Annotated in this window: 49 protein-coding genes (1 of these 49 running past the window's edge); 17 read left to right on the top strand and 32 right to left on the bottom strand. The window is 74.1% G+C overall.

The features are described from left to right. Positions 1-65 carry the 5' end (the start) of a glycosyltransferase family 2 protein gene (locus tag ACH4C6_RS25995; protein WP_398110996.1) on the bottom strand. It extends 934 nt beyond the left edge of the window, so the window shows 65 of its 999 coding nt (coding positions 1-65); its start codon is at positions 63-65; the stop codon falls past the left edge of the window. 126 nt (positions 66-191) lie between these two features. Here ACH4C6_RS25995 and ACH4C6_RS25990 point away from each other — a divergent pair, with 126 nt between their 5' ends. Both ACH4C6_RS25990 and ACH4C6_RS25985 read left to right on the top strand, forming a co-directional pair. Continuing rightward, the gene (locus tag ACH4C6_RS25990) at positions 192-644 is read left to right on the top strand and encodes a GtrA family protein (RefSeq protein WP_398110995.1); all 453 of its coding nucleotides are present in this window, start codon (positions 192-194) and stop codon (positions 642-644) included. 18 nt (positions 645-662) lie between these two features. Beyond that, positions 663-2,072 (top strand): hypothetical protein, encoded by a 1,410-nt coding sequence (locus tag ACH4C6_RS25985; protein WP_398110994.1) that lies wholly within the window; start codon positions 663-665, stop codon positions 2,070-2,072. 18 nt (positions 2,073-2,090) lie between these two features. Here ACH4C6_RS25985 and ACH4C6_RS25980 read toward each other — a convergent pair whose 3' ends face one another. After that, the gene (locus ACH4C6_RS25980; protein WP_398110993.1) at positions 2,091-4,676 is read right to left on the bottom strand and encodes a bifunctional FO biosynthesis protein CofGH; all 2,586 of its coding nucleotides are present in this window, start codon (positions 4,674-4,676) and stop codon (positions 2,091-2,093) included. A gap of 237 nt (positions 4,677-4,913) precedes the next feature. Then, on the bottom strand, positions 4,914-5,762 hold the full coding sequence (locus ACH4C6_RS25975) for an LLM class F420-dependent oxidoreductase (protein WP_398110992.1): 849 nt from the start codon (positions 5,760-5,762) through the stop codon (positions 4,914-4,916). A gap of 200 nt (positions 5,763-5,962) precedes the next feature. Here ACH4C6_RS25975 and ACH4C6_RS25970 point away from each other — a divergent pair, with 200 nt between their 5' ends. After that, positions 5,963-7,477: a CehA/McbA family metallohydrolase gene (locus tag ACH4C6_RS25970; RefSeq protein WP_398111145.1), complete on the top strand. Its 1,515-nt coding sequence runs from the start codon at positions 5,963-5,965 to the stop codon at positions 7,475-7,477. A 132-nt stretch (positions 7,478-7,609) separates the two neighbouring features. Here ACH4C6_RS25970 and ACH4C6_RS25965 read toward each other — a convergent pair whose 3' ends face one another. The 5 genes from ACH4C6_RS25965 to ACH4C6_RS25945 all read right to left on the bottom strand — a co-directional run bounded on the left by ACH4C6_RS25965 (position 7,610) and on the right by ACH4C6_RS25945 (position 15,195). Then, on the bottom strand, positions 7,610-7,783 hold the full coding sequence (locus tag ACH4C6_RS25965; RefSeq protein ID WP_398110991.1) for a hypothetical protein: 174 nt from the start codon (positions 7,781-7,783) through the stop codon (positions 7,610-7,612). Between the two features lie 214 nt (positions 7,784-7,997). Next, positions 7,998-10,976, bottom strand: coding sequence for a BTAD domain-containing putative transcriptional regulator (locus ACH4C6_RS25960; RefSeq protein ID WP_398110990.1), 2,979 nt, complete (start codon positions 10,974-10,976; stop codon positions 7,998-8,000). Positions 10,977-11,136: 160 nt separating this feature from the next. Continuing rightward, complete coding sequence (locus tag ACH4C6_RS25955) at positions 11,137-11,697, bottom strand: hypothetical protein (protein ID WP_398110989.1); 561 nt, start codon at positions 11,695-11,697, stop codon at positions 11,137-11,139. Positions 11,698-11,904: 207 nt separating this feature from the next. Next, on the bottom strand, positions 11,905-14,280 hold the full coding sequence (locus ACH4C6_RS25950; protein WP_398110988.1) for a PQQ-binding-like beta-propeller repeat protein: 2,376 nt from the start codon (positions 14,278-14,280) through the stop codon (positions 11,905-11,907). A gap of 192 nt (positions 14,281-14,472) precedes the next feature. Continuing rightward, complete coding sequence (locus tag ACH4C6_RS25945) at positions 14,473-15,195, bottom strand: VOC family protein (protein WP_398110987.1); 723 nt, start codon at positions 15,193-15,195, stop codon at positions 14,473-14,475. A 134-nt stretch (positions 15,196-15,329) separates the two neighbouring features. Here ACH4C6_RS25945 and ACH4C6_RS25940 point away from each other — a divergent pair, with 134 nt between their 5' ends. From ACH4C6_RS25940 to ACH4C6_RS25930, 3 genes are all read left to right on the top strand, one after another. Beyond that, entirely contained in the window at positions 15,330-15,959 is a 630-nt protein-coding gene (locus tag ACH4C6_RS25940; protein ID WP_398111144.1) for a TetR family transcriptional regulator, read from the top strand. A gap of 148 nt (positions 15,960-16,107) precedes the next feature. Continuing rightward, a complete protein-coding gene (locus tag ACH4C6_RS25935; RefSeq protein WP_398110986.1) occupies positions 16,108-16,533 on the top strand; it encodes a pyridoxamine 5'-phosphate oxidase family protein in 426 nt (141 codons plus the stop codon). A gap of 84 nt (positions 16,534-16,617) precedes the next feature. Next, the gene (locus ACH4C6_RS25930) at positions 16,618-17,298 is read left to right on the top strand and encodes a pyridoxal 5'-phosphate synthase (protein ID WP_398110985.1); all 681 of its coding nucleotides are present in this window, start codon (positions 16,618-16,620) and stop codon (positions 17,296-17,298) included. A 31-nt stretch (positions 17,299-17,329) separates the two neighbouring features. On the opposite strand, the gene ACH4C6_RS25925 is transcribed toward ACH4C6_RS25930, so the two are convergent. The 3 genes from ACH4C6_RS25925 to ACH4C6_RS25915 form a co-directional block, all read right to left on the bottom strand. After that, positions 17,330-17,452, bottom strand: a complete 123-nt coding sequence (locus ACH4C6_RS25925) for a GNAT family N-acetyltransferase (protein WP_398110984.1) — start codon at positions 17,450-17,452, stop codon at positions 17,330-17,332. Between the two features lie 44 nt (positions 17,453-17,496). Further along, the gene (locus ACH4C6_RS25920) at positions 17,497-17,715 is read right to left on the bottom strand and encodes a DUF4287 domain-containing protein (RefSeq protein WP_398110983.1); all 219 of its coding nucleotides are present in this window, start codon (positions 17,713-17,715) and stop codon (positions 17,497-17,499) included. A gap of 81 nt (positions 17,716-17,796) precedes the next feature. Then, positions 17,797-18,414 carry a GNAT family N-acetyltransferase gene (locus ACH4C6_RS25915; RefSeq protein ID WP_398110982.1) on the bottom strand — a complete coding sequence of 206 codons (618 nt, stop codon included), beginning with the start codon at positions 18,412-18,414 and terminating at the stop codon, positions 17,797-17,799. Between the two features lie 244 nt (positions 18,415-18,658). On the opposite strand from ACH4C6_RS25915, the gene ACH4C6_RS25910 reads away from it, so the two are divergent. Further along, positions 18,659-19,867 carry a flavin-containing monooxygenase gene (locus ACH4C6_RS25910; RefSeq protein ID WP_398110981.1) on the top strand — a complete coding sequence of 403 codons (1,209 nt, stop codon included), beginning with the start codon at positions 18,659-18,661 and terminating at the stop codon, positions 19,865-19,867. A gap of 73 nt (positions 19,868-19,940) precedes the next feature. Here the strand turns inward: ACH4C6_RS25910 and ACH4C6_RS25905 are convergent, their stop codons facing one another. Beyond that, positions 19,941-21,245, bottom strand: coding sequence for an MFS transporter (locus ACH4C6_RS25905; protein ID WP_398110980.1), 1,305 nt, complete (start codon positions 21,243-21,245; stop codon positions 19,941-19,943). A 71-nt stretch (positions 21,246-21,316) separates the two neighbouring features. On the opposite strand from ACH4C6_RS25905, the gene ACH4C6_RS25900 reads away from it, so the two are divergent. Next, on the top strand, positions 21,317-22,357 hold the full coding sequence (locus ACH4C6_RS25900) for a GlxA family transcriptional regulator (protein ID WP_398110979.1): 1,041 nt from the start codon (positions 21,317-21,319) through the stop codon (positions 22,355-22,357). 551 nt (positions 22,358-22,908) lie between these two features. On the opposite strand, the gene ACH4C6_RS25895 is transcribed toward ACH4C6_RS25900, so the two are convergent. The 3 genes from ACH4C6_RS25895 to ACH4C6_RS25885 form a co-directional block, all read right to left on the bottom strand. After that, entirely contained in the window at positions 22,909-23,397 is a 489-nt protein-coding gene (locus ACH4C6_RS25895) for an ATP-binding protein (protein WP_398111143.1), read from the bottom strand. A gap of 929 nt (positions 23,398-24,326) precedes the next feature. Next, on the bottom strand, positions 24,327-24,839 hold the full coding sequence (locus ACH4C6_RS25890; RefSeq protein WP_398110978.1) for an EF-hand domain-containing protein: 513 nt from the start codon (positions 24,837-24,839) through the stop codon (positions 24,327-24,329). Positions 24,840-25,006: 167 nt separating this feature from the next. Next, positions 25,007-25,387 (bottom strand): STAS domain-containing protein, encoded by a 381-nt coding sequence (locus tag ACH4C6_RS25885; RefSeq protein WP_398110977.1) that lies wholly within the window; start codon positions 25,385-25,387, stop codon positions 25,007-25,009. A 361-nt stretch (positions 25,388-25,748) separates the two neighbouring features. Here ACH4C6_RS25885 and ACH4C6_RS25880 point away from each other — a divergent pair, with 361 nt between their 5' ends. Both ACH4C6_RS25880 and ACH4C6_RS25875 read left to right on the top strand, forming a co-directional pair. Beyond that, the gene (locus ACH4C6_RS25880; protein ID WP_398110976.1) at positions 25,749-26,330 is read left to right on the top strand and encodes a sigma-70 family RNA polymerase sigma factor; all 582 of its coding nucleotides are present in this window, start codon (positions 25,749-25,751) and stop codon (positions 26,328-26,330) included. After that, positions 26,327-27,646, top strand: a complete 1,320-nt coding sequence (locus ACH4C6_RS25875; protein ID WP_398110975.1) for a zf-HC2 domain-containing protein — start codon at positions 26,327-26,329, stop codon at positions 27,644-27,646. Before ACH4C6_RS25880 ends, ACH4C6_RS25875 begins: the two co-directional genes overlap by 4 nt. A 45-nt stretch (positions 27,647-27,691) precedes the next feature. Here the strand turns inward: ACH4C6_RS25875 and purU are convergent, their stop codons facing one another. Together purU and ACH4C6_RS25865 are read right to left on the bottom strand one after the other, a co-directional pair. Then, positions 27,692-28,573, bottom strand: a complete 882-nt coding sequence (gene purU / locus ACH4C6_RS25870; RefSeq protein WP_398110974.1) for a formyltetrahydrofolate deformylase — start codon at positions 28,571-28,573, stop codon at positions 27,692-27,694. A gap of 118 nt (positions 28,574-28,691) precedes the next feature. After that, positions 28,692-29,192, bottom strand: coding sequence for a hypothetical protein (locus tag ACH4C6_RS25865; protein ID WP_398110973.1), 501 nt, complete (start codon positions 29,190-29,192; stop codon positions 28,692-28,694). A 117-nt stretch (positions 29,193-29,309) separates the two neighbouring features. Here ACH4C6_RS25865 and ACH4C6_RS25860 point away from each other — a divergent pair, with 117 nt between their 5' ends. Next, entirely contained in the window at positions 29,310-30,620 is a 1,311-nt protein-coding gene (locus ACH4C6_RS25860) for an ABC transporter substrate-binding protein (protein WP_398110972.1), read from the top strand. Between the two features lie 10 nt (positions 30,621-30,630). On the opposite strand, the gene ACH4C6_RS25855 is transcribed toward ACH4C6_RS25860, so the two are convergent. Then, positions 30,631-32,295 carry a hypothetical protein gene (locus ACH4C6_RS25855; protein WP_398110971.1) on the bottom strand — a complete coding sequence of 555 codons (1,665 nt, stop codon included), beginning with the start codon at positions 32,293-32,295 and terminating at the stop codon, positions 30,631-30,633. Between the two features lie 200 nt (positions 32,296-32,495). After that, entirely contained in the window at positions 32,496-33,881 is a 1,386-nt protein-coding gene (locus ACH4C6_RS25850) for a transcriptional regulator (protein ID WP_398110970.1), read from the bottom strand. 307 nt (positions 33,882-34,188) lie between these two features. Between ACH4C6_RS25850 and ACH4C6_RS25845 the strand changes: the two genes are divergently transcribed. The 3 genes from ACH4C6_RS25845 to ACH4C6_RS25835 all read left to right on the top strand — a co-directional run bounded on the left by ACH4C6_RS25845 (position 34,189) and on the right by ACH4C6_RS25835 (position 37,348). After that, positions 34,189-34,851 (top strand): bifunctional DNA primase/polymerase, encoded by a 663-nt coding sequence (locus ACH4C6_RS25845; protein WP_398111142.1) that lies wholly within the window; start codon positions 34,189-34,191, stop codon positions 34,849-34,851. A gap of 116 nt (positions 34,852-34,967) precedes the next feature. Further along, entirely contained in the window at positions 34,968-35,759 is a 792-nt protein-coding gene (locus tag ACH4C6_RS25840; RefSeq protein WP_398110969.1) for an ABC transporter ATP-binding protein, read from the top strand. Further along, positions 35,756-37,348: a transporter gene (locus ACH4C6_RS25835; RefSeq protein WP_398110968.1), complete on the top strand. Its 1,593-nt coding sequence runs from the start codon at positions 35,756-35,758 to the stop codon at positions 37,346-37,348. Before ACH4C6_RS25840 ends, ACH4C6_RS25835 begins: the two co-directional genes overlap by 4 nt. Before the next feature lie 163 nt (positions 37,349-37,511). Here the strand turns inward: ACH4C6_RS25835 and ACH4C6_RS25830 are convergent, their stop codons facing one another. Further along, positions 37,512-38,411 (bottom strand): alpha/beta fold hydrolase, encoded by a 900-nt coding sequence (locus tag ACH4C6_RS25830; RefSeq protein WP_398110967.1) that lies wholly within the window; start codon positions 38,409-38,411, stop codon positions 37,512-37,514. Positions 38,412-39,164: 753 nt separating this feature from the next. Beyond that, entirely contained in the window at positions 39,165-39,857 is a 693-nt protein-coding gene (locus ACH4C6_RS25825; RefSeq protein WP_010035781.1) for a metal-dependent transcriptional regulator, read from the bottom strand. 361 nt (positions 39,858-40,218) lie between these two features. Here ACH4C6_RS25825 and ACH4C6_RS25820 point away from each other — a divergent pair, with 361 nt between their 5' ends. After that, on the top strand, positions 40,219-40,974 hold the full coding sequence (locus ACH4C6_RS25820; protein ID WP_398110966.1) for an SIS domain-containing protein: 756 nt from the start codon (positions 40,219-40,221) through the stop codon (positions 40,972-40,974). A gap of 33 nt (positions 40,975-41,007) precedes the next feature. Here ACH4C6_RS25820 and ACH4C6_RS25815 read toward each other — a convergent pair whose 3' ends face one another. Next, positions 41,008-42,405: a PAS domain-containing protein gene (locus ACH4C6_RS25815; protein WP_398110965.1), complete on the bottom strand. Its 1,398-nt coding sequence runs from the start codon at positions 42,403-42,405 to the stop codon at positions 41,008-41,010. Between the two features lie 176 nt (positions 42,406-42,581). Further along, positions 42,582-42,995: a RidA family protein gene (locus ACH4C6_RS25810; protein WP_398110964.1), complete on the bottom strand. Its 414-nt coding sequence runs from the start codon at positions 42,993-42,995 to the stop codon at positions 42,582-42,584. 293 nt (positions 42,996-43,288) lie between these two features. Here ACH4C6_RS25810 and ACH4C6_RS25805 point away from each other — a divergent pair, with 293 nt between their 5' ends. Next, positions 43,289-43,804: an HIT family protein gene (locus tag ACH4C6_RS25805; protein WP_398110963.1), complete on the top strand. Its 516-nt coding sequence runs from the start codon at positions 43,289-43,291 to the stop codon at positions 43,802-43,804. Positions 43,805-43,820: 16 nt separating this feature from the next. Here the strand turns inward: ACH4C6_RS25805 and ACH4C6_RS25800 are convergent, their stop codons facing one another. Then, a complete protein-coding gene (locus tag ACH4C6_RS25800) occupies positions 43,821-44,921 on the bottom strand; it encodes a citrate synthase 2 (protein ID WP_383501952.1) in 1,101 nt (366 codons plus the stop codon). A 320-nt stretch (positions 44,922-45,241) separates the two neighbouring features. Here ACH4C6_RS25800 and pdxH point away from each other — a divergent pair, with 320 nt between their 5' ends. Then, the gene (gene pdxH / locus ACH4C6_RS25795) at positions 45,242-45,871 is read left to right on the top strand and encodes a pyridoxamine 5'-phosphate oxidase (protein WP_398111141.1); all 630 of its coding nucleotides are present in this window, start codon (positions 45,242-45,244) and stop codon (positions 45,869-45,871) included. Positions 45,872-45,900: 29 nt separating this feature from the next. On the opposite strand, the gene ACH4C6_RS25790 is transcribed toward pdxH, so the two are convergent. The 8 genes from ACH4C6_RS25790 to ACH4C6_RS25755 form a co-directional block, all read right to left on the bottom strand. After that, a complete protein-coding gene (locus ACH4C6_RS25790; RefSeq protein WP_398110962.1) occupies positions 45,901-46,512 on the bottom strand; it encodes a TetR/AcrR family transcriptional regulator in 612 nt (203 codons plus the stop codon). Then, positions 46,500-47,234: an enoyl-CoA hydratase family protein gene (locus ACH4C6_RS25785; RefSeq protein WP_398110961.1), complete on the bottom strand. Its 735-nt coding sequence runs from the start codon at positions 47,232-47,234 to the stop codon at positions 46,500-46,502. The genes ACH4C6_RS25790 and ACH4C6_RS25785 overlap by 13 nt, the downstream gene beginning before the upstream one ends. Then, positions 47,231-48,796, bottom strand: a complete 1,566-nt coding sequence (locus ACH4C6_RS25780) for a 4-coumarate--CoA ligase family protein (RefSeq protein ID WP_398110960.1) — start codon at positions 48,794-48,796, stop codon at positions 47,231-47,233. The genes ACH4C6_RS25785 and ACH4C6_RS25780 overlap by 4 nt, the downstream gene beginning before the upstream one ends. Before the next feature lie 30 nt (positions 48,797-48,826). Beyond that, a complete protein-coding gene (locus ACH4C6_RS25775) occupies positions 48,827-49,954 on the bottom strand; it encodes an acyl-CoA dehydrogenase family protein (protein ID WP_398110959.1) in 1,128 nt (375 codons plus the stop codon). Between the two features lie 82 nt (positions 49,955-50,036). After that, positions 50,037-51,878, bottom strand: coding sequence for a biotin carboxylase N-terminal domain-containing protein (locus ACH4C6_RS25770; RefSeq protein WP_398110958.1), 1,842 nt, complete (start codon positions 51,876-51,878; stop codon positions 50,037-50,039). A 10-nt stretch (positions 51,879-51,888) separates the two neighbouring features. Beyond that, positions 51,889-53,487 carry an acyl-CoA carboxylase subunit beta gene (locus ACH4C6_RS25765; protein ID WP_398110957.1) on the bottom strand — a complete coding sequence of 533 codons (1,599 nt, stop codon included), beginning with the start codon at positions 53,485-53,487 and terminating at the stop codon, positions 51,889-51,891. Then, positions 53,484-55,154: an acyclic terpene utilization AtuA family protein gene (locus tag ACH4C6_RS25760; protein ID WP_398110956.1), complete on the bottom strand. Its 1,671-nt coding sequence runs from the start codon at positions 55,152-55,154 to the stop codon at positions 53,484-53,486. The genes ACH4C6_RS25765 and ACH4C6_RS25760 overlap by 4 nt, the downstream gene beginning before the upstream one ends. Then, complete coding sequence (locus ACH4C6_RS25755; RefSeq protein ID WP_398110955.1) at positions 55,151-55,945, bottom strand: TIGR03084 family metal-binding protein; 795 nt, start codon at positions 55,943-55,945, stop codon at positions 55,151-55,153. Before ACH4C6_RS25755 ends, ACH4C6_RS25760 begins: the two co-directional genes overlap by 4 nt. Positions 55,946-56,756: the final 811 nt, after the last annotated feature.

Genomic DNA, 56,756 nt, shown 5'->3' with positions numbered 1-56,756 from the left:
TTGGCGACGGCCGCCTCCTCGTTGTGACACGGCACGACACACGCGATCGTCGGTTCCACTGCCACTCCCACTCCTCGCCACTCTTCGACCGAAGCGCTGTCGGATAGTAGGAAATGATGCGATATGCGCGAGCCCTCGGGGCGAGGGCACGCCGGATGGCTACCCTCCCTTTCGTGCCGGTTCCTCCCTCTGTGACCAGCTCCGTGCGCCACGCCGTGCAGGGCATCTGGCGCGAAGCCGCCAAGTTCGGCGTCGTGGGCGCGCTGGCGTTCGTCGTCGACAACGGCGGGTACACCCTGCTCGTCTTCGGGCTGCCGGGCGGCGCGCGCGGCGGCCCGATGGGCGACTCCCCGGTCCAGGCGTCGGCCGTCGCGACGTGCGCCGCCGCGCTGTTCAGCTGGGCCGGGAACCGCTATTGGACCTACCGCGACCGGCACCGCGACAAGGTGACCCGCGAACTCGTCCTCTTCCTCGTCGCCAACGGCGTGGGGCTCGCCATCACCGCCGGGACCGTCTTCGCCTCCCGGCACCTGCTCGGCCTCGACTCCGCGCTCAGCGACAACACGGCCCGCATCCTCGGCTGGGTGCTCGCGACCCTGTTCCGCTTCTACGCCTACCGGCGCTACGTCTTCGTGGCACCCTGAGCCGTTAGCATCCGGCACATGCGACAAATGGGATGGACGGCCGGAACACGGACCTGGGGCTGGGTCCTGGCGGCCGTCGCCGCCGTGTGCTGCCTGGCCACGATCCTGGTCTTCGCCCCCGGCTTCCTGAGTCCCGACAGCCTCGACCAGCTCCGGCAGGCCGAGGGGAGGAAGCCGCTGACGGACTGGCACCCGCCCGTGCTGAGCCTGGTGTGGCGGGCGCTCATCGCGGTGACCGGCACCCTCACCGCGATGCTCGTCGTGCAGTCGCTCGTGCTGTGGGGGGCGCTGTGGGTGCTGGCCCGGTGCGTGGGGGACCTGACCGGCAGGCGCGGCGCGTCGCTCGCCGTGCTCGGCATCGGCCTGACCCCGTACGTGCTGACGTTCGCCGGGGTGGTGTGGAAGGACGTCCACGCGGCCCAGGCCCTGCTCGCCGCGTGCGCGGTCGCGTTCACGGGACTGCGGATCCGGGACCGGGACGTCCGTCCCGCCGTGCGCCGGGGCCTGCTCTGGCTGGGCGTGCTCTTCCTCGCCTACGCCATGCTCGTGCGCAAGAACGCCTTCCTCGCCGCGCTGCCCGTCTTCGTCCTGCTGGTGCTCGCGCTGTGGCGCGGCCCGGGACGCGGGACGTGGGTGCGGTGCACCGCCGCGCTCGCCGCCGCGCTGGTCGTGCCCGCCGCCGCCATCGCGCTGTTCGCCCGGCCGGTGCAGACCGAGCAGGGCGCCCAGATCATGCTCGACGACCTCGTGCACGTGCTGCGGGTGGACGAACTGCGGGCGGCGGACGTCTCCCCCGCCCTGCGGGACCGGCTGGTGGCCTCCGCGCGCGAGTGCGAGCGCGTCGGGGCGCTGTCGGACGCCTACTGGGCCTGCTACGACCGGCCGCCGGACGGGCTGCGCGGCGACTCGGACGAGATCGGCTCCCTGTGGCTGCGGGAGATGGCCGGGCACCTGCCGCAGTACCTCCAGTACCGGCTGCGGCTGTTCGCGACGCTGCTGTTCGAGACCGGCTACCCCTACAAGGCGGGCATCACCCGCAACGACCTCGGCATCGAGGTGGCGCACCCCCGCCTGGAGGACATGCTCGGCTCCTACGTCCGGGGCATGGTCGCCGACCTGCCCTGGCTGTTCCGCGGCTGGTTCTGGCTGGCCGTCGCGCTGGTGCTGGCCGTCCGGCCCGGCCGGGGCGCCTTCGCGATGCCGGTCCGGGCGCTGGGCGTGAGCGCGGCCGCCTACATCCTCGGCTACCTGCCGATCATGCCCGCGACGGACTTCCGCTACGTCTACTGGCCCGCCGTCGCCGGCACCCTCGGCCTGCTGCTGCTCTGGGCGGGCCGGGGCACGCCGTCACCGCGGCCCGCGGACCCCGGCGCCGCCGCCGGACGCCCCCTGACGGAGCAGCAGCCGGCGGACGCCAAGGGCCCCTAGGGGGCGTCGGGCACCTCCTCAGTCCAGCACCGGGAGCAGCTCCGGCAGGTGGCCGTCCGAGGCGGCCGCCGCCCGCTGCCGCTCCTCGGGGACCTCCCCGTACAGGGTGGTGCGGGGCCGCGCGGGGCGCCCGGCCGCCTCCGCCACCGCGATCAGGTCCTTGACCGACTTGTACGAGCCGTACGAGGAGCCCGCCATGCGGGAGATGGTCTCCTCCATGAGCGTGCCGCCGAGGTCGTTCGCGCCCGAGCGCAGCATCTCGGCCGCGCCCTCGGTGCCGAGCTTCACCCAGCTGGTCTGGATGTGGGGGATGTACGGGTGCAGCAGCAGCCGGGCCATGGCGGTGACCGCGCGGTTGTCCCGCATGGTCGGGCCCGGCCGGGCGATCCCCGCCAGGTAGACCGGCGCGTTGGTGTGCACGAACGGCAGGGTGACGAACTCGGTGAAGCCGCCCGTGCGCTGCTGGATGCCCGCGAGGGTGCGCAGGTGCCCGAGCCAGTGGCGGGGCTGGTCGACGTGCCCGTACATCATCGTGGAGGACGAACGGATGCCCAGCTCGTGGGCGGTCGTGACCACGTCGATCCAGTCGGCGGCGGGCAGTTTGCCCTTGGTGAGGATCCAGCGGACCTCGTCGTCGAGGATCTCGGCGGCCGTGCCCGGGATGGTGTCCAGGCCCGCCTCCTTGGCGGCGGTCAGCCACTCGCGGACCGACATGCCGGTGCGGGTCGCGCCGTTGACGACCTCCATCGGGGAGAAGGCGTGCACGTGCATGCCCGGGACGCGTTCCTTCACGGCCCGCGCGATGTCGAAGTAGGCCGTGCCGGGCAGGTCCGGGTGGATGCCGCCCTGCATGCAGACCTCCACCGCGCCCACGTCCCACGCCTGCCGGGCCCGGTCGGCGACCTGGTCCAGGGAGAGGGTGTAGGCGTCGGCGTCGGTGCGGCGCTGGGCGAAGGCGCAGAAACGGCAGCCGGTGTAGCAGACGTTGGTGAAGTTGATGTTGCGCGTGACGATGTAGGTGACGTCGTCCCCCACGGCGGTCTTCCGCACGTCGTCGGCGACCCGGGCGAGGGCGTCCAGGGCCGGGCCGTCCGCGTGCAGCAAGGCCAGCGCCTCGTCGTCGGTCAGCTTCGTCGGGTCGTCGGCGGCCGTGCGCAGCGCCTGCCGTACGTCGGTGTCGATGCGCTCGGGTGCCATGCCCGGGGCGGCGGCCTCGCGCAGGGCGCCCCAGTCGCCGTACACCTCGTCGAAGTCGTCCCGGCGGTCGGAGCTGCGGCCCTCGGTGTCGATCGAGGAGTGCAGGTCCGTGCGGCCCGAGGCGGTGAAGACCTCCTCCGGCTCCTGCCAGGGCAGGCCCTGCGGCAGGGCGTCGGGGCGGGCGAGGCCCGTTGCCGGGTCGGCGAGCGCGGCCACGTGCGGGCGCACCCGCGGGTCCAGCCAGGGCTCGCCGCGCTGCACGAACTCCGGGTAGACGCAGAGCCGTTCGCGCAGCTCGAAGCCGGCCGCACGGGACTTCTCGGCGAGTTGCTCGATCTGCGGCCAGGGGCGTTCGGGATTGACGTGGTCGATGGTGAGCGGGGAGACGCCGCCCCAGTCGTCGATGCCGGCGGCGATCAGCCGCTCGTACTCGCCGTCGACGAGGTTGGGCGGGGCCTGGAGGTTGCCGCCCGGGCCCATCAGGAGGCGGGCGACGGCGACCGTGGCGACCAGTTCGTCCAGTTCCGCGTCGGGCATGCCGCGCATCGCGGTGTCCGGCTTGGCGCGGAAGTTCTGGATGATCAGCTCCTGGACGCCGTGGTAGGCGCGGGAGACCTTGCGCAGCGCGAACAGCGACTCGGCGCGCTCCTCGTAGGTCTCGCCGATGCCTATGAGCAGCCCGGAGGTGAAGGGGACGGAGGAACGCCCGGCGTCCTCCAGGACGCGCAGACGGACGGCGGGCTCCTTGTCGGGCGAGCCGTGGTGGGGGCCGCCCGGCTCCGACCAGAGGCGGGTCGCGGTGGTCTCCAGCATCATGCCCATGCTGGGCGCGACGGGCTTGAGCCGCTGGAAGTCGGACCAGCTCAGGACGCCCGGGTTCAGGTGGGGCAGCAGCCCGGTCTCCTCCAGGATGCGGATGGAGACGGCCCGGACGTAGGCGAGGGTGTCGTCGTAGCCGTGCGCGTCGAGCCACTCGCGCGCCTCCGGCCAGCGGTCCTCGGGCTTGTCGCCGAGGGTGATGAGGGCTTCCTTGCAGCCGAGGGCCGCGCCCTTGCGGGCGATGTCCAGCACCTCGTCCGGGGACATGAACATCCCGTGCCCGGCGCGGCGCAGCTTGCCGGGCACGGTGACGAACGTGCAGTAGTGGCACTTGTCCCGGCACAGCCGCGTCAGGGGGATGAAGACGCTCTTGGAGTACGTGATGACGCCGGGCCGGCCGGCCGCCTCCAGACCCGCGTCCCGCACCCGGGCCGCGGAGGCCGACAGGTCCCGCAGGTGCTCACCGCGCGCCTGGAGCAGGACCGCCGCCTCGGCGACGTCGAGCGAGACGCCGTCCCGAGCCCGTTTCAGGGCGCGACGCAGGGAGTTCTCGGTGGGTCCGGTTCCGGAGGTCGCGGCAGTCGTCATCCTTCGAGCATACGAGTGCGCTGATCAGCCGTGACAGCGGCGCCGGGGGCGCGGGGCGCGTTTCAGCTCGGGCGTGCGGGTTCGTCGGCGTGTGCGGGCCGTGCGTGGTTTCTCGCGCAGTTCCCCGCGCCCCCGAGGGGGCCGCAGGCCCTCCTTCAGGGGCGCGGGGAACTGCGCGACCGGCCACGACGAACCTGCGGTCGGCCACACACCCGGCGGCGGCAGACGGGATCCCGACTACCCCACGAACGCCCCGTACTGGTCCAGTGCCTTCAGCACCTCCGCCTCCCCCGCCGGAGGCAGCTGGACCACGACTTCGCCGATGCCGAGGTCGGCGTAGTGGGCGAGCTTGCCCGGGGTCGGGTGGACGGCGTAGGGGACGACCTGGAGGGCCTCGGGGTCGCGGCCCGCCTCGGCCCAGGTCGCCCGCAGCCGGGGCAGGGACTCGGACAGGCCGCGTCCACCGATGGGCAGCCAGCCGTCGGCGTACTCGCTGATGTGGGAGAACAGCTTGGGCCCGGCGGCCCCGCCGACGAGCGTGCGCGGGCCCACGACCGGACCGCGCGGCTTCTGCACGGGCTTCGGATACGCGTGACTGGCCCGGACGCCGCCGAACTCCCCGTCGTACGCGACCGGTTCCTCCGACCACAGGGCCCGCATCAGCGCCATCCGGTCGCGGACCAGTTCACGCCGGCTGCTCCAGTGCACGCCGTGGTCGGCGGCCTCCTCGACGTTCCAGCCGAAGCCGAGCCCGAGGGTGAACCGGCCCCCGGACAGGTGGTCCAGGGTCGCGATCTGCTTGGCCAGGTCGATCGGGTCGTGCTGGGCGACGAGCGTGATGCCCGTGCCGAGACCCAGCCGCTCGGTGACGGCGGCGGCCTGCCCGAGCGCCACGAACGCGTCGAGGGTGCGCCCGTACTCCCGCGGCAGCTCACCGCCGGCCGGGTACGGGGTGGTCCGCTCGACGGGGATGTGGGTGTGCTCGGGCAGGTACAGACCGGCGAATCCGCGCTCCTCGAGCTCCCGGGCCAGCCGGGTCGGAGTGATCGTCTCGTCGGTGAGGAAGATCGTCACGGCGATGCGCATGACCCATCTGTACCCGAGGGACGGCACGGTGTCCATACCGACCGGTCGGCATTCGCCACGGGCGGCCGTACGGGTGACATCCGCCCGTCCCCCTGCCTTGCACCGGGGTTCACGGCTCGGTACAAGGCTGGGCACGACGTTCCACGCCCCACCCCCGCACCATCCGTGCCGTGTCACCGACCACACCGGGGAGCAGCAGCATGTGCGAGGACCAGCAGGGCGGACTCGGCCGGCGGGCCCTGTTCGTGACGGGAGCGGCCGCCGCGCTTACGTTGGGAGGCGTGAGCTTCGCTTCAGCGGCCGGCGGGCGGCCGGAGAGCAGGACGGTGCGCGGCACGCTGCCTCCCGGCGCCCCGGACTTCGTGTACGTGCCGGTCGAGGTCCCGGCCGGGGTCCGGGAGCTGAAGGTCGCCTACACCTACGACCGGCCCTCCGTCCCGGCCGGCACCCCGGGCAACGCCCTCGACATCGGCGTCTTCGACGAGCGCGGCACCGAGCTGGGCGGCCGGGGCTTTCGCGGCTGGTCGGGCGGGGCACGCACCGAGTTCTTCATCCGGGCGGACGAGGCCACGCCCGGCTACCTCCCGGGCCCGGTGCGCGAGGGCACCTGGCACATCGCGCTCGGCCCCTACACCGTCGCCCCACAGGGACTGTCGTACGCGATCACGGTGACGCTGACGTACGGCGAGCCGGGCGCGGCCGTCCGGCCGGTGTACCCGTCCGAGCGGGCCGTGGGGCGCGGGCGGGCCTGGTACCGCGGTGACTGCCACCTGCACTCCTGGCACTCCGACGGGCGCCGCACCCCGGCCGAGATCGGGGAGCTGGCCCGCGCGGCCGGCCTGGACTTCATCAACTCCTCGGAGCACAACACCCACAGCGCGCACGCCCACTGGGCCGACGTGGCCGGGGACGACCTGCTGGTCATGCTGGGCGAGGAGATCACCACCCGCAACGGACACGTCGTCGCGCTCGGCACCGACCCCGGCACCTTCGTCGACTGGCGCTACCGGGCCCGCGACAACCGCTTCGGCCGGTTCGCCCGCCAGGTCAGGCGGGCCGGCGGCCTGGTCGTCCCGGCCCACCCGCACGCCACCTGCATCGGCTGCAACTGGAAGTTCGGCTTCGGCGAGGCCGACGCCGTCGAGGTGTGGAACGGCCCCTGCACGCCCGACGACGAGGTCGCCCTGGCCGACTGGGACAGCATGCTGGTGGCGTCCGTGCGGGACGGACGCGACTGGATCCCGGCCATGGGCAGCAGCGACGCCCACCGCGCCCCCGACGCCGTGGGCAGCCCGCAGACGGTCGTGCTGGCCGACGACCTGACCCGGGAGGCCGTCCAGGAGGGCATCCGCGCGGGCCGGTCCTACGTCGCCGAGTCGGCCCGGGTCTCCCTGGCGTTCCGCGCGTCCGGCGGGCGCGGCGAGCACGCGGGCATCGGCGAGCGGCTCGGCGTCGGCCGGGACACCCCGGTCACCGTCCGCCTGGAGGTCACCGGCGCCCCGCGCTGCACGGTCCGCTTCGTCACCGACCAGGGCGTGCTGCACACCAGTGACCCGCTGCCGGTGTCCGGCGCGGGCACGGTCGAGTGGCGCACCACGCCGTCCCACGCGGCGTACGTGCGGGCGGAGTTGCGGCACGAGGCGGCCGCTGGCCCGGTGCCAGGGCCGCTCGCGGCGTTCACCAACCCGATCTTCCTGGGCCGCCGCACCGGGTGAGCGCGCGGCGACCGCGCCGGGGCCACCGGCCGGTGCGGTCCGGCGGACACACCGACCGGCCGCGACGGCGTCCCCTCCGCGCCGCCGCGGCCGGTCTCCCCCGGGTGCCCCCGAACTCCCCCGTCGAATGGCCTACTTGGTCGGCTTGAACGGCTCCGACGTGGCGTGCAGGTCCTTCGTCTCCAGCGGCTCGCCGGTCGCGTGCAGGTCCTGCGGCTTCAGCGGCTCGTTCGTGGCGTGCAGGTCCTTCGTCTCCAGCGGCTCGTCGGTCGCGTGCAGGTCCTGCGGCTTCAGCTCGTCACCCATGGTCCTCGACTTCCCTTCACGGATCAGGCGGTGGGGTCGGCGGGCCCGGCCGGTCACTCCCCCGAGGACGACCGGACGGGCCCGCCCGGGCGGCTCGCCCGGTTGCCGGTGCGAGGCCCGTGCGGCGACCCGTCTGCCCCCCGACGCGACGGATCGACCGAGAAGAATCATCGCGCAGGGCGATAAACGAACGATGAACGCCCCGGAGCGGACCTCAGGCCGCCCGTACCGGCGTCAGCAGGGCCCGCACCTCGGCGGCCTCCGGCGAGCCCAGTTCCTCGTAGATGCCGGCCGCCTCCTGCCAGCAGACCTGGGCCCGTCCCGTCTGGTCGAGGCCGCTGAGCGCGCGTCCGAGGACGGTGAGGACGTTGCCCCGGCGCCACTCGCCGCCGATCCCGCGCAGCACGGTGAGGGCCATCTCGGCGTTGGCCGCCGCCTGGGCGGGGCGCCGGGCGGCGAGGTCCACCTCGGCCAGCCGGAACAGGCTCATGCCCTCCCACAGCCGCTGCCTGCTGTCGCGGAACACCTCCAGCGCCTCCTGGAGCCGTCCGGCCGCCTCGCGCAGCTCCCCGCTCTGCGTGAGGGCGAGCCCGAGGGCGTAGCGGGCGTTGGCACCGCGCATCGAGTTGCCCATGGCGTCGTAGATGGCGATGCCCTCCTGGGCCAGCGCCACCGCGCTCTGGGTCCGCCCGGTCGCCAGGCGGATGCGGGAGAGGTTGCACAGGGCGGCGGCCTCGCCGGGCCGGTCGCCCAGGGCCCGGAAGTGCTCGATGGCCCGCGAGAGGTGCTCCTCGCCGTCCTCGTGGCGGTTCTGGTAGAGCGCGATGATGCCGCGCGCGTTGCGCGCCCAGCACACGGGCAGCAGGTCGTCGGCCTCCCGGGCGAGCTGGATGGCCCGCTCCGCCTCCTCGTCGGCCCGTTCGAAACGCCCGCTCACGTGGTGGACGTTGACGAGCGTCATCAGCGCCCGTGCCTCCGCCCGGTGCAGTCCGTGCTCGCGGGCCGCGTCGAGCAGCGCCGTGGCCGTGGCCTCGTACTCCTTGGAGTTGGCCCCCGACTCGGACAGGTCGTGGGCCGCCCACAGCAGGTCGATGGCGCGCGGGAGGGTCCGCGGCAGGCCGGCCGACTGCCGTACGTGGGCCAAGAGGCAGATCGCCTCCGCGTACAGCCAGTCCTGCGCGGTGTGCCGGTCCTCGAAGCGCAGGCCGGGGTACGAGGCGGCCTCCAGGTGGTCGACCAGCCGGTCCCCGGGGCGTTCGATCGCGTAGACGCCCGCCGCCGACACCAGGTAGAAGTCCAGCAGCCGGGACAGGGCCGCCTCGCGTTCGCCCGGGGGCTGCTCGTCGCGTTCCGCGCACGCACGCGCGTAGAGCCGGACCAGGTCGTGGAAGCGGTAGCGGCCGGGGGCCGCCGACTCGAGGAGGGACGTGTCGACCAGCGACTCCAGCAGGTCCTCGGTGTCCTCCACCGGCAGGTCCAGGACCGCGGCCGCCGCCGCGAGGGAGATGTCCGGCCCGTCGGCCAGGCCCAGCAGGCGGAACGCGCGGGCCTGGGCGGGCTCCAGCTGGCCGTAGCCCAGCTCGAACGTGGCCTTCACCGCCAGGTCCCCGGCCTGGAGTTCGTCCAGGCGGCGGCGCTCGTCGGCGAGCTTCGCCGCGAGGACGGAGACCGTCCAGGTGCGGCGCGCGGCCAGCCGGGACGCGGCGATGCGGATGGCCAGCGGGAGGAAACCGCAGGCGGCGACGACGTCCAGGGCGGCCTTGCGCTCGGACGCGACCCGCTCCTCGCCCACGATCCGCGTGAACAGCGCCAGTGCCTCGTCCGGGGACATCACGTCCAGGTCGACCAGGTGCGCGCCCGCCAGGTCCACCATCCGCACCCGGGAGGTGACCAGCGCGGCGCAGCCGTCGGTGCCGGGCAGGAGCGGGCGCACCTGTGCCGCGTCGCGGGCGTTGTCCAGCAGGACCAGGACGCGGCGGCCGGCCAGCACCGAGCGGTACAGGGCCGCGCGCTCCTCCAGGGAGTCGGGGATCGCCGAGTCGGCCGTGCCGAGGGCGCGCAGGAAGGAACCGAGGACCGTCTCCGGCTCCGCCGCCCGGGCCCCGGCGCCCTGGAGGTCGACGTACAGCTGCCCGTCGGGGAACGCCGAGCGCGCCCGGTGGGCGACGTGCACGGCGAGGGTGGTCTTGCCGACCCCGCCGATGCCCGCCAGGGCCGAGACCGCCATGACGCGGCCCTCGGCGGAGGCCAGGATGTCGCCCAGTTCCCGCACGAAGGCGTTTCGTCCGGTGAAGTCGGGGACAGTGGCGGGCAGTTGCGCCGGGCGGAGCGGGACGGCGGCCGGCTCGGGGGCCGGTGAGGAGGGCTCCGCGAGGCCCGGGTCCGCGCGCAGGATCCGCTGCTGGAGCTCGCTGAGGCCGGGGCGGGGGTCCACGCCGAGTTCGTCGGCGAGCAGGCGCCGGGTGTCGGCGTACACGGCCAGGGCCTCGGCCTGCCGGCCGCTGCGGTACAGGGCCAGCATCAGCAGCTCGCGCAGCCGCTCGCGCAGGGGGTGCGCGGCGGTGAGGGCGGTGAGTTCGGAGACGGCCTCGGCGTGACGGCCCTGCTCCAGGTCCATGTCCAGGCGGGCTTCGAGGAGTTGCAGCCGCCACTCCTCCAGGCGGGTGCGCTGGGCCTCCGCGTACGGGCCCGGGACGCCGGCCAGTGTCTCGCCGTCCCACAGGGCCAGGGCGCGGCGCAGCGTGGTGCGTGCGTGGCACAGGTCCCCGGCGGAGCGGGCCTTGTCGGCCTCGGTCGCCAGGTCCCGGGCGACGGCCAGGTCCAGGGCGCCCTCGGCGAGGTCCCGTACCGCGTAGCCGCCCGACTCGCTCACCAGGACGCCCGGGTCGAGGACCTTGCGCAGCCGGGAGGCGTACGTGCGCAGCGCGGCCAGGGCCTGCGAGGGCGGCTCCTCGCCCCACAGGGCGTCGATCAGCTCGGCGGCGGTGGCCGTACGGCCCTCGCGCAGCAGGAGGGCGGCCAGCAGGGCGCGTTGCTGGGGGGAGCCGGTGGTGATCGGCTCCTCGCCGCGCCAGGCGCGCACGGGGCCGAGCACGCTGAAGCGCAGCGCCGCGGGCGGCACCGGTGACTCCGGCGAGGAGTCGGAACGCCGCTGCTCCGGTACGCGCGGCACACCGACCGGTACACCGTCCATGCAGTCCCCCTCGACATCCTGAGCAACCACGCCAGTCTGCCTTGTACGCGGTGGATACGTCAGCCGTGGGAGACGCCGATCACAGGGCAGCGCACGGGAGTTGCCCGGTCCGCACATTCTCTTCGCACCCGGCGGGCGGTCGCCCCGGTTCCGTGGGCGCTCAGTCGTCGACGAGGGCCTCGCGGTCGGCCCGGCAGTCGGCGACCGAGTCCACCAGGTCCGCGTCCACCTCGACCCGGACGGTCGCCTCGTCGTCACCGCGCACCGCGACGTCCGCCGACCCGGTCACGACGGTGTCGCCGCTGTCGTCGGTGAAGGTGACCCAGACGGTGAACGTGGCCTTGCGGGCGTTGGGGTTGCTCACCTCGACGGTCGCGTACGGGGCGGACGGTGTCGCGCAGCTCACCAGGCGCGCCGTGCCGTCCTCCAGGTCCTTGCCGCGGCCCGAGCCGGGCGAAGAGGTCGGTGTGGAACCGTAGTTCGGCCGGCGATTGTAGGAACCGCCGCCTGTGGACCCGTAGTCGTCGTCATCGTCGTACGGGTCGTCGGAGCCGTAGGAGCCGCCCGAACCGTACGCGCCGCCCGAGCTGGACGAGCGGGAACTGTCGTGGTCCTGGCTGGAGCTGCTGCATCCGCCGCCGCCTCCGTCACCGCCGTGCCCGCCGCCGCGGCCCCGGCCCGAGGAGAAGCCGGTCAGTGCCAGCACCACCAGAGCCGACACGGCTGTGTACCTGAGCGCACGCCCCCGAATTCGCATGGCGGACAGCCTAGTGATCGCCTGTCACGGTCATGTCACTGCCTGGCGACCGGTGCGTACCCGGCGTAGCGTCGGGCGTGGAGCCGGTTCCACGCCGTCTCCCGCCGAGCGGCGGCCGCCGCCCGGAACCCCTTCCGTGCACCGGTGCGACGGCCGTCCCCCGGCCCGGCGTCAGGCCGTGCGGGCCGTTCCGGTGCCCTTCTCCGCGTCCAGCGCGTACACGCAGCGGTCCTTGCTGCACGCGTACACCACCCCGTCCCGGACCACCGGGGAGCCGGTGATCTCGCCGCCGGTGGCGAGCTTCCAGCGCAGCCGGCCGTCGTCGGCCTTGAGGGTGTAGAGCAGGTGGTCGGTGGAGCCGAAGTGGATCCGCCCCTCGGCGACCGAGGGGGCGCCGACGATGTCGCCGCCCGCCTGGAAGCGCCACTTGGGCGTGCCGGTGACCGCGTCGAGGGTGTAGAGGCCCTTGCCGCTGCCCACGTGGACGTGTCCGGCGGCGACCAGGACGGGCTCGACGGAGGCACGGGACTCGGTGGCGATGCGCCAGCGGTCGCGGCCGTCGGTGGCGTCGAGGGCGTAGACCGTGCCGAGGTAGTCGGCGAGGTAGACGCCGCCGCCGGTCACGGCCGGTCCCGGGACGAAGGCAGGCGGGCAGAGGAAGACGGCCGGCGCCTCGAAGTGCCACTTCACGTGTCCGGCCGCCACGTCGAGGGCGAGCACGCGGGTGCCGGCGCTCACGTACACGTACCCGTCGCTCCCCGGGGCGATCCGCACCGGGACTCCGCCGCAGGAGGCCGCGTCGCCGATCGGGTACGACCAGCGCTCGTCACCGGTGCGGGCGTCCAGGGCGCGCAGCCGGGCGTCCTGCCAGACGTAGACCGTGCCGTCGTGCAGGGCGGGCCCGGCCTCGGGGGACTCGAAGTCGCTCTGGCAGCCGGTGGTCTCCCACAGCTTCTGCCCGGTGGAGGCCTCCCAGCCCTGGACGCCGCCGCCGCGGGTGCCGGTGACGACGGTGCCGCGCTCGGCCTTGAGGGAGTAGACCCAGGCGTCGGTCTGCAACCGCCACAGGTCGGCGCCCTCGCGGGCGTCCAGGGCGAACAGCGTGGGGCCGTCGGAGGCGTGGATGCGGTGGTCGGCGACCGCCATGGACCAGGCGACGTCGCGGGTCTTGAAGCGGCGGCGGCCGGTGGCGACGTCCAGGGCGTGCACCTCGAAGGAGGTGACGTAGACGAGGTCGCCGGCGACCGAGGGCGTGCCCCAGACGTCGTTGGACATGCGGAAGCGCCAGGGCCGCCAGCCGCCGGCCTGCTCGGGCGGTGCCGCCGGGGCCGGCGGCGCGGCGACGGCGGGGCCCACGGCGGGGTCCGTGCCGTTGACGCCGGGGCGGGGCTTGGACCAGGAGGCGGCGAGGGCCGCCTCCGGAGGGGGCGCCTGCACGGCCGCGGCGCGGACGTCGGCGACGCGCGGACCCGGGCCGATGGGCACCTGGGCGCCGGCGAGCCGGACGGGGCCGGTGTCCGGGGCGCCGACGGGGGCGGGCACCGGCGCGGGGGACGGCACGACCGGGTCGTGCGACGGCGGGGGCGGGATGGGCGCGGGACCCGGGGCCGGGCGTCCGCCGCCGCGGCCGGCGGCGGGCTTGCCGGCCGGGCGGCCGTTGCGCCGGGACTCGATCAGGCCGACGGCCCGCTCGGGCAGCCACGCGGAGGCCGTGCCGCTGTCGTCGGAGCCGGAGCCGAACAGGTGCGGGGCGAGCTGGGCCTGGAGGTCGGCGGGGTTGGGGCGGGCCGTGGGGTCCATCTGCATGCAGGACTCGATGAGCGGACGCAGCTCGTCGGGGAGCCCTTCCAGGTCCGGCCCCTCGCGCAGCAGCATGAAGACCGTCTCGACCGGGTTGGCCCCGTGGAAGGGCGGGTGCCCGGTGGCGGCGAACACCAGCATCGAGCCGAGCGAGAACACGTCGCTGGCGCCGGTGACGCTGCGGGAGTCCTTGGCCTGCTCGGGTGACATGTAGGCGGGGGTGCCGACGGCGACGTTCGTCATCGTCAGACGGGTGTTCGACACACCGGACGCGATGCCGAAGTCGATCACGCGGGGGCCGTCCTCGACGACGAGGACGTTCGAGGGCTTGAGGTCGCGGTGCACCAGCCCGGCACCGTGGATCGACTGCAACGCCTCGGCCACACCCGCGGCCAGCCAGCGCACCGCCTGGGCCGGCAGCGGCCCGCAGTCGTTCACTATCTCCTCGAGGGAGGGCGCCGGGACGTACGCGGTGGCCAGCCAGGGCACGGCGGCACGGGGATCGGCGTCCACGACGGCGGCCGTGTAGAAGCCGGAGACCGCCCGGGCGGCCTCCACCTCGCGCGTGAAGCGGACCCGGAACAGCTGGTCCTCGGCCAGCTCCGTCCGGACGGTCTTGATCGCCACGCGCCGGCCCGACGCCGAGCGCGCGAGATAGACCAGCCCCATGCCGCCGGCACCCAGCCGTCCCAGCACCTCGAACGGCCCGATCCGCCGCGGATCGTGCTGCGTCAGCTGATCCACCACTCTGCCTGCCACCTCCCCGTACGAGCCGCGCCAAGCCACATCTTCCACGCGACCCCGTGCAGCGTCTCACCACCGCACCGCCATGGCGGCACGCACCCTGATTCTTCCTGGCCCGGGCCGCGGTGGCGAACCCGGTGACAATTGGGATGTGTCCGACCACAGGCCACCAAATGCAGACCAATCACAGCCGGGTCAGCGGTGCAGCAACGCGAACGACGCCCCCTGGTCGTCGGTGACGACGGCGACGGTGCCGTAGGAGGCGCGGAAGGGCGGGGCCTGGACGCGTCCGCCGAGGCGGGTCACGTCCTCCACCGCGGCCGGCACGTCCTCGACGGCGAAGTGCACGAGGAAGTGGGGCGGCATCTCCGCCGGGAACACGTCGGACACGGGCGCGCGGCCGACGTCGGGGTCGGCGTCCGGCCCGAACAGGGCCTCGTGGAAGAGGTCGCCGTAGAAGGCGTTGGCCGCCTCGGTGTCCCGGGTGTACAGCTCGGTCCAGGCGAACGTCCCGGGCTCGTGCCGCACGCCGAAGCCCGGGTGCTCACCGGGCTGCCACAGGGCGAAGACGGCGCCCTCCGGGTCGGTGACCAGCGCCGCGACCCCGAGGTCACCGGCCGGCACCGGCGCCGAGACGACCTGCCCGCCCGCCTCCCGCACGCGCCGGGCCAGGGCCGCCGCGTCGGGGGTGGCGAAGTACACCGTCCAGACGGAGGGCAGCCGGCCGTCCATCTTGCGCACCAGCCCGGCCACGGGCTCGCCGCCCTTCAGCGCCCGCGCGAACGGGCCGAACCAGTCCTCGAAGGTCCACCCGAAGAGGTCCCCGTAGAACCGCTTGCCCGCCTCGACGTCGGGGAGCTGCGCGTCCACCCAGCAGGGGACGCCCTCCGCGTACACCGATGCCCTGTTTTCGGCCATGTCGCCAACGTAACCGGGCCGGCCGCAGCCCGCAGACCAGGCACACCGGCCCCCGAACCCTCCCGCACCCCATTTGCAGTCGGCCGAATAGCGCCCCGATCACGCGTCGGTAAGCTGACGGCATGACAGGACAAGTGCGTACCGTCGACGGCCGCGTGGCCGGCCGGCGTGGGCAGGCGACCCGGCAGAAGCTGCTCGACTGCCTCAGCGAGATGCTCAGCTCCTCCCCCTACCGGGACGTCAAGGTCATCGATGTCGCACGCAAGGCGGGCACTTCGCCCGCGACGTTCTACCAGTACTTCCCGGACGTCGAGGGCGCGGTCCTGGAGATCGCCGAGCAAATGGCCGCCGAGAGCGCCTCGTTGACCGAGACGCTGGAGGGCCGCTCCTGGGCGGGGAAGGCCGGCTGGCAGACGGCCCAGGAACTCGTCGACGGTTTCCTGGAGTTCTGGCGGCAGAACGACGCGATCCTCCGGGTGGTGGACCTGGGTGCCGCCGAGGGCGACAAGCGCTTCTCCAAGCTCCGCGCGAAGATCCTCAACTCGGTCAACACCTCCCTCGCGGGCGCCGTCACGGAGTTGCAGTCCAAGGGCCGCGTCGACAAGGACGTGAACCCGGCGGCCATGGCCGGTTCGCTGGTCGCGATGCTCGCGGCCGTGGCGTCCCACCAGAAGGGCTTCCCCGGCGTGAAGCAGGCCGATCTGAAGCCCAACCTCGCCCTGCTGGTGTACCTGGGGGTCACGGGCCGCAAGCCGACGAAGTAGCCGGCGACGGCACGCACACCTGTCACGTCCTGTCTGGCGGGCGGCGATCCACTGCGGTGGACCGCCGCCCGCCGCCGTTTCCGGGAACAGCCGCTCCTCGCGCGGGCGTTGCCCCGGTATCCCAGCTTCCTGCCCGAAGGAGACCGCGATGGCCCTGACCCGCGAAGAGCGCGAACAGTTCCTGGCCGAGCCGCACGTCGCCGCGCTGGCGGTCGACGCGGGCCCGGGCCGCGCCCCGCTCACGGTGCCGATCTGGTACGGGTACGAGCCCGGTGGTGAGGTCTGGATCATGACCGGCCTGGACTCGCGCAAGAACCAACTGATCGGCGCGGCGGGCCGGTTCTCCCTGCTGGTGGACCGCCTGGAGCCCACCATCCGGTACGTGTCGGTGGAGGGCCCGGTGCTCGAGACGGTCCCCGCGACGCGTGAACAGCTGAGGGAGATCTCGGCCCGCTACCTGCCGGCCGACAAGGTCGACGGCTACGTGGACTTCGCCTGGAAGAACCACGGGGAACAGGTGGTCGTGCGGATGCGGCCGGAGCGCTGGGTCTCCTCGGACCTCGGCCAGGTCTGACACCGGGCCTGCGGGGGCCCGGGGTCCCGGGGTCCCGCAGGCCCCCGGGGGGTGCGCCGGGGCCCGCGGGGTGAGAATCGGGGGATGGCATCCGATCTCCACGAGCTGCTGCGGACCCTGCGGGTCTGGGATCCGCAGGTCACCGCGCTTGCGCCCTTCGACCCGGACACCGCGCCCGCCACCCCGCTGCCGCTGTTCGCCGAGTGGTTCGCCGCGGCGGTGTCGGCCGGCCAGACCGAGCCGCACACCATGTCCCTGGCGACCTCGGACGCCTCCGGCCTGCCCGACGTGCGGATCGTGATGCTGCACGGCGCGGACGCCGACGGCTGGTCGTTCGCCTCGCACGACGGCAGCCGCAAGGGCCGCCAGCTCGCCGCCCGGCCGTATGCCGCGCTCTGCTTCTACTGGCCGGTGCTCGGCCGCCAGGTCCGGGTGCGCGGGCCCGTGTCGGCGGCGCCGGCCGAGGAGGCCCAGGGCGACCTCCACGCCCGTTCCACCGGGGCGCTGGCGGCGGCGCTGACCGGGCACCAGAGCGAGGTCCTGCCGTCCCTGGACGAGCTGGCCGGGGCCTCGGAGGCGGCGTGGGAGCGGGCCGCCGCGGACCCCGCGGCCCCCGTCCCGTCCTGGACCCTCTACCGGCTGCGCCCCGAGGAGGTCGAGTTCTTCCAGGGGGACGAGCGGCGCCGGCACGTCCGCCTCCGCTACCGGCGGGAGACCCCGGAGGGCCTGCGGGACTCCTGGGCGCGCGAGCTGCTCTGGCCGTGAGACGCCCGCGGCAGGCGCCCGCGCGTCGCCGTCAGGTGAAGTCGTACACCGCGAAGTCCGCGACCGGCCGGTAGCCGAGGCGCTGGTAGAGCCCGTTGCTGGTCGGGTCGGCGAGGTCGGTGAAGAGGACCACCTCGGCCGCACCATGCCTCATGGTGCCGCCGGGCCGCCTCGCGGCGCCCTCGCATTTCCGCGGGCTCAGCCCTGCTTCTTCGCGTCCTCGGCGAGGGTGTGGGCCACCAGTGCGTTGGCGTGGCCGTGCCCCAGGCCGTGTTCGGTCTTCAGCCAGCCGACCAGGTCCATGTGCCGGGTCAGCGGAGAGGAGCGGATGAGCTGCTGCCATGCGGCCACCGGCCGGCCGTACTTCTTCTCGATGGCGGGGAAGTAGCTCGCCGGGCCCTTCACGGGTGCGGTCATCTCGGGTGTCCCTTCGTCTGCGGTCACCGGATACGACCGGCGGCCCGCGCGGTCCTCATCGCCCGGCGCCGGTGACCCGCGTCACACCTCGCCGCCCGTGCGTGTGGTCCCCGCTGCCCCGGGGTCGGGGTCCGTGGCGAGCCGGGCGTGCAGATGGGCGTCCCGGAAGGCGTCGTGCCGGTCCTCCTCGAAGATCGCTCCGCGCAGGGTTCCCTCGTAGGCGAATCCGCAGCGCTCGGCGATCCGGCAGGACGCCTCGTGGCCGACGGCGTGGTCCAACTCGAGTCGGTGCAACCGCAGTTCCGTGAACGCCCAGCGTGCCGCGAGCAGCAGGGCCCGGGTCGCGACGCCCCGGCCGCGGGCCTCGGGCAGGACCCAGTAGCCGACGCGGGCGAACCGCAGGTGGTACTTGATCTCGTTGACGCCGATGTGGCCGAGCACGGCACCGCTGTGCGCGTCCGCGATCCGGAACGACAGCGAGGTGCCCTCCGCCGCGCTCTGCTCGCGCGCCAGCAGGGACTCCCGGGCGCTCCTGCGGTCCGTGACGGGCCGCAGCGGGGTGTTCCACCGCCGGAACTCCGGGTCCCGCAGCCCGCGCAGCCAGAGGTCCACGTCGGAGCCGGAACCGGGGTCCCAGGGGCGCAAGTGCAGTCCGTAGCCGGTCAGTTCGGGGAGTGCGTGGTCACGTGTGGGGGCCATGGGGCCATTCAAGCGCGTGGGACCCGCGGGCACCCGCCCCGCGAGGTGGGAAGGGCTTCACGACCGGTGTCTCCCCCGGGTGCGACCGAAACGCGGACGTCCCCGGAATCGGTCACCGGGCCGCCACAACCGGGCCTGTTGCGCCACCGGGCCCACCCGCTCCCCCTACAGGCGTGATCAATCCGAAACCAATTCCGGTCTTGACCGAGACCCATCAAGCGGGTCCGTGATTACGCTCGCGCTCATGGCCGACTCCTCACCCCCCACCCACTCCTCGGCGCAGCCCGCGCCGTCCGACCGCCCCGTCTACGTCGTCGGAGGCGGCCCCGGCGGGCTCGCCGCCGCGTACGCGCTGCGCGCCCGGGGCGTGCGGGCCGTCGTCCTGGAGAAGTCCGACCGGGTCGGAGCGTCCTGGCGCCGCCACTACGACCGGCTGCACCTGCACACCACCCGCCGGCTGTCCGCCCTGCCCGGCCTGCCGATGCCCCGCCGCTTCGGGCGCTGGGTGTCCCGCGACGACGTGGTGCGCTACCTGGAGAAGTACGCCGAGCACCACCGCCTGGAGATCGTCACCGGCGTCGAGGTCTCCCGCATCGAACGCGCCCCCGACGGCACGGGCTGGCTGCTGCACGCCACCGGCGGCCGCGAGCTGACCGGCGCCGCGGTGGTCGTCGCGACCGGCTTCAACCACACCCCGCGCGTGCCGTCCTGGCCCGGCCGGGCGTCCTGGCCCGGGGAGTTCCTGCACGCCGGGGAGTACCGCAACGGCAAGCCCTACGCCGACCGGGACGTCCTCGTGGTCGGCGTCGGCAACACCGGGGCCGAGATCGCGGTGGACCTGGTGGAGAGCGGTGCCGCCCGGGTCCGGCTGGCCGTGCGCACCGTTCCGCACATCGTGCGCCGGTCGACCGCCGGGTGGGCCGCCCAGTACAGCGGCGTCCTGGTCCGCCGCCTGCCGGTCGGCCTCGTCGACCGGATCAGCCGGGTGCAGGCCAGGGTGGCCGTGCCCGACCTGTCGGCCCACGGCCTGCCGCGCCCCGACACGGGCCTGTACAGCCGCGTGAAGCAGGGGGCGATCCCGGTGCAGGACGTGGGGCTCATCGACGCGGTGCGCAAGGGCAGGGTCGAGATCGTCGCCGCCGTGGACGGCTTCGAGGAGGACGGCGGGGTGCTGCTGGCCGACGGCTCGCGGATCTCCCCCGACGCGGTGATCGCCGCCACGGGGTACGTCCGCGCCCTGGAGGACCTGGTCGGGCACCTCGACGTGCTGGACGCCCGCGGCAGACCGGTGGCGCACGGCCCCCGCGCCCCGAGGACCGCCCCCGGCCTCTACTTCACCGGCTTCACCAACCCGATCAGCGGCAACCTACGCGAGATGGCGATCGACGCGGTGCGCATCGCGAAGGCCGTCGCGAGGAACGAGGCGGGCCGGGCCGCCCGCCTCCCACGCTGACCCGCCGCTCGTCACGACAGGCTCGGAGGAGCAGCCGTCGTCCGCCGCGACCCCGGCCCGCAACCCCCCGAGCTCAGACCGCCGCCGGTACGGCCGCCGGCGTGCTGCGGCGGATCACCAGCGCCATCAGCGCCGCCGCCGCGCACAGTGCCCCCGAGGCGTACCAGACCACGTCGTACGAGCCGAACGCGTCGCGCGCGATCCCGCCCAGGAAGGCGACCAGGGCCGCGCCGACCTGGTGGGAGGCGAGGACCCAGCCGAAGACGATGGCGCTGTCCTCGCCGTAGTGCTCGCGGCACAGCGCCAGGGTGGGCGGGACGGTGGCGACCCAGTCGAGGCCGTAGAAGACGATGAAGAAGACCATCGGCGGGTGGACGCTCGGGCCCAGCAGGATCGGCAGGAACATCAGGGACACGCCGCGCAGGGCGTAGTAGACGGCCAGCAGGCGGCGCGGCGGGAAGCGGTCCGTGAACCAGCCGGAGGCGATGGTGCCGACGACGTCGAAGACGCCGATGACCGCGAGCAGCGAGGCGGCGGCCGTGACCGGCATGTGGTGGTCGTGGGCGGCGGGGATGAAGTGGGTCTGGATCAGCCCGTTGGTGGAGGCGCCGCAGATCGCGAAGGTGCCGGCGAGCAGCCAGAACGGGCCGGTGCGCGCGGCCGAGAACAGCACGGTCACGGCCCGCCGGGCGGCCCCGGTGACGGGCGCCGGCTTGGGGACGAACTCCACGGCCCCGTACGGCTTGTGGTCCACGTCGGCCGGGTGGTCGTGCAGCAGCAGCCACACGAACGGCACGACCGCCAGCGCGGCGAGGGCCACCGTCACGGCCGCCGGCCGCCAGTCGTGGCGGTCGATGATCCACGACAGCAACGGCAGGAAGATCAGCTGTCCGGAGGCGGACGCGGCGGTGAGGATGCCGCTGACGAGACCGCGGCGGGTGGTGAACCACCGGTTGGTGACGGTCGCCGCGAAGGCCAGCGCCATGGAGCCCGACCCGAGGCCGACCAGCAGTCCCCAGCACAGCATCAGCTGCCAGGCCGCCGTCATCCACACGGTCAGGCCGGAGCCCAGCGCGATCAGCGTGAGGGCGACCGCGACGACCCGGCGGATGCCGAACCGGTCCATCAGGGCCGCCGCGAACGGGGCCGTCAGGCCGTAGAGCGCGAGATTGACGGAGACAGCGGCGCCGATCGTGCCGCGCGACCAGTCGAACTCCTCGTGCAGCGGGTCGATCAGCAGACCCGGCACGGAGCGGAAGGCGGCGGCGCCGATGATCGTCACGAAGGTGACGGCGGCGACGAACCAGGCGCGGTGCACACGGTGACGGCGGGACTTCGGCGGCTGCTCGACGGCCGCTGCTTCGGTTGTCTGGCTCACGTCATAGAGCTTCGGGCCCCCGCCGCCCCGCAGCGAGTGGCCCGAGGGACAGCATTCGCTAGGATCGGGCCATGACCCCGTCCAGCGCAGCACCCGGAGCCCGGCCGGAGCCCGGCTTCCGCCCCCACCGCGTCGTCGTCCTCGCGCTCGACGGGCTGCTCCCCTTCGAACTGGGCATCCCCCACCGCATCTTCGGCCGCCCCCGGGACGACCGGGGGCGGCACCTGTACGAGGTCGTGACCTGCTCGGTCCGGCCGCCCGGCCCGGTCGAGACCGACGCCGACTTCGCCGTCCACGTCCCGCACGGCCCGGAGGCCCTGGCCACGGCCGACACGGTGATCGTCCCGGCGTCGTACGAGCTGGGCCCGGTCTACGACCAGGGCGTGCTGACCGAGGAGCTCGCCGCCGCGCTGGCCCGGATCCGGCCGGGCACCCGGCTGGCCTCGATCTGCAACGGCGCCCACGTCCTGGCCGCCGCCGGCTACCTCGACGGGCGCCGCGCCACCACCCACTGGGCCGACGCCGATCATCTGCAGCAGCTGTTCCCGCAGGTGGAGGTGGATCCGGACGTGCTGTTCGTCGACGACGGCGACGTGCTGACCTCGGCGGGCGTCGCGGCCGGCATCGACCTGTGCCTGCACATGGTGCGCCGCGACCACGGCGCGGCCGTCGCCAACGAGGTGGCCCGCCGCACGGTCGTGCCGCCGCACCGCGACGGCGGGCAGGCGCAGTACATCGAGCGGCCGGTGCCCGATCCGCAGCAGGCGTCCACCACCACCGCGCGCGCCTGGGCCCTGGGCCGTCTCCACGAGCCGATCCAGCTGCGCGACATGGCCGCGCAGGAGTCCATGTCGGTGCGCACCTTCACCCGCCGCTTCCGCGAGGAGACGGGCGTCAGCCCCGGCCAGTGGCTCACCCAGCAGCGGGTGGAGCGGGCCCGCCACCTCCTGGAGTCCACCGACCGCTCCGTCGACCAGGTGGCCCGGGAGGCCGGCTTCGGCACGGCCCAGTCGATGCGCCAGCACCTCCAGGCGGCACTCGGCGTCACCCCGACCGCCTACCGCCGCACCTTCCGCGCCCAGAACCCGGCGCCCGCCGCCCCCGCGAACTGAGCACCGCCGCCCCCGCAACCTGAGCCCCGCCGCCCCCGCGACCTGGACACCGGCGGCGTCCACTCCGTGCCTCGCAACCGTCGCACCCGGGCCCCCATGGCCGCCCCGCCCGGACTCCGCCCGCCGTCCACAGCCTGTGGACAACTTTCGGACGGCGCCACTCCCCCCTGTGGAGGTGGCGGCGCCGCGCTGCTCGCCCCGAGCACGGCAGCGCGCGCCACCCCCGACTCCGGCGCTCCCACCCCCGGCTTCCAGGACCTGACGGAAACCGACGCCGAATTCACGACCCGCACTCGCCGAGGACCGCCACCACCGGGGCCCTCGCCGTCCCCTCACGGCGAATCGATGCCCACCAGCGTGATCAGCCGGTCACGAGCAGTCAACTGGCGATCGGCGATATGTCCCTTGTGGGGCTTTCACTGCGGGCGCGCACGGAAGCACGGCCCGGCGCACCCTCGGGTGTCCAGGGGATACGGCCGGCTCGGCATGCACCCGTGCCCCCGCCCCGCCGCACGGCCGTGCGGCATGTGCCCCGGGGCGGAACCGGCGTCCTACACGGCCTCGTACGCCGCCAGCCCGTCGAAGGCGGCCTCGCCGGTGCCGCCGTACACCAGCGCGCCGCCCGGGCATGAGGTCGTGACGTCGCGGGCCGCGGCGCAGCGGTCCACCTCGCACCAGATGCGCTTGCCGCCGGCCTCGACGCTCCAGCCCCAGCGGTCCGCGAGCCCGTCGACGAGGGCCAGGCCCCGGCCGCCGGTCGCCTCGTCGCCCGCGCACCGGGGCACGGGGGCCCGGCCGCTGCGGTCGGCGACCTCGAGCCGGACGGTGGCCTCGTCCGTCACCACGGGCGGCAGGGAGAGCAGCAGCAGGGCGGGGCGGCCGGTGTGCAGCACGGCGTTGGTGACGAGCTCGGAGACGAGCAGGATCAGCGTCTCGGCGAGCGGCTCATCGGCCTGTATGCCCGACCCGGCCAGGCGCGAGCGGGCCCACCGTCGCGCCCGCCCCACCTCTGCGGGGTCGGGCCGGATCTCCAGCTGCACTTGAAGCACCTGCACCGCTCACACCATCCGAACCGGCGGACACTTAGGCTCGCGCCTCACGAGGGCCACGATCGTAGCCATTTCCTGCATGGCCAGAACAACGGCCGGGACAGGGATCACGGAATGTGCATCCCTTGTGGGACAGCATGGTTGACGTACAGTCACCCCAACAAGCGCTTCGGGCATATTCCAGCGCGAAGGAGTACCCCTGCGGCATACTGTGCGACGCTCCTCAGGGGCAGTCGAACATGCGGCGCCACCGGGTCCCACCGCGCTCAGAGCCACTCGCATCTCACCCAAGGTACCGGAGGGGCCGCCGACTCCGGGCGGTGACGGGACAAGCGGGAGGACACAGAGCGGTATCAACGCTCCGTGATCACGCACTGCCACGATCCGCGACACGGTCCGGGAGCATCGGGGCGACAGCGCAGCCAGGCGAAGGGTCGGGCTCCTGGGGCCGGAAACGGCGCCCGGACCGAATCGTCACTGTGTGTCACCGTGCGGCTGCGAGGCGTTCGAACCCGTATGCGCCGCGGGAAGGCTCCGCGGCCCGGACTGCCAGGTGAGGACCGTGCCGCGGGGCGGGCGGAGGCGGCGGCGAGATCCCGGCACGACGGGTGCCCCGGAGCGGGGAGCGGGAGGGCGGGGCCGGCCCGGCGGGTGGGCGGCGGCCACCGCGGGGGCGTCACACACCCCTTCGCGGGACGCGGCCGGGCGGCGCCGCGCACGGGCGCGCAACCGCGGGGAGGGCTTCGGCGGGACGGCCGAACTGCTCGCGCGGCCGGGCGTGTTGCCCGGCGGGCGTCGAACAGGGCTTCTCACACCGTCAGTTCTGGCGGAACGATCCGGCGGTCGCGCTCCGCCGGGCGCCGGCACCGCGAGTTGGGGGACGCCCTTCCGCGGGGCGTGCCCCGCGGAAGGCGCCGCGCCTACTCGGGCACGGTGAAGTAGCGGGCGAAGGCGGGCACGACCTCGGCCTCCCCGACCTTGCCGTCGCCGTCCGCGTCGAGCGCTCCGGCCGCCCGGCCGGCGAGCTCCTCGGGAACGCCGAGGCACTTCAGCACGCGGGCGGCTTCCTCGACCGTCGCCGTGCCGTCACCGTCCGCGCCGGCGACGTCCAGGGCCGCGTGCAGGAACGGCCGGGCGATCTCGGCGAACCGGTCCGGGTTGTCGCGCAGTCGCTTGACCGCGCCGTTGACGAACTCCTCGCGCGTGATGCGCTGGTCGCCGTCGCGGTCCGCGATCCCCGCCATGCCCTGCCAGAAGGCCTCGGCGCCGCCGTACAGCGCCTGCCCCCTGTCGGAGCGGGCCGCCACGGCGAACTCGCCGAGGAGCGCCTTGGCCGCCCCGTAGAAGTCCTCGCGGTCGATGTAGCCGTTGCCGTCCTGGTCGAAGCCGGCGAACCGGTCGGCGATCCTGCGCTCGTACTCGCTGCTGACCATGTCTGTTTCGGGCCGCCTTACGTCGGGTGGGGTACGTCCGGGTCGGAGCGTACGACGGAGGGGACTGTCCGGGCGCGGGAAAGCGCGACTTGTACCCGGACCGGGGGCGATCCGGGACGGAGGTGTGGCCGGACCGCGACACCGGGTCCGCTGTGCGTCACCGCCGCTCAGGCGGAGAGGGGTTCGCCCTCGTCGCCGAGGGCCGCGTCCAGGTCGGCGTAGACGTCGAAGAGCCTGCGCACGCCCAGCGCCCCGAGCACGCGGTTGACGTGGGAGCCGTCCGCCGCACCGCGGGCGGGCAGCACGAGGCGCAACCGGCCCTGGCAGGAGCGGATCAGTCGGCGGACGGCGATCAGCACGCCGACGCCGCTGGAGTCGCAGAAGAACACCTCGGACAGGTCGAGGACCAGACAGTGGCGCCCTTCGGCCACCACGTCGTGCACACGCTGACGCAGCACCGGTGACGTCACCAGGTCCAGTTCGCCCGACACCAGGAGCACGGACCATGCGCCCTGCTCACCGTCGGTCACTTTGAAGGTCACCACCACGCCCCTCGCTCGCCCGAACGGAAGCAGTCCCTACGCTTCCTTGCTGCGCGGCTGCCCAGCGGCCGTTCCCTGAAACGCGGGCCGTAAAACTGATCCCCCGGGGAAGAGGCCGGATCCAGTCGACTTCGATCCTGTTCGATCCCTTTCGGACCGGTGCGGTCGGAGGCGGGTGGGGAGGCGCGAGCCCGACTCCACACGGTGCACGCGCCGGTGGTCCTCTACCACCTGCGGCTCGCCAGGGGGCGCACATTGGCACAAAGGGGCGTGCGCCACCGTACGTGCCGACTACATTCGAGGAGACGTCGGGCACAGGCTGGACGGGGAACGGGCGCGAAGGACGAGCAGGGGGTGACGGAGCCACATGGCCAAAAAGGACGTACCGCCTCGCTGGGACCGCAAGATGCAGCAGCGGCTGGCCCGCGGGGAGGCCGCCGCCCTGGGTGAGATGTACGACCGCTTCGCCTCCCTCGTGCACGGCCTCGCCCACCGCGTCCTCGGCGACGAACGCGCCGCCGACGGCATCACCCGCGAGGTCTTCGTCCACGTCTGGGAACACCCCGACTCCTACGACCCCCGCAAGGGCCCGCTGCGCACCTGGGTGGCGACCCTGACCCACCGGCTCGCGCTGCAACGGCTGCGCGCCACCGAGACCGCCGCCCTGGCCCGCGAGGGCGCGGGCAGCGCCGAGGAACTGGAGCTCAGGGTGCGCAGCGCCTCGGTCGCCGCCCGGGCCGACTACATCGTCCAGTCCATGCCGGTCCCGCTGCGCTCGGCCCTGGAGCGGGCCTACTTCCAGCGCCGGGACTACCGCCAGACCGCGGCCGACCTCGGCATCACCGAGGACGAGGCCCGCCGCCGCCTGCGCCTGGGCCTGCAACTGCTGTCCACGGCCCACGACACACAGGCCCCGGGCGCACCGCCCGGATACGGGGGTGCGGTGTGAACGGCCCGGACCGCTCCGAGGCGTACGACGGCCATGACGAGGAGGACGGCCACGGGCACGGCGACCGGGACGCGGGGCCCGATGCCGGACGGGACCCGGCCGGGCAGCCCCGCATACCGCTCCCCCGGGCGTCCGTCGAGGACGGCGACGTGCCCCTGCCCGCGCCGACGGACCCCGGCGAGGTCCTCGCCCCGCCGTCCCGCCCCGTGTTCGAGCACGCCGTGCTGAAGTCCCTGCTGGGCGCGTGGGCGCTGGCCGCGTGCTCGGCCGAGGAGGCGACGGCCGTCGAGGAGCACCTCGGTGCCTGCGGCGGGTGCGCGGACGAGGCGCGGCGGCTGCGCGAGGCGGTCGGGCTGCTCCAGCGCCCCGACAGCCTCGACCTCGACCCGAACCTGCGCACCCGTGTCCTCCAGACCTGCCTGGAGCGCCGCCCGCCCCGCATCCCCGTGCCCGACTGGGCCGCCGCCTACGACGCCGAGACCGCGCGCCTGGACGCCCTGCTCCAGGACTTCGGCGACGCCGAGTGGCACGCCCCGGTACGGCTGCGCTGGTTCCGCTCCGACGAGTCGACGAGCCGCCGCACCACCGTCGCCGGCGTGATCGCGCACCTGCTCAGTGTGGACGGCATGGTGGCGGTCGCGCTCGGCCTGGACGACCCGCTGGGCGAGGTCCCCGCGCGGCGGCCGACCCCGTCGGCCCGCACGGAGGCGTACTGGCGCGCCTCCCACTTCCCGCCCACGCGCGCCGTGCGCGGCCCCTGGCGCGAGCAGAGCCACAGCCTGGTCCGCACGGTGTCCTTCACGGGCGGCGGGGCGGGCAGGATGCCCATCTCCTTCGGGGAGTTCGAGCTTCCCCTGCACGACGCGATGCTCGACCGGGCCTTCGAGTGCTGGGTGCACGCCGAGGACATCGCGGACGCGGTGGACTACCCCTACGACCCGCCCTCGCCGCGCCATCTGCACCGCATGATCGACCTCGCCGCGCGCATGCTGCCGACGGCCCTGGCCCACCGCCGCCGCACCGGTCTCGCCGCTCCGGCTCCGCACCGGCACCTGGTCGCGGCGGGCGAGCCGGGCCGCAGTCTCCGTCTGGAGATCGAGGGGTCGGGCGGGGGCGAGTGGCTGATTCCCCTCGACTCCCCCGCGGCCAAGGGCTCCGCCGAGCACGAGGTGGCCCATGTGGCGCTGGACGGCGTCGAGTTCTGCCGCCTGGCCGCCGGTCACGTACCCCCGCAGGAGGCGGCGGCCGGTCAGGTGGGAGACAGGCAGGCGATCAGGGACGTGCTCTTCGCGGCGGCGTCACTGAGCAGGATGTAGCGCCCGGCGGCGGGCGCCCGTCCCTCGCCGGAGCCCACGGGTCCCTCAGGCGAACACCACGGTCCGTCGCCCGTTGAGCAGGATCCTCCGCTCGGCGTGCCACTTCACCGCCCGCGCCAGCGCCTGGCACTCCACGTCCCGCCCGATCGCCACCAGCTGGTCCGGCGTGACGTCGTGCCCGACCCGCTCGACCTCCTGCTCGATGATCGGGCCCTCGTCGAGGTCGGCCGTCACATAGTGGGCCGTCGCCCCGATCAGCTTCACGCCCCGGGCGTGCGCCTGGTGGTACGGCTTCGCGCCCTTGAAGCTCGGCAGGAACGAGTGGTGGATGTTGATGATCCGCCCGCTCAGCTGCTTGCACAGGTCGTCCGAGAGGACCTGCATGTAGCGGGCGAGCACGACCAGCTCCACGCCCTCCGCGCGCACGATCTCCAGCAGCCGCGCCTCGGCCTCGGGCTTGTTGTCCCTCGTCACCGGGATGTGGTGGAAGGGGATGTTGTACGAGGCCACCAGCTCGGCGAAGTCGGTGTGGTTGGACACCACGCCCGCGATGTCGACGGGCAGTGCCCCGATCCGGGCCCGGAACAGCAGGTCGTTCAGGCAGTGCCCGAACCTGCTGACCATCAGCACGACCCGCATCCGGTCCTCGGCCCGGTGGATCTGCCAGTCCATCTGGAAGGAGTCGCCGATCGCGGCGAAGCTGGCGCGCAGCTTGTCCACGGTGACGGGCGCGTCCGCCGAGAAGTGGACCCGCATGAAGAACAGTCCCGTGTCGTGGTCGCCGAACTGCTGGCTGTCCTCGATGTTGCACCCGGTCATGAACAGGTAGCTCGACACGGCGTGCACGATGCCCTTCCTGTCCGGACAGGAGAGGGTGAGGACGTACTGGTCGGGCGGGACCGGGGCGCTGGAGGACTGCTCGCTCATGCCGAACAGGTTCCCACAAGGGATGGCGGCACCGGCAATCGTCCCGATCCTCGGACCAGCGGCGACGACCGCCGGGCCGCCGCGATGCCGCCCGGCCGTCCCGCCCGCTCCGCGCAGGCTAGGCGGACCTCGTCATGAGGTGCAGGACCTCCAGGCTGCGGGGCGGGAAGTCGGGCTCCTCGCCGTCACTCGCCGCCAGCCGCACATGGGCTTCCCGGGCCGCCCCGACCGCCTCCGGCCACGCCTCGTGCTCCAGGTACGCGGCGACCGGGGCGTCCGGTCCCACCTGGTGCATGATCCGCAGCACCCGCAGCACGGCCGTGTCGACCAGCGCCGCCTCCTGCGCGTCGCGGAAGATCGTGCCGACGTACTTCTCCGCCGACCAGTGGTCCAGCCAGGTGTCCTCCACCAGCCGGTACACCGCGTCGGTCACGTCGCCGTAGCCCTCCACGCCGGCCAGCCAGACGTCCCGCTGGAAGGCGGGATCGGAGAGCATGTGCAGCGCCGAGCGCACATTGCTGCGCCAGCGCCACCACGGCATGTCGTTGACAGGCATGCCGCCCATGGTGGAGGAGCGACGGCCACGACGGGAAGAGTTCTCCGAAGCTTGCACGGTCATCGATCGTACGTTCCCCTCCGCATCGGTCACACCAACCCCCGCTGTTCACCTGTCCGTCACCGTCCGTTGAGCACGGGTCACTCACGGGTTGGTCGTGTGACGGAATCGTGCCGACCCATGACCGGCATGCGACGCACCCGCAGTCCATTCCTCCCCGGCCTCCTCGCCCGCCACGCCAGAGACGGCGTCGTGGCGGCGGGCGCGGCGGCCGTGTGCGCGGTGCTCCTCGCCGGCTGCGGTGTCGTCCCCGGCACCACGGGGGGAGCCGGGGACGACACCGTCACCGTCATGACCTGGGCGCCGCAGGACACCCGGGCCACCAACAAGCCCGGGATGCCCGCCTTCGCCGAGGCGTACGCCCGCTGGATCAACAACCGGGGCGGGCTCAACGGCCGCAAGCTCAAGGTCCTGACCTGCAACGACCACAACGACAGCGTGGCCGCCGCGAAGTGCGCGCGCCGCGCCGTCAAGGAGAACGCCGTCGCGGTGGTCGGATCGTACAGCCAGCACGCCGACTCCTTCTTCCCGTCACTGGAGGGCGCCGGCATCCCCTACATCGGCGGCTACGGCATCACCACCGCCGAGTTCACCAGCCCCCTGTCCTACCCCGTCAACGGAGGCCAGCCCGCGCTGCTGGCCGGTCTCGGCCGGGAGCTCGCCGGCTGCGGTCCGGTCGCCCTGGTGCGGCCCGACACCATCACGGGCGACCAGCTGCCGCCGCTGCTCGACTCCGGCCTGAAGACGGGCGGCCACGAGGGCTCCCGGGACCAGCGGGCGGCGGAGGACGCCACCGAGTACGACGAGCAGGCCGCGCGGGCGCTGCGCGCCACGACCGCCGACCCGGAGGAGCAGGGGTGCGTGGTCCCGGCGCTCGGCGACCGCAACAGCACCTTCATGGACTCCTTCCGCCGCGCCCGCGAGGACTACCCGGACGTCCGCACGGCCACGGTGCTCGGCAGCGTCGACCAGACCGTGATCGACGCGACCGGCGGCGCCTCGGGCCCGTACGAGGGGTCGTACCTCACGGGCTGGTACCCGGTGGTGACCGATGCGCGCTGGGACGGGATGAAGCAGGTGATCCGGGAGGAGGCCTTCGGCGACAACCGCGTCGACCCCGCCGACGCCGGGGTGCAGACGACGTACATCGCCTACACCGTCCTGCGCAAGACCGTCGAGTCGCTGGGCGGCGGCCGGGTCAGCGCCGACACCCTCACCGAGGCCCTCGACGACGGGCTGAGGATCGGCACGGGCGGGCTCACGCCGACGCTGCGCTGGCAGTTCCAGGACAAGCTCGCCGGCGTCGGCTTCCCCCGCCTGGTCAACGCGAACGTGACCCTCCAGGTCGTGCGCGAGGGGCGGCTGGTGGCGGCGCGCAAGGGCTTCACCGACACCACGCGGACGCTCCAGGACGCCGACGTGGCCTACTGAGCGGCGCCGCTCACAGCTGGGTCGGCCCGCGCTCGGTCAGGCCGTACTTCCGGGCGATGGCGTTCCACAGCCGGGACGCCTCGGCCTTCTGGGCGCTCGCGACGCCGCTGGCCCGGTTGCCGGCCGCGGTCTGGCCGGTGGCCCTGGCCTGGCCCTTCTTGCAGCCCTTCCTGCCGGCGGTCTGGTCGGCCCAGGCCGCGTAGTGGTCGTCGGCCGAGGCGGAGGCCTGCCAGGCCTTGGTCAGGGCGGTGGTCAGCGCGGCGTGGTCCGGCAGCCGGCCGACCTCGACGCCGCCGAGCCGGGTGACGAGCTGGTTGCGCTGCTTGGCGGCCTCGCGCAGGTCCTTGGCGGCCTGCGCGAGGTTGTCGCAGCGCTTGACGTCCGCGACCGCGTTGATCACGGTGCTGCGGCTGTCGCCGCTGTCGGCGAGCAGCTTGTCCAGCTCCACCGCCTGCGCCCGGACCGGGTCGGCGGACGGCGAGGCGGACTCCTCCTCGGCGGGCGCGGACGCGGAGGCGGCCACGGTCTTGCCGTCTCCGCCCTCGTCGTCCCCGCCCCCGCCGCCGGCGAGCAGCGCACCCGCGCCGATGCCGAGGACGGCGATGCCGATGCCGACGGCGGCGATCACGGGTACGCGGGAGCCGCCGCGGCCGCCGCGCGAACGGCCCGGGGCCGCCGCCGTACGGGAGGACGGCCCGCCGCCGTGCGGCGGCGGCGAGGACGCCTCGATCCGGGGCATCTGCTGGGTGGCGCCGGACGGCTCCTGGCCCCCGTCGGTGCGGAAGAGGTGCCCGAAGTCGGCGGGCGGCTGCTGGTCACCGCCGCCGGGCACGGGCGGGATGTACCGCGTCGCCTCGGCGTCCGGGCCGGAAGCCTGCGGCGTCCCCGCGGCCAGCGGTCCGGTGCCCAGGTACCGGGTGGCCTCGGGGTCCTGCGCGGCGGGCCGCTCGGGCGGCAGCGCCCCCGGCGTCACCGGCGGTATGTACTGGGTCGCCGCCTCGTCGGCGGCCGGCGGCACGGGCGGCAGGTACTGGGTCGCCGCGGCGGACCCGTCGGCCGGGACGGGCGGCAGGAACTGCGTCGCGCCCTCGTCGGGCGCCGGCGCGCGGTGCCCGGCGGGCGGCTGCGGCGCCCCGCCGCTCCCGTAGCCGCCGGTGGTCCCGTACGCCTGGGGGGCCGGCCCCGCGGGGCCGCCGTAGGCGTCGGCGGCGGGCGGCAGCGGGCCGTACCCCTCGGCACGGCCGGTGTCCTGCCCGGGCAGCGGCGCTCCGCCGTGCGTGCCGTACGGGTCGCCGCCGTACGGCCCGGCGGGCTGCTGGGCGCCGTAAGGGTGCGATGCGTTCTCCGGCGGGAGCGCTCCCGGTGCCTGGGCGCCGGGCTGCTGCCCGCCGTTCCACCCCTGCTGCGGCTCCGGGCTCGTCCACTGCTGCGTCTGCGGGGACTGCCAGCCCTGGTCCGGCGGCGGGGGCGGCGCCTGCTCGCCCGGGCCCCAGGGCTCCCCCCAGGTCTGGCCGCCCGCGGGGGCGCCCGACGAGGCGTCACGGTGGCCGGACGGCGCTCCGGCCGGTCCGCCCGTCATGCCCGGCAGCAGCGGTTCGCCGCCGTCCGAGGGCAGCACGATGCCTTCGCGCGCGGGGCGCGCCGAGGGCTCCTCGCCCTGTCCACTCTGCGTCACCGGGACTCCTACTAATGGGGGACCTTGTGAATCGTCGGGTCACGCTACCGGGTCCCCGGAGCCCGGTGCCACGCAGCACGGGACGCGGCCTCCCGCCCTGTCCGGGCGGTGACGGCGCGGCTCCCGGTCCGCCTTGCACATCACCTCCCTCGCGTCAAACGGCCGTCCCCCGTACGTTCACGCGCCGGTGGAGCAGGTGTTCACGCGGCCGCCTGCAGATCGAGGCGTGCCCCGAACTCCCGTACCACCGCCTCGTCCCGGTACGGCTCCAGTCGCTGCTGGAAGTCCTCCAGGTACTCGGCGCCCCGGTTGGACCGCAGGTCCTCCAGCAGTTCGACGGCCTTCATGCCCGTGCTGCACGCCTCCTCGATCTCGCGCTGCTGCACCTGGGCCGTGGCGAGCAGCACATAGCCGATGGCCCGGCGGCGGGCCCGCGTCTCGGGATGCCCGGCCAGCGACTCCTGCGCGCAGCGGGCCGCCGCCTCGGCCTCACCCAGGTCCCGGTGGCAGTGCGCCAGTTCGTCGGCGAGGTAGGCCTCGTCGAAGTGCGCGATCCACACCGGGTCGTCGCCGGTCGCCGGGTCGGCCGCCTCCAGGGCGCTCACCGCGCGCCCCGCGCAGGAGTGGGCGGCGCGTGCGTCGCCCAGCAGGGCGTGCCCGCGCGCCTCCGCGGCGTGGAACATCGCCTCCGCCCGCGGGGTCACGCGCCCCCGCGCCCCCTCCTGCGCCGCCCGCGCCAACTGCGCGATCTCGCGCGGGTTCCCGAGCTGCGCGGCGAGATGGCTCATGGAGGCGGCCAGGACGTAACCGCCGTAGCCGCGGTCCCCGGCGGCCTGCGCGAGCCGCAGCGCCTGGATGTAGTAGCGCTGGGCGAGGCCCGGTTGGCCGGTGTCGACGGCCATGTACCCGGCGAGCTCGGTCAGCCGGGCCACCGCGGCGAACAGTTCGCGGCCCACGGCCTCCCGGTACGACCCGGCGAGCAGCCCGGAGACCACGCTGTTGAGGTAGTGCACGACGACCGGCCGCACGTGCCCGCTGCCGTACTGGTGGTCCAGGTCCACCAGCGCCTGCGTCATCGCCCGCACGGCCTGCACGTCGGACTGCCCCACGCGCGGCCCCGCCGCGCGCGACACCTGCGCGTCCGGTGCCGAGATCAGCCAGTCCCGGCTGGGCTCGACCAGCGCGGAGGCGGCGACGGAGGAGCCGGCCAGGAAGTCCCGCCGCCCCACGTCGCTGCGCCACAGTTCGCAGACCTGCTCCACGGCCCCCGGCACCGTCGGCGAGAACTGCAGGCCCACGCCCGAGGCGAGGTTCTTGCCGTTGGCCATGCCGATCTCGTCGATCGTGACCGTACGGCCGAGCTTGCGGCCCAGCGCCTCGGCGATGATCGCCGGTGCCCGGCCCCGCGGTTGCTGCCCGCGCAGCCAGCGCGCCACCGAGGTCTTGTCGTAGCGCAGGTCGAGTCCGTGCTCGGCGCCGCACATGTTGACCCGGCGGGCGAGGCCGGCGTTGGAGCATCCGGCTTCCTGGATGAGCGCCTGGAGCCGTTCGTTCGGCTGCCGGGCGACGAGCGGCCTTGCGGCCATGGCGTACCCCCTTGGCTGCGGTGCTCTGCCCTCGCACCGAGTTGACGTGTCTTCCGCGGCCGGGGTCCCTCGCGCCCCGGCGAAGAGATCCGGCCGTGAAGATCAATGCCCCGCCGACCAGGCGAAAATGCGAGGCATGTGAGGATTGCCGGGGTTGCGGCCTGCGCCGGCCCCCCTCCTGGCTACCCACCCCGGGCCGCCGATCCGCACGCGCGCCCCCGGAGATGCACCCATGCGCCCCGGCCACGGGCGCGATGCCCCTCCCCGCGCACACGGGTGGGCGTAACCCCTGGTGACGACCGGAGTTGTGTTCATCGTGGAAGAGACGCTCGCCGGCACCGAAGCCGCCCAGATCCCGAAGCAGCGCGGGGACTCGCTGCTGGAGACCGCTGTCCGCTACGCCGAGGAACGCCACTGGGACGTGTTCCCGGGCACCTGGCTGGAAGCAGCCGACGGAAGCCAGCGCTGCTCCTGCGGTGACGCTTCGTGCCCGGCACCCGGGTCGCACCCGGCGCGCCCCGACTGGGCGACGCAGGCGACGGGCAGCGCGACCGTGGCGCGACGGATGTGGCAGAAGCAGCCGGCCGCGTCGATCCTGCTGCCGACGGGCCGGACGTTCGACGCGATCTCCGTGCCCGAGACGGCCGGGTTCCTGGCGCTGGCGCGGATGGAGCGCATGGAGCTGACGCTGGGGCCGGTGACGCTCACGCCGGACCGGCGCATGGAGTTCTTCGTGCTGCCGGGGGCCGCAGCCAAGGTGCCCGACCTGGTGCGGGGGCTCGGGTGGTCGGTGTCGTCGCTGGACCTGCACGTGCTGGGTGAGGGCGCGTACGTGGCCGCGCCGCCCACGCGGTTCGGGTCGCGCGGCGCCGTGCAGTGGGCCTGCCGGCCGACGCCGGCGAACCGGTGGCTGCCGGACGCGGAGGAGTTGATCTCACCGTTGGCCTATGCGTGCGGCAGGGATCGCTGAGGGCGCCTTCCCTCCTGCCTGGTCCGTGTTCCTCGGCGGCTGCGGCTTCGTCGTGGTTGATCGCGCAGTTCCCCGCGCCCCTGAAACAAGGGCGTTGCCCCGCCGTAGGGTTCTCCGTGACGGAGGGAGACGTGGTGGGATCCAGCGCGGTACGGGTGCAGGGGCTCTGGAAGCGGTTCGGGCAGCAGGTCGCTGTCGCCGGGATCGATCTGGAGCTGCCCGCGGGCAAGTTCATCGGGCTCGTCGGACCGAACGGGGCCGGGAAGACCACCACCTTGTCGATGGTCACCGGGCTGCTCAGGCCCGACCAGGGGACCGTCGAGATCGCCGGGCACGACGTGTGGCGCGACCCGGTCGAGGTCAAGGCCCGCATCGGCGTGCTGCCGGAAGGACTGCGGCTCTTCGAGCGGCTGTCCGGACGCGAACTGCTCGCCTACACCGGACGGTTGCGCGGGCTGCCCGGTGCCGAGGTCGACAAGCGGGCCACCCAGCTCCTGGACGTGCTCGACCTGGCCGGGGCGCAGCACAAGCTGGTCGTCGACTACTCGACCGGCATGCGCAAGAAGATCGGACTCGCCACCGCTCTCCTCCACAATCCCGAAGTGCTCTTCCTGGACGAGCCGTTCGAGGGCGTCGACCCCGTCTCCGCCCAGACCATCCGCGGCGTCCTGGAGCGGTACACGGCCTCCGGCGCCACCGTGGTGTTCTCCTCCCACGTCATGGAGCTCGTCGAGTCGCTGTGCGACTGGGTCGCGGTGATGGCCGCCGGGCGGATCCGCGCCACCGGCACACTCGCCGACGTACGCGGCGAGGCGCCGTCGTTGCAGCGGGCCTTCCTCGAACTCGTCGGCGCGCAGAGCCGGGACGCCGGCTCGGACCTCGACTGGCTGGGCGGCGGGTCCCGGTGAGCAGCCCCGCGATCACCCCCGTCTTCGTCCGGCTGAAGCTGTCCCTGCTGCGCAACGGACTGCGCCAGTCCGCCGGGCGCAAGGCCGCCTACATCACCTCGGCCGTCTTCGCCCTGCTCTTCGCCGCCCTGCAACTGATCGGCCTGATCGCGCTGCGCGGGCACGCGCACGCCGACGCGGTGGTGGTGCTGGCGGTGGCGGTGCTGGGACTGGGCTGGGCGGTGATGCCGCTGTTCTTCCCCAGCGGCGACGAGACCCTCGACCCGACCCGGCTGGTGATGCTGCCGCTGCGGCCCCGGCCCCTGATGCGGGCGCTGCTCACCTCGTCCCTGGTGGGCATCGGGCCGCTGTTCACGCTGTGCCTGCTGGCCGGTTCCGTCGTCGCCGTGGCCCGGGGCGCGGCGGCCCTCGTGGCCGGCGTGGCGGCCGTCGCCCTGGCGCTGCTGGTGTGCGTGGCGCTGGCCCGGGCCGTCGCCGCCGCCAACGTCCGGCTGCTGACCAGCCGCAAGGGACGCGACCTCGCGGTGCTCAGCGGGCTCGTCGTCGCCGTCGGGGCGCAGGTGGTCAACTTCGGCGCCCAGCGCATCGGCGCCTCGGGGCTCGGCGAACTCTCCCCCGCGGCGGACGTGGTGCAGTGGGTGCCGCCCGCCTCGGCGATCGGCGCCGTGCACGCCGTCAGCGAGGGCGCCTACGGGCGCGCCGGCGCACAACTGGCGCTGACCGCCGGCGCGCTGGCCGCGCTGCTCGCCGTCTGGTCGCGGCATCTGACCCGGCTGATGACCTCGCCGGACGGATCGACCCTGCCGGCCGCCGACCGGGCCGCCCGCGAGCGGACCTCCACCGGTCTCGCCCGGCTGCTGCCCGCGGGCCGCACGGGCACCGTCATGGAGCGCAGCCTCCGGTACGTGTGGCGCGACCCTAAGACCAAGGCGGCCTGGGTGACCTCGCTGGCCATCGGGCTGATCGTGCCGGTGTTCAACGCCTGGCAGGGCACCGGCTCCGTGTACTTCGCGTGCTTCGCCGCCGGGATGCTCGGTATCCAGATGTACAACCAGTTCGGGCAGGACACCTCCGCGTTCTGGATCGTCGCCCTGACGATCTCCTCGACCCGCGACGCATTCGCCGAACTGCGCGCCCGCGCCTACGCGCTGCTGCTGATCACTCTGCCGTACGCCACGCTCGTGACGGTCCTGACCACGGCCATGCTCGGCGACTGGCGGCGGCTGCCCGAGGCGCTCGGGCTGTCCTTCGCACTGCTCGGCGCGATGCTCGCGACCGGGGCGTGGACCTCCGCCCGTTTCCCGTACTCCATCCCGCAGGAGGGGTACAAGAACGTCGCCCCCGGGCAGACCGGGCTCGCCTGGATCTCCATCTTCGGCGGCATGGTGGCCGCCGCCCTGCTGTGCGCCCCCGTCATCGCGCTCACGATCTGGCTGAACGTCAGCGCCGGCGGCGACGCCTACGCCTGGCTGCTGCTGCCGGCCGGCACGGCGTACGGGGCCGCGCTGACGCTGGCGGGGCTGCGCCTGGCCGCACCGCGCACGGCCCGGCGGCTGCCGGAGATCCTGACGGCGGTCAGCAAGGGGTGAGACGGCGGCCGGCGACGCCGGCCGGGGGCCCGCCTCAGGCCGGCGGTGCCGGCCGGGGGCCTCGCCTCAGGCCGGGGGGACCGGCCGGGTCCCGCCTCGCGCCGGGGGCCCGCCTCAGGCCGAGGGCCCGCCTCAGGCCGGCGGTGCCGGCCGAGGGCCCGCCTCAGGGCCCGGTCAGCGAGTCCAGGAACGGCTCGATCGCGGCACGCCAGGCCTCCGGCTGGTCGTAGTGGACCAGGTGGCCGGCGTCGGCGACCTCCGCGTACTGGCCGCGGGGCAGGACCCGGACCATCTCCTGGGCCTCCGCGCGGCCCAGCTCGCCGTCCAGGCCGCGCACCACCAGCGCCGGGCACCGCACCTGCGCCAGTTCCTCCCAGTGCGCGTCGTACACCCACGTCTCGCGGGAGCGGAGCATCTGCTCGGGGTCGAAGACCGGGCGCCAGCCGTCCGGGGACTCGGCCATCACCTCGGCGTAGAACTCGCCCCGGGCGGGGTTGGGCCGCTCCACCCAGGGGTCGTCCTCGCCGAACCACTTGCGGACGTCGGCGAGGGTGGCGAACGGCAGCGGCCAGGTCTTGAACCACTGGTCCCACTCCCGCTGCGAGGCGGCACCCAGCGCGGAGGCCCGCATGTCGCAGATGATCAGGCCGCGGACCAGGTCGGGACGCCGGGCGGCGAGCTGCCAGGCGGTCAGCGCGCCCATGGCGTGGCCGATCAGGACGACCGGGGCGAGCCCGAGCTGCTCCAGGGCGGCCTCGGCGTCGTCGACATAGGCGTCACGGGCGAACGAGCCCTGCGGGGGCTTGTCGCTGCGGCCGTGGCCGCGCTGGTCCAGGGCGACCGCGCGGTGACGCTCGGAGAGCCAGCGGGCGGTGGGCGCCCAGTGCGAGGCGCGGCCCATCAGACCGTGCAGTAACAGCACGCCCGGGGAGCCGTCCTGGGCGGGATGCGCGCCCTGCGCGTCCGGGGCCGCGCCGGCCGGATCCGGCTTGGGCGGGTCGCCGAACTCCCAGGCCGCGAGGCGTACGCCGCCCGTCCCGGTCACGTCGATGCGTCGCGCCATGTCCTGGCACCCCCCAAGCCTCGCTCGGACCCCGGCCCGATCGGCCGGTTCGGTCCTGTGAACCGTGTTCTGCCTGCTGTGCCTTCTGCTGTGCCTTCTGCCCCGCGCGGCGCCCCACGCCACTGCCCCTGCACCCGTGCCGCGCGCCGTCCGCAGACTATCGAATGCGCTTTCGAGACTGGCCGTCCGGCGGCCAACACCCCTCAATCGAGTGACAGCCCCCGGGGATTGATCGCCGTCTCCCAGGGGAGATCTTCAGCGGGGGGCGGACCGCTCGGGGAAAAACGGTCCGAGGGAATGACCCTGAGAGCTCGGGGCTCCGGGTCCGACCAGGGGAGGACAGGCCCCGGCGCCGCACGGCGCCGGGGCTCTCCACGTTCCGCCGGCACATCCTCCCGCCCCCTCCCCGGCCGGGCGACATCGCTGTCAGACCACGGCCAAGAGCCCTCAGGTCATATGCCTCACGCCACAGCGTCGCACGGGAAGCGGTCGAGCGCTGCCCTTCGACGGACTGCGGACGAGAAGCGGGCAAAGATCGCGCCACGCCACGGCACCCCCACGCGCATCGGGGGCATAGGGGGCGAAGCCGCCCCCCTCACAGCCGGAGCCGGGGCACCACGCCCGCCGGGCCGGGCCGCTCCGGGCGCGCCGGGGATCCGGAGGTCGCCATGCCCACCGGAGGCCCTGGGCCCGCTACGGGTGCCGGGGACCCGCCACGGGGGTCGGGCGGGCCCGGACCGGCCCGCCCACCGCTCAGGGCTTCGCCACGAACACGTGCGAGGCCACGTCCGACTCCAGCTCGGCCGCCTCACCGCCGCTGCCGACCAGCACCCCGCCCGCCGACTCCGTCACACTCACCACCGAGCCGGGCTGCACGCCCGCCCGCCGCAGCGTGTACATCAGCTGCGCGTCCGTCTGGATCGGCTCACCGATCCGGCGCACCACGACCGTCTTGCCCTCCGCGCCCGGGTCCAGGCTGGCCAGCGACACCATGCCCTCGTCCAGGAACGGATCCGCGCCGTCCTTCTCGCCCAGCTCCTCCAGACCCGGGATCGGGTTGCCGTACGGCGACTCCGTCGGGTGCCGCAGCAGCTCCAGCACGCGGCGCTCCACCGCCTCGCTCATCACGTGCTCCCAGCGGCACGCCTCCGCGTGGACCTGCTCCCACTCCAGGCCGATCACGTCCACGAGCAGGCACTCGGCCAGGCGGTGCTTGCGCATCACGCGCGTGGCCAGCCGGCGCCCCTCGTCCGTGAGCTCCAGATGCCGGTCGCTCGCCACGGACACCAGACCGTCCCGCTCCATCCGCGCCACGGTCTGACTCACCGTCGGCCCGCTCTGGTCGAGCCGCTCGGCGATACGGGCGCGCATGGGGACCACACCCTCTTCCTCCAGCTCGAGGATGGTGCGGAGATACATCTCCGTGGTGTCGATCAGTCCGGACATACGTGCCCCTCGAATGAGATCTGCCGGAGGCTGGACAGCTCACCGGCGTGTGCGCTGGCCCTGCCTCCAATTCTGCCGGATACCACCGACAACCGTGCCGCGGGAGGCAGAGCGGGGAGAAGCCAGGGGTCACACGCGGTCACCCGCCCCCTCGGCAGCGTACGGCCCCGCCTCCGCCCCACTCGGTCGCCCACCACCACCGGGGCCGCGCCCGCACCCCACACCCGGCACCCCGCACCCCACACCCGGCACCCGGCACCCGGCACCCGGCACCCGGCACCCGGCCGTATTGACACCGCACTGGTCCAGACCGCACCGTGATGCGCGACACAACCGACGGGCCAGCCGGAAGGGACCCTCCATGAGCGACCGCGCGCCGGCCGACCAGTTCCTCGACGCCGCGATCGACCTGCTGCGCACGATCCGCGACGAGGAGGCCGACGGCATCACCGCCGCGGGTACCCTCCTCGCCGACACCGTCGCGAGCGGCGGCCGGCTCTTCGCCTTCGGCGCCGGGCACTCCTCCCTCGCCGCACAGGACCTCGTCTACCGCGCCGGCGGCCTCGCCCTGATGAACCTGCTCGTCGTGCCGGGCGCCGTCGGCGTCGACGTCATGCCCGCACCGCTCGGCTCCGCCCTCGAACGCGTCGACGGCCTCGCCTCCGCCGTCCTCGACAGCTCACCGCTCCGCGCCGGCGACGCCCTGCTGATCATCTCGCTGTCCGGCCGCAACGCCCTCCCCGTCGAGATGGCCCAGCACGCCCGCACCCTCGGCGTGACGGTCATCGGCGTGACCTCGGTGGCCTACGCCTCCCAGACCACCTCCCGGCACAGCTCGGGCACGTACCTCAAGGACCACTGCGACCTCGTCCTCGACTCGCGGATCCCCGTCGGGGACGCCGAACTCACCCACGACGCCATCCCCGCGCCCTTCGCCCCCGCCTCCACGGTCGTCACCTCGGCCCTCCTCCAGGCCGTCATGGCCACCACCGCCACCGCCCTCGCCGAGCGCGGCATCGAACCCCCGCTGCTCCGCTCCGGCAACGTCGACGGCGGCCACGACTGGAACGCCCGCGTCATGGAGCAGTACGCCGACCGGATCTTCTACCGCCACTGAGCCCCGGGCCCGGGCCGGGACGCCCCGGCCGGCTCAGCCCCGGCCCGTCAGCTCCGCCAGGTCCAGGGCCGCGGCGATCCGTACCGCCACGTCCTCCGCGTACATCGCGTCCGCACGCTCGAAAGCGCTGCGACCCCCGCCCCGCAGGAACGTCACCACCCCCAGCGTCCGCCCCCGGCTGCGCAGCACCGCGCACAACGCGTGCACCGCGTCCGGCGGCCACTGCCGGGACACCGCCCACGCCCGCGCCTCCTCCGACCCCGCGGCCCCCGCACTCGCCCGCAGCGCACCCGCCCGCTCCACGCACTGCAACGCCGGATGCCCCTCGGCGTACCGCACGGGCAGCCCCGCGCGCCCGGAGAGCCTGCTCGGACCCGGCGCCCCGGAGGGCGTGGCCGCCACCCGCACCAGCCGCACCGGCCCCTCGTCCGGCACGCCGGCCGGCGCCCCGTCCGCGACCCGGTCGATCAGCGCGTGGTCGGCGAACCCGGCCAGGGCGAAGTCCAGATGCACCGTGGCCGCCTCCCCCGGGTCCTCGCACTCCGCCGCGGCCCGCGACGCCCGGTGCAACTGCTGCGCACGGAACCTCAGCAGCGACGCCTCCTGCTCCGCCTGCTTGGCCTCCGTCACGTCCTGGAACAGCCAGCCCACACCCAACGGCACCGGCTCCTCCGCCAACGGCGACGCCAGCCGCAGGAAACCGCTGCGCCAGCACCGCCGCCGCTCGCCCTCCGGCGACCGCACACTCACCCACACCTCGGCCGGCTCGGGCGGCGCCCCCTGGGCCAGCACGTGCTGCAACGCGCTCTCCAGCTCCTCCACACCCTGCGCCAGCAGCTCCCCGAGCGGCCGGCCCAGCACCGACGTACGGCCCCTGCCCAGGGCCCGGGCCGCGTGCGCGTTCACCACCGCGGGCCGCAGATCCGCGTCGACCAGCACCACACCCCAGCCGGCGTCCTCGAACAGCGCCTCGCTCAGCGCGATCGACCGCTCCAGGTCGATCTGCGTGTGCACCTCGCTGAACGCGCAGTACACCCCCGCCGGCTTCCCGTCCGGCCCCCGCACCGCCGCCGACTGCGTGCGCACCAGCACCCGGCCGCCGTCCTTCGTCAGCAGCGCGAACTCGTGCACCTGCCGCCCCACCGCGTGCATCACCGACAGCAGCCGGCTCTCGACCTCCTCGGCGTCCGCGCTGCGCACCGCCCAGCCGGCCAGCCCACGCCGCCCGACCGCCTCCTCCGCGCTCCAGCCGAGGATCCGCTCGGCCTCGCGGTTCCAGTGCGTCACGATCCCGTCGGCGTCGAACGCGCACAGCGCCGCGTCCATGCCGTCCAGCAGCGCGGCGAGCAGATCGGACCCGTCCGGACCGTCCGGCCCGGGCTCGTCGGGCCCCAGCTCGCCGGTGGTCCCACTACGCCGGGAAGCACTCACCTGGACCCCCTGCAGGCTGCGTCCGCACGCACGGCACGCCGGTTCGCTCCTTGCCATCATTCAACTGGAACGTGACCGGGCGCACAGCGAGTTCCCACAACATTGAGGGAATCGTTGTACGGCGGCAATCCCCACGTCAACGCCCCGGGCACCGCCCCCGCGGACCGCCTCGGCCGTCAGCCGGACGACGGCGTGACCCCGCCGCCGCTGCCGCGCCGGGCCTCCACCTCGATCTCGATCCGCATCCGCGGATCGGCGAGCCCGCACACGAGCATCGTCGCGGCCGGCCGCACCTCCCCGAAGCACGCGCGCAGCACCGGCCAGCAGGGCTCGAAGTCCTCCCGGACGGGCAGCAGGTACCGCACCCGCACGACGTCCGCGAAACAGGCCCCGGCCTCCTCGAGGGCCGCCCCGATGTTCCGCAGACACTGCTCCGCCTGCTCGACGACGTCGTCCGAGATCGTCATGTCCGCGTAGTCGAACCCGGTCGTCCCCGACACGTACACCCGGTCCCCGTCCACCACGGCCCGGGCATACCCGATCCGCTCCTCGAACAAGGACCCACTCCCGATCGCCCACCGCTGCGTCATGACGTCAAGCTCTCAGAAAAACAGTTGATCCGGAGCGGAACGGTTTCTTAGGGTTCCAGGTACACGAGAAGGGAGGTGGTTCGGCAGATGTATGAGAACCGGACGCGTGAGGTGGCTGCGGGCTAGCGGCTCGTCACCACACTCAGTGCGGTGCCGGACCAGCGTGTGATCGAAGCGCGCAGCCGGCCCAATCTCAGGCAGTCACCCGACCCGCGAGTCGCCGGTACGTCCGGCCGGCTCCTCCGCAGGAGGAACCAGACTCGCGGGTCGTCTGCGTTCCCAGGGGTGTGATCGTGAGCGGTGCGTGGCGTTCCGACCGGGTCGGCAGTGCTCTGCGGGGTGAGAACCCGACGGTGCTGCGCAGGCTGGAGGCGGGGTTCGCGGTGATCGGGGACGTGCAGTTCCTGCCGGGTTACTCGGTGCTGCTGACCGACGATCCCGCGGTGCAGCGGCTGTCGGAGCTGCCGCGCGGCAGGCGCCTGGCGTTCCTGGCGGACATGGACCGGCTCGGGGAGGCCGTCGAGCGGGCCTGCCGGCGGCTGGAGCCGGGGTTCCGGCGGGTGAATCTGGAGATCCTGGGGAACACCGACCCGTTCCTGCACGCCCATGTGTGGCCGCGCTACGACTGGGAGCCGGCGGATCTCGTACGGCGGCCCGTGTGGCTCCATCCACGGCGGATGTGGCACGAGGAGCGGTACGCGCTCGGGGAGCGGCACGACGTGCTGCGGGCCGCTGTCGGTGCGGAGCTCGACCTGCTGCGGGGGGACGACACGGGTGCGGCCCCACCCGGGGAGCGGATGGGGCCGTAGGAGGGGCGGGTCGGGGTCAGTGGGCGATGTCGCCGTAGCCCTCGATCTCGCGGGGGTTGCGGCTGCCCGGGCCGACGTAGCGGGCGGAGGGGCGGACGAGGCGGCCGGTGCGCTTCTGCTCCAGGATGTGGGCGGACCAGCCGGCCGTGCGGGCGCAGGTGAACATCGACGTGAACATGTGCGCCGGGACCTCGGCGAAGTCCAGGACGATGGCCGCCCAGAACTCGACGTTGGTGGCGAGGACGCGGTCGGGGCGGCGGGCGTGGAGTTCGGCGAGGGCCGCCTTCTCCAGGGCCTCGGCGACCTCGAAGCGGGGGGCACCCAGTTCGCGGGCGGTGCGGCGCAGGACGCGGGCGCGGGGGTCCTCGGCGCGGTAGACGCGGTGGCCGAAGCCCATGAGGCGTTCGCCCTTGTCGAGGGCGTTCTTCACGTAGGCCTCGGCGTCGCCGGTGCGTTCGATCTCCTCGATCATGCCGAGGACGCGGGAGGGGGCGCCGCCGTGGAGGGGGCCGGACATGGCGCCCACGGCGCCGGACAGGGCGGCGGCGACGTCGGCGCCGGTGGAGGCGATGACCCGGGCGGTGAAGGTGGAGGCGTTCATGCCGTGCTCGGCGGCGCTGGTCCAGTAGGCGTCGACGGCCGCGACGTGCTTGGGGTCGGGCTCGCCGCGCCAGCGGATCATGAAGCGTTCGACGACGGACTGGGCCTTGTCGATCTCGCTCTGCGGGACCATGGGCAGGCCCTGGCCGCGGGCGGACTGGGCGACGTAGGACAGGGCCATGACGGCGGCGCGGGCGAGGTCCTCGCGGGCCTGCTCGGCGTCGATGTCGAGGAGGGGTTTGAGGCCCCAGACGGGGGCGAGCATGGCCAGCGCGGACTGGACGTCGACGCGGATGTCCCCGGAGTGGACGGGGATGGGGAAGGGCTCGGCGGGGGGCAGGCCGGGGTTGAAGGCGCCGTCGACGAGCAGGCCCCAGACGTTGCCGAAGGAGACGTGGCCGACGAGGTCCTCGATGTCGACGCCCCGGTAGCGGAGGGCGCCGCCCTCCTTGTCCGGTTCGGCGATCTCCGTCTCGAACGCGACGACTCCTTCGAGCCCGGGTACGAAGTCGGACATCAGGCGGCTCCTCGTGGTGTGAGTGACAGATGGTGCGCTGCGGGGTGGGCCGAACACACCGAGTCGGTCGGATGGCGGGCGGTCGACCGTCCGACGGATCCGCGGTCGTGTGCGGCGACTCGCGGTCCCGGCCGGTTCCCCTGTGATGCCCCGTGCGGTCGGCGGTCATCCAACCGCAACGGCACGGAAACGATATCCCCGGGTGTCACGATTGGGGAGGGGTCGCGGCACTGAGTGCCATGCAGTGACGAAGGACACCGTCCGTACGGCAAGATGACCGGGTGACCGACCGTGACGCCGTTCCTTTCGACCTGGCCTCGATGCGCAAGCAGTACCGGGCCGACGGGCTCGCCGAGAGCGAGCTGGCCGCGCATCCCGTGGAGCAGTTCGCGCGCTGGTTCCGCCAGGCCGCGACCGAGGGCGGGCTGTTCGAGCCGAACGCCATGGTGGTCTCGACGGCCGACGCGGAGGGGCGGCCCGGTTCCCGCACGGTCCTGCTGAAGCACTTCGACGAGCAGGGTTTCGTCTTCTACACGAACTACGACTCCCGCAAGGCGCGTGACCTGGCGCAGAACCCGTACGTCTCGCTGCTGTTCCCCTGGCATCCGATGGCGCGGCAGGTGATCGTGTCGGGCGTGGCGCGGCGGACCGGGCGGGACGAGACGGCGGCGTACTTCCGGAGCCGGCCGCACGGCTCCCAGCTGGGGGCGTGGGCCAGCGCCCAGTCGTCGGTGGTGGAGACCCGGGCGGACATCGACGCGGCGTACGCGGAGCTGGCCGCGCGCTACCCGGAGGGCGAGCAGGTGCCGGTGCCGCCGCACTGGGGCGGGTTCCGGGTGGCGCCGCAGACGGTGGAGTTCTGGCAGGGCCGCGAGAACCGCCTGCACGACCGCCTGCGCTACGTGGGGCAGCCGGACGGCGGCTGGCGGGTGGAACGCCTGAGCCCCTGAGGGGCGGGGGGGGTGTGGGTCGGTCCCGCTCAGCCCAGTGCCTCCTCCAGGACGCCGGCCCATTGGGCGACCACGCGTTCCCGGCGGGGGGCGTCGTCGGTGAGGAGGTTGGCGAGGCCGAGGCCCCGGGCCATGTCGAGCAGGCCCTGGACGGTCTCGCGGACTCCGGGGACGGTTTCGTCGGCGCACAGGAGGTCGACGGCTATGCGGTGGGTCTCGCGGCCGACGCGGGATTCGAGCTCGGTGACACGGGGGCGCAGCTGGTCCTCGTTGGAGCCGGCGACCCACAGGTGGAGGGCCGCGCGGAACAGGGGGCCGGTGTAGAGGTCGACCAGGGCGGCGACGACGGCGCGGCGGTCGCCGGTCGCGCCGTCGGGGAAGAGGGCGCGCAGGGCGGTGGAGCGTTCCTCGGCGACGTACTCGACGGCGGCCGTGAAGAGGTCCTCGCGGGTGGGGAAGTGGTGCTGGGCGGCTCCGCGGGAGACGCCGGCGCGTTCGGCGACCACGGAGACGGTGGATCCGGCCCAGCCGTGTTCGGCGAGGCAGGCCACGGCGGCCTCCAGGAGCCGCTGCCGGGTGGCCCGGCTGCGGTCCTGCTTGGGGACTCTCTCCGCACGGTCGACCGCGCTCACACCACCCATGCCGGATCCCGTCGTTCGAGGAAGGCCGTCATCCCCTCGCGTGCCGGTGCGGAGGAGAACAGCCGGGCCGAGAGCGCGGTGAGGTGGTCCGCGTCCCGGTCGAAGGCTTCCAGCACCCTAGCCGTGAGCAGACGTTTCGTCTCGGCAAGGGCGTCGGGGGCGGATCTGCGCAGGCCGTCGAGCATGGGGGTGAGGGCCGTGTCGACGTCGTCGGCGTGGGTGGTGAGCAGGCCGGCCGCGGTGGCTTCGGCGGCGTCGAAGCGTTCGCCGGTGAGGTAGTGGCGGGCCAGGGCGCGCGGGTCGGCGCGGGGCAGGAGCGGCAGGGAGATGACGGCGGGGGCGACGCCGATGCGGACCTCGGTGAAGGCGAAGGTGGCGGTGGTGGCGGCGACGGCGATGTCGCAGGCGGCGAGCAGGCCGAGGCCGCCCGCGCGGACGTGTCCGGTGACGCGGGCGATCACGGGTCTGGGCAGTTCGACGATCTGGCGCAGGAGGGCGACCAGGGTCTCGGGCCGTGGGGGGTCCTTGAGGTCGGCGCCGGCGCTGAAGGTGTTGCCGGTGTGGGTGAGGACGACGGCGCGGACGGCGCCGTCCTTGCCGGCGTCGGTGAGGGCGTCGGCCAGTTCGGTGACGAGGGCGGCGGACAGGGCGTTGCGGTTGGCCGGTGAGTCGAGGGTGAGGGTGTCCACGGCGCGGGTGCGCGTGCGGGTCACGAGGCTCATGTGCGCTCCCTGAGCTGTCGTCGCAGGATCTTGCCGGAGGCGGCGCGGGGGATGCCGGCGGTGAAGGTGACGCGGCGGACCCGCTTGTAGGGGGCGACGCGTTCGGCGACGTACGTCATGATGTCCGCCTCGGTGAGGGCGGCGGTGGGCTGGCGGACGACGTAGGCGTGCGGGGTCTCGTTGCCGTCGTCGTCGTAGGTGCCGATGACGGCGGCGTCGGCGACGCCCGGGTGGGTGAGGAGGAGGGCTTCGAGTTCGGCGGGGGCCACCTGGAAGCCCTTGTACTTGATGAGTTCCTTGACGCGGTCGACGACGAACAGCCAGCCCTGGTCGTCGACGTGGCCGACGTCGCCGGTGTGCAGCCAGCCGTCGGGGTCGATCATGGCGGCGGTGGCGTCGGGGCGGTCGAGGTAGCCCTTCATGATCTGGGGTCCGCGGATGAGGATCTCACCGGATGCGCCGGCGGGGAGGTCCTCGGCGGGGTCGTCGAGGGAGACGATGCGCATCTCGGTGCCGGCGACGAGCTTGCCGACGGTGCCGGGCGGGGCGTCGCGCATGGCGTCCAGGGGGACGACGTGGGTGCCGGGCGAGAGTTCGGTCATGCCGTAGGCCTGGCCGACGGGGGGCAGGCCGAGGCGGGCGGAGCAGGCGGCGGCCAGGCGGGCGTCCAGGGGGGCGGCGGCGCTGATGATGTAGCGCAGCGACGACAGGTCGTACTGGGCGACGGCCGGGTGCTTGGCCAGGGCCAGGACGATGGGCGGGGCGACGTAGAGCGCGGTGATGCGGTGGTTCTGGATGGCCGCGAGGAACTGTTCGAGGTCGAAGCGGGGCAGGACGACGACCGTGGCGCCCTGGCGCAGGGGGGCGTTCATCAGGGCGGTGAGGCCGTAGATGTGGAAGAACGGCAGGACGGCGAGGACGCGTTCGCCGGGGCCGGCGGGGATCGCGGGGTGGAGCTGGGCGAGGTTGGTGGCGATCTGCCGGTGGGTGAGCATGACGCCCTTGGGCGTGCCGGTGGTGCCGGAGGAGTAGGGCAGGGCGGCGACGTCCTCGCCGGGGTCGATGGCCACGTGCGGTTCGGGGGCGGTGGAGGCCAGCATGTCGATGAGGGAGCGGTGGCCGGTGGCGCTGTCGCAGACGAAGATCTCCCGTACGCCGCCCGCGAGTTCGGCGGCGCGCCGGGCGGTGCCGAGCAGCGGTGAGACGGTGATGATCCAGCGGGCGGCGCAGTCCGTGAGCTGTTTGGCGAACTCCTCGGCGGTGGCGAGCGGGTGCACGGTGGTGACGGTGGCGCCGGCGCGGGTGGCGGCGTAGAAGGCGGTCGGGAAGGCGACGGTGTTGGGGCTGTGCAGGGCGAGGACGTCGCCCTTGCGGATTCCGGTCTCGGCGAGGGCGGCGGCGATGCGCCGGTGGAACCGGTCCACCTGCTCGTACGTGAGGGTGGTGCCGTCGGTGCCGTCGACGAGGGCGGGGGTGGGGCCGAACTCGGCGGCCCGGGCCAGGACGGCGTCGTGGATGGGCTGGTCGACGGGCGGGACGTCTGCGTACTCGCTGCGGAACATGGCGGGTTCCTCCTCGCGGCGCGGGCCGTCTCAGTACGACTTGGGCAGGCCCAGGGTCTGGTGGGAGACGTAGTTGAGAATCATCTCCCGGCTCACCGGTGCGATACGAGCCACGCGCGCGGCCGTTATCAGGCGGGCCAGGCCGTACTCGCGGGTGAGGCCGTTGCCGCCGAGGGTGTGGACGGCCTGGTCGACTGCCTTGACGCAGGCTTCTCCGGCGGCGTACTTGGCCATGTTGGCGGCTTCCCCGGCGCCGATGTCGTCGCCGGTGTCGTAGAGGTGGGCGGCCTTCTGCATCATCAGGCGGGCGAGTTCGAGGTCGATGTGCGCCTGGGCGAGGGGGTGGGCGATGGCCTGGTGGGCGCCGATGGGGGTGTTCCAGACGGTGCGGTCGCGGGCGTAGTCGACGGCCTTGGCGAGGGCGTGGCGGCCCATGCCGATGGCGAAGGCGGCCGTCATGATGCGCTCGGGGTTGAGGCCGGCGAACAACTGGAGCAGCCCGGCGTCCTCGTCGCCGACGAGGGCGTCGGCGGGCAGGCGTACGTCGTCCAGGACGAGTTCGAACTGCTTCTCCGCCGCGTGGAGTTCCATGTCGATGGGGCGGCGGGTGAAGCCGGGGGTGTCGCGCTCCACGATGAACAGGCAGGGCTTGAGGCGGCCGGTGCGGGCGTCCTCGGTGCGGCCGACGATCAGGGTGGCGTCGGCGATGTCGACGCCGGAGATGAAGACCTTGCGGCCGGTGAGGATCCAGCCGCCGGTGTCCCGGTCGCGGCGTGCGGTGGTGGTGATGCGGTGGCTGTTGGAGCCGGCGTCGGGTTCGGTGATGCCGAAGGCCATGCGGCGGGTGCCGTCGGACAGGCCGGGCAGCCACTGCCGCTTCTGGGCGTCGGTGCCGAAACGGGCTATGACGGTGCCGCAGATGGCCGGTGACACCACCAGCATGAGGAGGGGGCAGCCGGCGGCGCCCAGTTCCTCCAGGACGATGGAGAGTTCGGAGATGCCGCCGCCTCCGCCTCCGTACTCCTCGGGGAGGTTGACGCCCAGGTAGCCGAGTTTGCCCGCCTCGGACCAGAGGTGATGGGGGTCGGTGCCCTGGCCGTGGCGTTTGCCCAGTGCGGCGACCGCTTCTCGCAGTGCCTTGTGGTCTTCGGTGTCCATCGGAGTCCTTTCGGGTGCGGGTCGTGTGTGGCCGGGCGCGCTCACGCGGCGGAGCCGCATGTCGATACAGCCCCGCGCCCCCTCAGGTCTCCTGCACGACCGCCAGCAACGTCCCCGGCTCGACCTGCCGGCCGGGTGCGACGGGCAATGAGGTCAGGATTCCCGTCACCGGGGCGGTGATCTTGTGCTGCATCTTCATCGCCTCCAGCCAGAGCAGGGGTTCGCCGGCCTTCACCGGTGTCCCGGCCGTGAGGCCGTCGGCGACGCGGACGACCGTGCCCGGCATGGGCGCCAGGAGGGAGCCAGGGGCGTGCCGGGCGGTGGGGTCGGGGAAGCGGGGCAGGGCGGCCAGGGCGGTGGCGCCGACGTAGACCCGGTCGCCGTGGCGGGAGACCTCGAACCGGCGCCGGACGCCGTCGACTTCGAGGATCACCAGACGCGCGTCGGTGTGCACCACGCGCACCCCGTCCGCCTCCGGGCCCCGCCTGCCGTGGCGGTAGCGCACCTCGTGCTCCTCGCCGGCCATCAGGTAGCGCTTGGTCTGCGGCTGGGAGGGGACGTTGCGCCAGCCGCCGAAGCGGGAGCGGCCGTGGGCGTCGGCGAGGGCGGCGGCCAGGGGGGCGTACGGGTCCGGGGCCGGTTCGGCCAGGGCCGCGAGGTGGCGGTCGTAGAAGCCGGTGTCCATGCGGGCGGCGGTGAACTCCGGGTGGCGCAGGGAGCCGACCAGGAGGTCGCGGTTGGTGACGGGGCCGTGGATCACCGCGCGTTCCAGGGCGGAGGCGAGCCGGCGCAGGGCCTCGGGGCGGGTGGGGGCGTGCGCCACGACCTTGGCGATCATCGGGTCGTAGTGGACGCCGATGTCGTCGCCGTCGGTGTACCCGGTGTCCAGGCGGACGCCCTCCGGTACGGCCAGGCGGTGCAGGCGGCCCGTCTGCGGGGACCAGTCGCGCGCCGGGTCCTCGGCGTACAGGCGGGCCTCGACGGCGTGGCCGCGGGCGCGGGGCGGTTCGGCCGCCAGGGGACGGCCCTCGGCGACGCGGATCTGCTCGGCGACCAGGTCGATGCCGAACACGGCCTCGGTGACGGGGTGTTCGACCTGGAGGCGGGTGTTCATCTCCAGGAAGTGGGCGCGTTCGCCCGCGACGAGGAACTCAACCGTGCCGGCTCCCGCGTAGTCGACGGCCCGGGCGGCCCGGACGGCGAGGTCGGCGAGTTCCCGGCGGAGCGCGTCGGACAGGCCCGGGGCGGGGGCCTCCTCGACGACCTTCTGGTGGCGGCGCTGGAGGGAGCAGTCGCGGGTGCCGAGCGCGTGGACGGTGCCGTGGGTGTCGGCGAGGATCTGCACCTCCACGTGCCGGCCGTTCTCGAGGTACGGCTCGACGAACACCTCCCCGTCGCCGAAGGCGGCGGCCGCTTCGGCCCGGGCGGCGGCGAGTTCGGCCTCCAGGTCCGCGAGCCGCCGTACGACGCGCATGCCGCGGCCCCCGCCGCCCGCCGCGGCCTTCACCAGGACGGGCAGGTCGTCCTCGGTGACGTCGGTGAGCGGTTCGACGCCCATGAGCTGCTTGGCGCGGGTCTTGGACGCCATGGCCTCGATGGCCTCGGGGGGCGGGCCGATCCAGGTCAGGCCCGCGTCCCGCACGGCCCGGGCGAAGGCGGCGTTCTCGGAGAGGAAGCCGTAGCCGGGGTGCACGGCGTCGGCGCCGGCCGCCAGGGCCGCCTGCACGATCAGGTCGCCGCGCAGGTACGTGTCGGCGGGCGTCTCCCCCGGCAGCCGTACGCTCGTGTCGGCCCTGCGCGTGTGCAGGGCCCGCGCGTCGGCGTCCGAGTGCACGGCGACCGTGCGGATGCCCAGTTCGCGGCAGGTGCGGAAGACGCGGCAGGCGATCTCGCCCCGGTTGGCGACGAGCACAGAAGTGATCACTGGGGGTTCCTCACATCCGGAAGACGCCGAAGCCGCCGCGCACGCCCTCGTAGGGGGCGGTGTGGATCGCGGACAGGCACAGGCCGAGGACGGTGCGGGTGTCGCGCGGGTCGATGACGCCGTCGTCGTACAGCCGCCCCGACAGGAACATCGGCAGCGACTCGGACTCGATCTGCTGCTCGACCATGGCGCGCAGCGCCGCGTCGGCCTCCTCGTCGTAGGGCCGGCCCTTGGCGGCGGCGGACTGACGGGCGACGATCGACAGGACGCCCGCGAGCTGCTGCGGGCCCATGACGGCCGACTTGGCGCTCGGCCAGGCGAACAGGAAGCGCGGGTCGTAGGCGCGGCCGCACATGCCGTAGTGCCCGGCGCCGTAGGAGGCGCCCATCAGGACGGACAGATGGGGGACCTTCGAGTTGCTGACGGCGTTGATCATCATGGCGCCGTGCTTGATGATGCCGCCCTGCTCGTACTCCTTGCCGACCATGTAGCCGGTGGTGTTGTGCAGGAAGAGCAGCGGGATGTCGCGCTGGTTGGCGAGCTGGATGAACTGGGCCGCCTTCTGCGACTCCTCGCTGAACAGCACCCCCCGGGCGTTGGCGAGGACGCCGACCGGATAGCCGTGCAGGGCGGCCCAGCCGGTGGTCAGGCTGGTGCCGTACAGCGGCTTGAACTCGTCGAAGTCGGAGGCGTCGACGATGCGGGCGATGACCTCGCGCGGGTCGAAGGGCGTCCTCAGGTCGCCGGGGACGATGCCGAGGAGTTCCTCGGCGCTGTACTTGGGCGGTTCGGCCGGGCCCGGATCGCCGTACGCCTTGCGGTGGTTGAGGCGGGCGACCACGCGCCGGGCCTGGCGCAGGGCGTCGGGCTCGTCGACGGCGAAGTGGTCGGCCAGGCCCGACACGCGTGCGTGCATGGCGGCACCGCCGAGGGACTCGTCGTCGCTCTCCTCGCCGGTCGCCATCTTCACCAGCGGCGGGCCGCCGAGGAACACCTTCGCGCGCTCCTCGACCATGATCACGTGGTCGGACATGCCGGGGACGTAGGCGCCGCCCGCGGTGGAGTTGCCGAAGACGACCGCGAGGGTCGGGATGCCGGCGGCGGACAGCCGGGTGAGGTCGCGGAAGACGGCGCCGCCGGGGATGAAGATCTCCTTCTGCGACGGCAGGTCGGCGCCGCCGGACTCCACCAGGCTGATCACGGGCAGCCGGTTGGCCAGGGCGATGTCGTGGGCGCGCAGGGCCTTCCTCAGCGACCAGGGGTTGCTCGCCCCGCCGCGCACGGTCGGGTCGTTGGCGGTGATCAGGCACTCGACGCCCTCGACGACGCCGATGCCGGTGACCAGGGAGGCGCCGACGGTGTGGTCGCTGCCCCACGCGGCCAGCGGGGACAGTTCCAGGAAGGGCGTGTCCGGGTCCAGCAGCAGTTCGACGCGCTCGCGGGCGAGGAGCTTGCCCCGCGCCCGGTGCCGTGCGACGTACTTCTCGCCGCCGCCCGCGAGGGCCTTGGCGTGTTCGGTGTCGAGGGCGGCGAGCTTGTCGAGCATCGCCTCGCGGTTGGCCCGGAAGTCCGGCCCGTGGGGGTCGAGCGCGGAGGTCAGGACGGTCACAGCAGGGCCTCCGGTATCTCCAGGTGGCGGGAGCGCAGCCATTCGCCGAGGGCCTTGGCCTGCGGGTCGAAGCGGTGCTGCGCGGCGACACCGGCTCCGAGGATCCCCTCGACGACGAAGTTCACGGCGCGCAGGGCCGGCAGCACGTGCCGTCGGACGGTCAGTTCGCGGCTCTCGGGGATCAGCTCCCGGAACCGGTCGGTGGTCAGTTCGTGCGCGAGCCAGCGCCAGGCCTCGTCGCTGCGGACCCACACGCCGACGTTGGCGTCGCCGCCCTTGTCGCCGCTGCGGGCCCCGGCGAGCAGCCCCAGCGGGGCCCGGCGGCACGGGCCGGGCGGCAGCGGCTCCGGCAGCGCGGGTTCCGGTACGGGTTCGAGGGCCCGGGTGTCCTGCGGGGGCGGCACGCTGATCCGGCGCCCGTCATGGAGGACCGCCACATGGTCGACGGCCCCATGGGGGACGTACACGTCCTCGAACACCCCATAGGGCGAGCCCTTGGAGGGTGGGGCCAGCACATGGAAGCCGGGGTAGCTGGCCAGGGCCAGCTCCACCGCCGCCCCGCTGAGGGCCCGCCCCACGGCCTGCTGGTCCGGGTCCCTGACGACGAGCCGCAGCAGGGCGCTGGCGGTCTCCTCGGTGCCGGCGTCGGGCCGGTCGGTGCGGGCGAGTTCCCAGCGCGCCTCGGCGACCGTGCCGAGGGCGGAGCGCAGTTGCTCCCGGACCAGGGCGGCCTTCGCCTCGACGTCCAGTCCGGTGAGCACGAAGACGACCTCGTTGCGGAACCCGCCGAGCCGGTTGCGCCCCACCTTGAGGGTGGGCGGCGGTGCCTCCCCGCGCACGCCCTCGATCCGCACCCGGTCGGGGCCGTCGGGCGTGAGCCGGACCGTGTCCAGCCGGGCGGTGACGTCGGGCCCGGCGTACCGGGCGCCGGCCGTCTCGTACAGCAGCTGGGCCGTGACGGTGCCGACGTCGACGAAACCGCCGGTGCCGGGGTGCTTGGTGATGACGCAGCCGCCGTCCTCGTGGAGTTCGGCGAGCGGGAAGCCGGGACGGCGGACGTCGCCCTCCCGGAAGAAGGCGTAGTTGCCGCCGGTGGCCTGGGTGCCGCACTCCAGCACGTGCCCGGCGACCACGGCCCCGGCCAGCCGGTCGTACTGATCGGGCCGCCAGCCGAAGTGGGCGGCGGCGGGCCCGGTGACCAGCGCCGCGTCGGTGACCCGCCCGGTGATGACGACGTCGGCGCCCTCGCGCAGACAGGCCGCGATGCCGAAGCCCCCGAGGTAGGCGTGGGCGGCGAGGCTCCCGGGGTGGGCCGCGGTGAGGTCGTCGCCCTCCACATGTGCGACGCGCACACGCAGACCGAGCCGGTCCGCCAAGGCCCGTACGGCGTCGGCGAGCCCGGCCGGGTTGAGGCCGCCCGCGTTGGCGACGATCCGGACGCCCCGCTCCTGGGCCAGTCCCAGGCACTCCTCCAGCTGCCTCAGGAACGTGCGGGCGTATCCCGCGGCCGGGTCCTTCAGCCGGTCCCGGGCGAGGATCAGCATGGTCAGCTCGGCGAGGTAGTCGCCGGTGAGGACGTCCAGTTCACCGCCGGTGAGCATCTCGCGCACGGCGTCGAAGCGGTCGCCGTAGAACCCGGAGGCGTTGCCGATGCGCAGGACCGTCACGACCCGGCCCCCTGCGGCGGGCGTCCGCCCCCAGGTGGTCCCGCGAACGCCTGCGCGATGTCCAGCCAGCGGTCGGCGTCGGGGCCGTCGGCGCGCAGGGCCAGGTCGGCGCGGTGGGCGCGCTGGGTGACCAGCAGGCAGAAGTCGACGGCGGATCCGGTGACACGCTGCGGGGCGTCCTCGGGCCCGTACGCCCACACCTCGCCCGACGGCGCGTGGAGTTCGACGCGGAAGGGTGCCGCGGGCGGAGTCAGTCCGTGCACCCCGTAGGCGAAGTCCCGGGTCCGGACCCCGAGCCAGGCCACATGCCGCAGCCGGTCGGTGGGTGGGCGCACCACACCGAGGGTGTCGGCGACGTCCTGCCCGTGGGCCCAGGTCTCCATGAGCCGGGCCGTCGCCATGGAGGCGGCCAACATGGGTGGGCCGTACCAGGGGAACCGTGCCTTCGCCGGTGCCGCCCGCAGGGCCCGCTCCAGTGCCGTGCGGCCCTCCCGCCAGCGGGTGAGCAGTTCGGCGGGCGGGAGCGAGGCGCCCTCCTCGGCGCCCTCGTCGACGAAGGTGCCGGGGGCCGCGAGCGCCTTCTCGACCAGGGCGTGGAAGGCACCGGCGTCCGTGACCGCGAGCAGGGCCGAGTGGTCCGTCCAGGCCAGGTGGGCGATCTGGTGGGCCACGGTCCAGCCGGGGGCGGGCGTCGCGAGCGACCAGCGCCCGGGGTCCAGCCCGGCGACGAGCGCGTCCAGCTCCTCGCTCTCCTCGCGCAGGTCGTCGATCACCGACGTCGGATCGGACACGGGCGCTCCCTCGGGACACGGCGGTGTGCGGGGTGGTGCGGCGTGCTGAGGAGCATGGCAGCGGCCCGAGAAACAATCAAGCGTGCTTGCATGAAAATCTGCTCGGGCTGGTCCGGCCCCTTGCCCGGGCTGGTCCGGCCCCTGCATCGACCGGCGTGCGGTCCGTCCGCCGGTGCGGGGGGTCCGTCCACCGGTGGGTGGGGTCAGTGCGCCTGCGCGTCTGGGGGACGCCGGTTGCGGTCGGCCGCCTCGCGGGACGGGCGCTGGAGCGCAGCGCGCGCCGCGGAGTGCCACACCCGCCGCCCGCCATCCGCTTCGCGCGGCCCGTGACCGCCACCGGGGGCCGGGGCGCGGCGACCGCTACCGGGGCCCGGCGACCGGCGAACGCGACCGGCGACCGCTACAGGGGCCTGGCGACCGGCGAACGCGACCGGCGACCGGGAGGCCGGACGGACGGCGGGCGGATGGCGGCCGGACGGACGGGTGGACGACCGGACGGCGGGGAGACCGGGCAGCCGAGATGCGGGGAGGCCGGACGACTGGACGGCCCGACCGCGGGATGGCGGAGAGGCCGGGCGGCTGGATGGCCGGAGGGCCAGGCGGCCGGATGAGCAAACGGCCGAACGGCCGGAGGACCGGATAGCTGGACGGCCGGAGGGTCAGACGGCGGGGAGGTCGGGCTGCCAAGCAGCCGCGCGGCTGGATGGGCGGCCGAGAGGCCGGGAGGCCGGGAGGCCGGGAGGCCGGGAGGCCGGGAGGCCGGGAGGCCGGGAGGCCGGGAGGCCGGGAGGCCGGGAGGCCGGGAGGCCGG

The sequence above is a fragment of the Streptomyces sp. NPDC017943 genome, from assembly GCF_044328425.1.
Classification (GTDB): domain Bacteria; phylum Actinomycetota; class Actinomycetes; order Streptomycetales; family Streptomycetaceae; genus Streptomyces; species Streptomyces djakartensis_A.
This window is presented reverse-complemented; position numbering and strand designations above follow the sequence as displayed.

What these genes read in the sequence shown, in the direction of transcription:
- ACH4C6_RS25960 (WP_398110990.1), bottom strand. Translation starts at nt 10,976, where the DNA reads ATGGACGGTGTACCGGTCGGTGTGCCGCGCGTACCGGAGCAGCGGCGT.
- ACH4C6_RS25970 (WP_398111145.1), top strand. Translation starts at nt 5,963, where the DNA reads ATGTGCGAGGACCAGCAGGGCGGACTCGGCCGGCGGGCCCTGTTCGTG.
- ACH4C6_RS25935 (WP_398110986.1), top strand. Translation starts at nt 16,108, where the DNA reads ATGGCCCTGACCCGCGAAGAGCGCGAACAGTTCCTGGCCGAGCCGCAC.
- ACH4C6_RS25915 (WP_398110982.1), bottom strand. Translation starts at nt 18,414, where the DNA reads ATGGCCCCCACACGTGACCACGCACTCCCCGAACTGACCGGCTACGGA.
- ACH4C6_RS25830 (WP_398110967.1), bottom strand. Translation starts at nt 38,411, where the DNA reads ATGGCGCGACGCATCGACGTGACCGGGACGGGCGGCGTACGCCTCGCG.
- ACH4C6_RS25820 (WP_398110966.1), top strand. Translation starts at nt 40,219, where the DNA reads ATGAGCGACCGCGCGCCGGCCGACCAGTTCCTCGACGCCGCGATCGAC.
- ACH4C6_RS25800 (WP_383501952.1), bottom strand. Translation starts at nt 44,921, where the DNA reads ATGTCCGACTTCGTACCCGGGCTCGAAGGAGTCGTCGCGTTCGAGACG.
- ACH4C6_RS25850 (WP_398110970.1), bottom strand. Translation starts at nt 33,881, where the DNA reads ATGGCCGCAAGGCCGCTCGTCGCCCGGCAGCCGAACGAACGGCTCCAG.
- ACH4C6_RS25860 (WP_398110972.1), top strand. Translation starts at nt 29,310, where the DNA reads ATGACCGGCATGCGACGCACCCGCAGTCCATTCCTCCCCGGCCTCCTC.
- ACH4C6_RS25810 (WP_398110964.1), bottom strand. Translation starts at nt 42,995, where the DNA reads ATGACGCAGCGGTGGGCGATCGGGAGTGGGTCCTTGTTCGAGGAGCGG.
- ACH4C6_RS25920 (WP_398110983.1), bottom strand. Translation starts at nt 17,715, where the DNA reads ATGACCGCACCCGTGAAGGGCCCGGCGAGCTACTTCCCCGCCATCGAG.
- ACH4C6_RS25925 (WP_398110984.1), bottom strand. Translation starts at nt 17,452, where the DNA reads ATGAGGCATGGTGCGGCCGAGGTGGTCCTCTTCACCGACCTCGCCGAC.
- ACH4C6_RS25785 (WP_398110961.1), bottom strand. Translation starts at nt 47,234, where the DNA reads ATGAGCCTCGTGACCCGCACGCGCACCCGCGCCGTGGACACCCTCACC.
- ACH4C6_RS25900 (WP_398110979.1), top strand. Translation starts at nt 21,317, where the DNA reads ATGACCCCGTCCAGCGCAGCACCCGGAGCCCGGCCGGAGCCCGGCTTC.
- ACH4C6_RS25985 (WP_398110994.1), top strand. Translation starts at nt 663, where the DNA reads ATGCGACAAATGGGATGGACGGCCGGAACACGGACCTGGGGCTGGGTC.
- ACH4C6_RS25780 (WP_398110960.1), bottom strand. Translation starts at nt 48,796, where the DNA reads ATGTTCCGCAGCGAGTACGCAGACGTCCCGCCCGTCGACCAGCCCATC.
- ACH4C6_RS25865 (WP_398110973.1), bottom strand. Translation starts at nt 29,192, where the DNA reads ATGACCGTGCAAGCTTCGGAGAACTCTTCCCGTCGTGGCCGTCGCTCC.
- ACH4C6_RS25945 (WP_398110987.1), bottom strand. Translation starts at nt 15,195, where the DNA reads ATGGCCGAAAACAGGGCATCGGTGTACGCGGAGGGCGTCCCCTGCTGG.
- ACH4C6_RS25975 (WP_398110992.1), bottom strand. Translation starts at nt 5,762, where the DNA reads ATGCGCATCGCCGTGACGATCTTCCTCACCGACGAGACGATCACTCCG.
- ACH4C6_RS25890 (WP_398110978.1), bottom strand. Translation starts at nt 24,839, where the DNA reads ATGGTCAGCAGCGAGTACGAGCGCAGGATCGCCGACCGGTTCGCCGGC.
- ACH4C6_RS25775 (WP_398110959.1), bottom strand. Translation starts at nt 49,954, where the DNA reads ATGGACACCGAAGACCACAAGGCACTGCGAGAAGCGGTCGCCGCACTG.
- ACH4C6_RS25790 (WP_398110962.1), bottom strand. Translation starts at nt 46,512, where the DNA reads ATGGGTGGTGTGAGCGCGGTCGACCGTGCGGAGAGAGTCCCCAAGCAG.
- ACH4C6_RS25930 (WP_398110985.1), top strand. Translation starts at nt 16,618, where the DNA reads ATGGCATCCGATCTCCACGAGCTGCTGCGGACCCTGCGGGTCTGGGAT.
- pdxH (WP_398111141.1), top strand. Translation starts at nt 45,242, where the DNA reads ATGCGCAAGCAGTACCGGGCCGACGGGCTCGCCGAGAGCGAGCTGGCC.
- ACH4C6_RS25910 (WP_398110981.1), top strand. Translation starts at nt 18,659, where the DNA reads ATGGCCGACTCCTCACCCCCCACCCACTCCTCGGCGCAGCCCGCGCCG.
- ACH4C6_RS25965 (WP_398110991.1), bottom strand. Translation starts at nt 7,783, where the DNA reads ATGGGTGACGAGCTGAAGCCGCAGGACCTGCACGCGACCGACGAGCCG.
- ACH4C6_RS25880 (WP_398110976.1), top strand. Translation starts at nt 25,749, where the DNA reads ATGGCCAAAAAGGACGTACCGCCTCGCTGGGACCGCAAGATGCAGCAG.
- purU (WP_398110974.1), bottom strand. Translation starts at nt 28,573, where the DNA reads ATGAGCGAGCAGTCCTCCAGCGCCCCGGTCCCGCCCGACCAGTACGTC.
- ACH4C6_RS25825 (WP_010035781.1), bottom strand. Translation starts at nt 39,857, where the DNA reads ATGTCCGGACTGATCGACACCACGGAGATGTATCTCCGCACCATCCTC.
- ACH4C6_RS25980 (WP_398110993.1), bottom strand. Translation starts at nt 4,676, where the DNA reads ATGACGACTGCCGCGACCTCCGGAACCGGACCCACCGAGAACTCCCTG.